This window comes from Mycolicibacterium tusciae, from assembly GCF_002086795.1.
Classification (GTDB): Bacteria; Actinomycetota; Actinomycetes; order Mycobacteriales; family Mycobacteriaceae; genus Mycobacterium; species Mycobacterium tusciae.
Map to the genome: position 1 here is coordinate 111,799 of NZ_MVIM01000013.1, position 54,381 is coordinate 166,179.

General features: G+C 67.0%; 51 protein-coding genes and 1 pseudogene (1 of these 52 only partly in view). 29 read left to right on the forward strand and 23 right to left on the reverse strand.

The genetic code is table 11. The features are described from left to right. The 5 genes from BST47_RS21815 to BST47_RS21835 all read right to left on the reverse strand — a co-directional run. Positions 1-411, reverse strand: the 5' portion of a protein-coding gene (locus BST47_RS21815; RefSeq protein WP_083127737.1) for a MerR family transcriptional regulator. It extends 345 nt beyond the left edge of the window; only the first 411 of its 756 coding nucleotides appear in the window; it begins with the start codon at positions 409-411; the stop codon falls past the left edge of the window. 48 nt (positions 412-459) lie between these two features. After that, positions 460-1,023: a hypothetical protein gene (locus BST47_RS21820; RefSeq protein ID WP_083127797.1), complete on the reverse strand. Its 564-nt coding sequence runs from the start codon at positions 1,021-1,023 to the stop codon at positions 460-462. A gap of 91 nt (positions 1,024-1,114) precedes the next feature. Continuing rightward, positions 1,115-2,059 (reverse strand): CopD family protein, encoded by a 945-nt coding sequence (locus BST47_RS21825; RefSeq protein WP_083127738.1) that lies wholly within the window; start codon positions 2,057-2,059, stop codon positions 1,115-1,117. Continuing rightward, positions 2,035-2,577 (reverse strand): copper resistance CopC family protein, encoded by a 543-nt coding sequence (locus tag BST47_RS21830; protein WP_083127739.1) that lies wholly within the window; start codon positions 2,575-2,577, stop codon positions 2,035-2,037. Before BST47_RS21830 ends, BST47_RS21825 begins: the two co-directional genes overlap by 25 nt. 15 nt (positions 2,578-2,592) lie before the next feature. Continuing rightward, the gene (locus BST47_RS21835) at positions 2,593-3,246 is read right to left on the reverse strand and encodes a DUF6474 family protein (RefSeq protein ID WP_083127740.1); all 654 of its coding nucleotides are present in this window, start codon (positions 3,244-3,246) and stop codon (positions 2,593-2,595) included. A gap of 180 nt (positions 3,247-3,426) precedes the next feature. Between BST47_RS21835 and BST47_RS21840 the strand changes: the two genes are divergently transcribed. From BST47_RS21840 to BST47_RS21850, 3 genes are all read left to right on the forward strand, one after another. Then, the gene (locus BST47_RS21840; RefSeq protein ID WP_165799834.1) at positions 3,427-4,377 is read left to right on the forward strand and encodes a hypothetical protein; all 951 of its coding nucleotides are present in this window, start codon (positions 3,427-3,429) and stop codon (positions 4,375-4,377) included. 67 nt (positions 4,378-4,444) lie between these two features. Further along, positions 4,445-4,936 carry an ImmA/IrrE family metallo-endopeptidase gene (locus BST47_RS21845; protein ID WP_083127742.1) on the forward strand — a complete coding sequence of 164 codons (492 nt, stop codon included), beginning with the start codon at positions 4,445-4,447 and terminating at the stop codon, positions 4,934-4,936. After that, positions 4,933-6,105: a hypothetical protein gene (locus BST47_RS21850; RefSeq protein WP_083127743.1), complete on the forward strand. Its 1,173-nt coding sequence runs from the start codon at positions 4,933-4,935 to the stop codon at positions 6,103-6,105. The genes BST47_RS21845 and BST47_RS21850 overlap by 4 nt, the downstream gene beginning before the upstream one ends. A 37-nt stretch (positions 6,106-6,142) precedes the next feature. On the opposite strand, the gene BST47_RS21855 is transcribed toward BST47_RS21850, so the two are convergent. The 4 genes from BST47_RS21855 to BST47_RS21870 form a co-directional block, all read right to left on the reverse strand. Then, on the reverse strand, positions 6,143-6,541 hold the full coding sequence (locus BST47_RS21855) for a transcriptional regulator (RefSeq protein ID WP_083127744.1): 399 nt from the start codon (positions 6,539-6,541) through the stop codon (positions 6,143-6,145). A 380-nt stretch (positions 6,542-6,921) separates the two neighbouring features. After that, entirely contained in the window at positions 6,922-7,629 is a 708-nt protein-coding gene (locus tag BST47_RS21860; RefSeq protein WP_083127745.1) for a TMEM165/GDT1 family protein, read from the reverse strand. 240 nt (positions 7,630-7,869) lie between these two features. Continuing rightward, a complete protein-coding gene (locus tag BST47_RS21865) occupies positions 7,870-8,403 on the reverse strand; it encodes a peptidase (RefSeq protein ID WP_083127798.1) in 534 nt (177 codons plus the stop codon). A 100-nt stretch (positions 8,404-8,503) separates the two neighbouring features. Further along, positions 8,504-8,788: a S26 family signal peptidase gene (locus tag BST47_RS21870; RefSeq protein WP_207568660.1), complete on the reverse strand. Its 285-nt coding sequence runs from the start codon at positions 8,786-8,788 to the stop codon at positions 8,504-8,506. Between the two features lie 85 nt (positions 8,789-8,873). Here BST47_RS21870 and sodN point away from each other — a divergent pair, with 85 nt between their 5' ends. Beyond that, positions 8,874-9,296, forward strand: a complete 423-nt coding sequence (gene sodN / locus BST47_RS21875) for a superoxide dismutase, Ni (protein ID WP_083127747.1) — start codon at positions 8,874-8,876, stop codon at positions 9,294-9,296. Between the two features lie 80 nt (positions 9,297-9,376). On the opposite strand, the gene BST47_RS21880 is transcribed toward sodN, so the two are convergent. Continuing rightward, a complete protein-coding gene (locus tag BST47_RS21880) occupies positions 9,377-9,589 on the reverse strand; it encodes a hypothetical protein (protein ID WP_083127748.1) in 213 nt (70 codons plus the stop codon). 341 nt (positions 9,590-9,930) lie between these two features. Between BST47_RS21880 and BST47_RS21885 the strand changes: the two genes are divergently transcribed. The 3 genes from BST47_RS21885 to BST47_RS21895 are packed head-to-tail and all read left to right on the forward strand — an operon-like array spanning position 9,931 to position 12,157. Further along, positions 9,931-10,272, forward strand: a complete 342-nt coding sequence (locus BST47_RS21885; RefSeq protein WP_083127749.1) for a rhodanese-like domain-containing protein — start codon at positions 9,931-9,933, stop codon at positions 10,270-10,272. Positions 10,273-10,306: 34 nt separating this feature from the next. Beyond that, complete coding sequence (locus BST47_RS21890; protein WP_083127750.1) at positions 10,307-11,326, forward strand: DUF4328 domain-containing protein; 1,020 nt, start codon at positions 10,307-10,309, stop codon at positions 11,324-11,326. 6 nt (positions 11,327-11,332) lie between these two features. Continuing rightward, entirely contained in the window at positions 11,333-12,157 is an 825-nt protein-coding gene (locus tag BST47_RS21895) for a glycerophosphodiester phosphodiesterase (protein ID WP_083127751.1), read from the forward strand. 35 nt (positions 12,158-12,192) lie between these two features. On the opposite strand, the gene BST47_RS21900 is transcribed toward BST47_RS21895, so the two are convergent. From BST47_RS21900 to BST47_RS21910, 3 genes are read right to left on the reverse strand one after another with little or no spacing between them, the layout of a single operon-like run. After that, positions 12,193-13,431 (reverse strand): LCP family protein, encoded by a 1,239-nt coding sequence (locus tag BST47_RS21900; RefSeq protein ID WP_420094054.1) that lies wholly within the window; start codon positions 13,429-13,431, stop codon positions 12,193-12,195. Positions 13,432-13,447: 16 nt separating this feature from the next. Continuing rightward, positions 13,448-14,215, reverse strand: a complete 768-nt coding sequence (locus tag BST47_RS21905; protein ID WP_083127753.1) for a CPBP family intramembrane glutamic endopeptidase — start codon at positions 14,213-14,215, stop codon at positions 13,448-13,450. 28 nt (positions 14,216-14,243) lie between these two features. Then, positions 14,244-15,044 carry a DUF2470 domain-containing protein gene (locus tag BST47_RS21910; RefSeq protein ID WP_083127754.1) on the reverse strand — a complete coding sequence of 267 codons (801 nt, stop codon included), beginning with the start codon at positions 15,042-15,044 and terminating at the stop codon, positions 14,244-14,246. A gap of 111 nt (positions 15,045-15,155) precedes the next feature. On the opposite strand from BST47_RS21910, the pseudogene pheA reads away from it, so the two are divergent. Then, a pseudogene (gene pheA / locus BST47_RS21915) lies at positions 15,156-15,992 on the forward strand (prephenate dehydratase); the annotation flags it as partial. A gap of 44 nt (positions 15,993-16,036) precedes the next feature. Continuing rightward, complete coding sequence (locus BST47_RS21920; protein ID WP_083127756.1) at positions 16,037-16,723, forward strand: histidine phosphatase family protein; 687 nt, start codon at positions 16,037-16,039, stop codon at positions 16,721-16,723. 5 nt (positions 16,724-16,728) lie between these two features. Here BST47_RS21920 and BST47_RS21925 read toward each other — a convergent pair whose 3' ends face one another. Genes BST47_RS21925 through BST47_RS21935 form a run of 3 tightly spaced genes read right to left on the reverse strand, consistent with a single transcriptional unit; the run spans position 16,729 to position 18,663 of the window. Continuing rightward, positions 16,729-16,923, reverse strand: a complete 195-nt coding sequence (locus BST47_RS21925) for a hypothetical protein (protein WP_083127757.1) — start codon at positions 16,921-16,923, stop codon at positions 16,729-16,731. Between the two features lie 59 nt (positions 16,924-16,982). Next, positions 16,983-17,324: a metallopeptidase family protein gene (locus BST47_RS21930; RefSeq protein ID WP_207568662.1), complete on the reverse strand. Its 342-nt coding sequence runs from the start codon at positions 17,322-17,324 to the stop codon at positions 16,983-16,985. A gap of 16 nt (positions 17,325-17,340) precedes the next feature. Further along, on the reverse strand, positions 17,341-18,663 hold the full coding sequence (locus tag BST47_RS21935) for a septum formation family protein (protein WP_083127759.1): 1,323 nt from the start codon (positions 18,661-18,663) through the stop codon (positions 17,341-17,343). A 115-nt stretch (positions 18,664-18,778) separates the two neighbouring features. Between BST47_RS21935 and serS the strand changes: the two genes are divergently transcribed. Further along, the gene (serS, locus tag BST47_RS21940) at positions 18,779-20,038 is read left to right on the forward strand and encodes a serine--tRNA ligase (protein ID WP_083127760.1); all 1,260 of its coding nucleotides are present in this window, start codon (positions 18,779-18,781) and stop codon (positions 20,036-20,038) included. 4 nt (positions 20,039-20,042) lie between these two features. On the opposite strand, the gene BST47_RS21945 is transcribed toward serS, so the two are convergent. Genes BST47_RS21945 through BST47_RS21955 form a run of 3 tightly spaced genes read right to left on the reverse strand, consistent with a single transcriptional unit; the run spans position 20,043 to position 22,641 of the window. After that, positions 20,043-20,675, reverse strand: coding sequence for a TetR/AcrR family transcriptional regulator (locus BST47_RS21945; RefSeq protein WP_083127761.1), 633 nt, complete (start codon positions 20,673-20,675; stop codon positions 20,043-20,045). A 9-nt stretch (positions 20,676-20,684) separates the two neighbouring features. Next, complete coding sequence (locus BST47_RS21950; protein WP_083127762.1) at positions 20,685-21,758, reverse strand: NAD(P)H-dependent amine dehydrogenase family protein; 1,074 nt, start codon at positions 21,756-21,758, stop codon at positions 20,685-20,687. A gap of 19 nt (positions 21,759-21,777) precedes the next feature. Next, positions 21,778-22,641: an SDR family NAD(P)-dependent oxidoreductase gene (locus BST47_RS21955; protein WP_207568657.1), complete on the reverse strand. Its 864-nt coding sequence runs from the start codon at positions 22,639-22,641 to the stop codon at positions 21,778-21,780. An 84-nt stretch (positions 22,642-22,725) separates the two neighbouring features. Between BST47_RS21955 and BST47_RS21960 the strand changes: the two genes are divergently transcribed. After that, positions 22,726-23,850, forward strand: coding sequence for an NAD(P)H-dependent amine dehydrogenase family protein (locus BST47_RS21960; RefSeq protein ID WP_083127764.1), 1,125 nt, complete (start codon positions 22,726-22,728; stop codon positions 23,848-23,850). Here BST47_RS21960 and BST47_RS21965 read toward each other — a convergent pair. Next, positions 23,847-24,182 carry a hypothetical protein gene (locus tag BST47_RS21965; RefSeq protein ID WP_083127765.1) on the reverse strand — a complete coding sequence of 112 codons (336 nt, stop codon included), beginning with the start codon at positions 24,180-24,182 and terminating at the stop codon, positions 23,847-23,849. The two genes, BST47_RS21960 and BST47_RS21965, sit on opposite strands and share 4 nt — an antisense overlap. Then, the gene (locus BST47_RS21970) at positions 24,179-25,753 is read right to left on the reverse strand and encodes an MBL fold metallo-hydrolase (RefSeq protein WP_083127766.1); all 1,575 of its coding nucleotides are present in this window, start codon (positions 25,751-25,753) and stop codon (positions 24,179-24,181) included. Before BST47_RS21970 ends, BST47_RS21965 begins: the two co-directional genes overlap by 4 nt. A 110-nt stretch (positions 25,754-25,863) precedes the next feature. Between BST47_RS21970 and BST47_RS21975 the strand changes: the two genes are divergently transcribed. From BST47_RS21975 to BST47_RS21985, 3 genes are read left to right on the forward strand one after another with little or no spacing between them, the layout of a single operon-like run. Continuing rightward, a complete protein-coding gene (locus tag BST47_RS21975) occupies positions 25,864-26,637 on the forward strand; it encodes a lysophospholipid acyltransferase family protein (RefSeq protein ID WP_083127767.1) in 774 nt (257 codons plus the stop codon). Positions 26,638-26,642: 5 nt separating this feature from the next. Beyond that, a complete protein-coding gene (locus BST47_RS21980; protein WP_083127768.1) occupies positions 26,643-27,404 on the forward strand; it encodes a lysophospholipid acyltransferase family protein in 762 nt (253 codons plus the stop codon). After that, a complete protein-coding gene (locus BST47_RS21985) occupies positions 27,401-28,222 on the forward strand; it encodes a Cof-type HAD-IIB family hydrolase (RefSeq protein ID WP_083127769.1) in 822 nt (273 codons plus the stop codon). Before BST47_RS21980 ends, BST47_RS21985 begins: the two co-directional genes overlap by 4 nt. 1 nt (position 28,223) lies before the next feature. Here the strand turns inward: BST47_RS21985 and BST47_RS21990 are convergent, their stop codons facing one another. Together BST47_RS21990 and BST47_RS21995 are read right to left on the reverse strand one after the other, a co-directional pair. Then, complete coding sequence (locus BST47_RS21990) at positions 28,224-29,825, reverse strand: N-acetylmuramoyl-L-alanine amidase (protein WP_083127799.1); 1,602 nt, start codon at positions 29,823-29,825, stop codon at positions 28,224-28,226. Positions 29,826-29,989: 164 nt separating this feature from the next. Next, on the reverse strand, positions 29,990-30,931 hold the full coding sequence (locus BST47_RS21995) for a hypothetical protein (RefSeq protein ID WP_083127770.1): 942 nt from the start codon (positions 30,929-30,931) through the stop codon (positions 29,990-29,992). A gap of 161 nt (positions 30,932-31,092) precedes the next feature. Between BST47_RS21995 and glf the strand changes: the two genes are divergently transcribed. The 15 genes from glf (at position 31,093) to BST47_RS22070 (ending at position 54,265) form a co-directional block, all read left to right on the forward strand. Further along, the gene (glf, locus tag BST47_RS22000) at positions 31,093-32,310 is read left to right on the forward strand and encodes a UDP-galactopyranose mutase (RefSeq protein ID WP_107529048.1); all 1,218 of its coding nucleotides are present in this window, start codon (positions 31,093-31,095) and stop codon (positions 32,308-32,310) included. After that, positions 32,307-34,241 (forward strand): glycosyltransferase, encoded by a 1,935-nt coding sequence (locus BST47_RS22005; protein ID WP_083127772.1) that lies wholly within the window; start codon positions 32,307-32,309, stop codon positions 34,239-34,241. Before glf ends, BST47_RS22005 begins: the two co-directional genes overlap by 4 nt. Then, on the forward strand, positions 34,234-34,755 hold the full coding sequence (locus BST47_RS22010) for a phosphatase PAP2 family protein (protein ID WP_083127773.1): 522 nt from the start codon (positions 34,234-34,236) through the stop codon (positions 34,753-34,755). Before BST47_RS22005 ends, BST47_RS22010 begins: the two co-directional genes overlap by 8 nt. Continuing rightward, positions 34,755-35,717 (forward strand): decaprenyl-phosphate phosphoribosyltransferase, encoded by a 963-nt coding sequence (locus tag BST47_RS22015; protein ID WP_234809812.1) that lies wholly within the window; start codon positions 34,755-34,757, stop codon positions 35,715-35,717. Before BST47_RS22010 ends, BST47_RS22015 begins: the two co-directional genes overlap by 1 nt. A gap of 37 nt (positions 35,718-35,754) precedes the next feature. Further along, the gene (aftB, locus tag BST47_RS22020) at positions 35,755-37,791 is read left to right on the forward strand and encodes a terminal beta-(1->2)-arabinofuranosyltransferase (protein ID WP_207568663.1); all 2,037 of its coding nucleotides are present in this window, start codon (positions 35,755-35,757) and stop codon (positions 37,789-37,791) included. A gap of 77 nt (positions 37,792-37,868) precedes the next feature. Beyond that, positions 37,869-38,864 carry an alpha/beta hydrolase gene (locus tag BST47_RS22025; RefSeq protein WP_083127774.1) on the forward strand — a complete coding sequence of 332 codons (996 nt, stop codon included), beginning with the start codon at positions 37,869-37,871 and terminating at the stop codon, positions 38,862-38,864. A 129-nt stretch (positions 38,865-38,993) separates the two neighbouring features. Then, complete coding sequence (locus BST47_RS22030; RefSeq protein WP_083127775.1) at positions 38,994-40,079, forward strand: esterase family protein; 1,086 nt, start codon at positions 38,994-38,996, stop codon at positions 40,077-40,079. Positions 40,080-40,224: 145 nt separating this feature from the next. Continuing rightward, complete coding sequence (locus tag BST47_RS22035) at positions 40,225-41,109, forward strand: alpha/beta hydrolase-fold protein (RefSeq protein WP_083127802.1); 885 nt, start codon at positions 40,225-40,227, stop codon at positions 41,107-41,109. Positions 41,110-41,191: 82 nt separating this feature from the next. Further along, positions 41,192-41,683, forward strand: coding sequence for a DUF732 domain-containing protein (locus BST47_RS22040; protein WP_107529049.1), 492 nt, complete (start codon positions 41,192-41,194; stop codon positions 41,681-41,683). A gap of 54 nt (positions 41,684-41,737) precedes the next feature. Further along, positions 41,738-42,748 carry a carboxylesterase Culp6 gene (culp6, locus tag BST47_RS22045; protein ID WP_083127776.1) on the forward strand — a complete coding sequence of 337 codons (1,011 nt, stop codon included), beginning with the start codon at positions 41,738-41,740 and terminating at the stop codon, positions 42,746-42,748. Between the two features lie 174 nt (positions 42,749-42,922). Then, positions 42,923-44,812, forward strand: a complete 1,890-nt coding sequence (gene fadD32, locus BST47_RS22050) for a long-chain-fatty-acid--AMP ligase FadD32 (RefSeq protein ID WP_083127777.1) — start codon at positions 42,923-42,925, stop codon at positions 44,810-44,812. A 17-nt stretch (positions 44,813-44,829) separates the two neighbouring features. Next, entirely contained in the window at positions 44,830-50,217 is a 5,388-nt protein-coding gene (gene pks13, locus BST47_RS22055; RefSeq protein WP_083127778.1) for a polyketide synthase Pks13, read from the forward strand. Positions 50,218-50,221: 4 nt separating this feature from the next. Beyond that, positions 50,222-51,772 carry an acyl-CoA carboxylase subunit beta gene (locus tag BST47_RS22060; RefSeq protein WP_083127779.1) on the forward strand — a complete coding sequence of 517 codons (1,551 nt, stop codon included), beginning with the start codon at positions 50,222-50,224 and terminating at the stop codon, positions 51,770-51,772. A 17-nt stretch (positions 51,773-51,789) separates the two neighbouring features. Then, complete coding sequence (locus BST47_RS22065; protein WP_083127780.1) at positions 51,790-52,800, forward strand: DUF4331 family protein; 1,011 nt, start codon at positions 51,790-51,792, stop codon at positions 52,798-52,800. Between the two features lie 28 nt (positions 52,801-52,828). Then, positions 52,829-54,265: a serine/threonine-protein kinase gene (locus BST47_RS22070; RefSeq protein ID WP_083127781.1), complete on the forward strand. Its 1,437-nt coding sequence runs from the start codon at positions 52,829-52,831 to the stop codon at positions 54,263-54,265. Positions 54,266-54,381 lie beyond the last annotated feature (116 nt).

Genomic DNA, 54,381 nt, shown 5'->3' on the forward strand with positions numbered 1-54,381 from the left:
AGCCTCGACGGCGTACTCCTCCCCGAACGCGGTAGTGCCGAATATCTCGATCTGTTCCTCCGCGGTCAGCTGAATACCGCTGCGGTGTGCGCTCATCAGTTCCTCCACTGCCTTGATCGTGTGTTGCAGCCGGTCGGCCTGGTCCAGCAGCAGCCGGTGCTGCCGCCGGAGGTGTTCGAGCACATCGGCATCGCCGTCGTCCAGCAGTGCTCGGATGTCCTCGAGTGGCAGCCCGACGGAGCGGTACACCAGCACCAAGTGCAGCCGTTCGATATCGGCGTCGGTGTAACCGCGGTACCCCGCCGGGGTGCGGACGCTCGGCACCACCAGACCGATGTGGTCGTAATGGTGCAGGGTGCGTACCGAGACGGCGGTGAGTGCGGCTACCGCTCCGACGGTCTTGGCGTTCATGACACCACTATCGACCCTGACGTCGCGTGAGGGTCAAGAGAATTCGGTTCAGCCCTCGTCAGAGCCGCGACGCATGATCAGCACTACGAGGATGGCCAGCACACCGGCGGCGATCGCCGCTGCGATCGGCAGCCGGGAAGGCTCGGGCCCGATGAACGGCACCGGCGCGGGCCCGGCGACCGGGTTGCTCGCGGTGGCGACGGTGGCCTTGGCCTTGGCCGCGGCTTCACGCGCGGCTGCGGTGAGATCGCCGTTGGTATCCGCGAGCTTCGGCGGTGCCGGCGTCTTGGCGGGAGCGTCCTTGGCCGGGGCCTTCTTCGCGGCTTTCTTGGCCGGGGTGGCCTTCTTCGCGGGGGCGGCTTTCTTCGCAGCCTTGGCCGGGGCCTTCTTGGCAGGAGTCTTCTTCGCGCCCTTGGCGGGGGCCTTGGCCGGCTGCGCTGACGGTGGCGGCGGTGCTGCGGGTGGCTGCGCTGCCGGTGGCGGTGCTGCGGGTGGCTGCCCGGCGGGGGCGGCCGGTGGCGTGGGCGCAGGCGGCGGCGTGGACCCAGGCGGCGTGGACCCAGGCGGCGTGGACTGGGCCCCTTCGTCTGGTCGGTCCTGCTGGTCTGCCATCGGCTGCTCCTTTGCAGTGTCGTGTCTGCGCGCGTCCGGCGTCAGCGCGGGTACCGGCATTGGCCCCCATCATGCCAGGTCGGCTATAGCGCTAACCGGTGGCGGCCAGACCGGCCGCCAGAGCGAGCGCCACGGCCATCACCGCCAATTCGACCAATGAGCGGGATCGCGACAGCACGGCGGTGCTTCGGTGCGTCCGTGCCGCGGGAACCCAGATCGTGCGGTTACGCCAGCCCATCACCATCAGCACCGCCGCCACCGCCACCTTGGCCGTCAGCAGCCGGCCGTAGCCGGTGGAGTACAACTCGGCGGGCGACCCGAGCCGGTCGACCGCCGCCACCGCGCCGCCGAGCAGCAGCGCCAGGACACACCACAGGGACAACTGGGAGAATCGCGGCAGCACGCGCGCCCACTGACCGCGATGGTCGACCGTCAGCACCAGGCCCGCCAGCGCACCGCACCACAGCGCGGCCGCCAGCGTGTGAACGGCCAGCGCCAGACCGCCGAGCGCGCTTTCGAAGAAGTGACCCGTGACCAGGCGGCTCGTCAGGCCGACCGCGGAAAGACCGACCACCACGACATTGACCGCCGCGGTACGCGGCGCCGCGACCGTTGCCACACATAGCGCTGCGGCGGCCGCAACAGCGAGGATCCCGGCGCGCCCCGCCGCGGTGTCCACCGCGAAATCGATGGTCGTCGATGCGCCCAGTCGCCAGACCGGGACCGCGCCGGCTTGGGCAGCCACGGCGATCAGTCGGCCGAGTTCGGCCACCAGCCAAACCGCGCCCGCGGCGGACAACGGCACGGTGGTGCGACCGACGAATTCGCGGCGGTGGCGCTCGTCATCGAGCATCGGCACGACCGCGAGCCCGAGACAGACGACCGCCGCGCAGTCGGCGACCGCACGTACGAGCGTCACCGGCAGTGAGTTCTGCGGGTACGCCAGCGCCCACGCCACCACCGACGCGGCGACCACCACCAGCGTCCCGCCGGCCAGCGCCGCGGAACGTCTCACGTCCGGCGCCGCGCCGCCCACAGAACACCGGCACCGACGATCAGTACGGCGCCGACGTAGAAGGGCCACACCGGAACTCCGCCGTCGTCCTCGGATGTACCGGACGAATCAGCGGCCGGTGGCGCGGCACCGGCAGGCGGTCCGGCGACACCGCTACCCGCCGCAGTCAGCTGAAACGACCACGAGCCCGAGACGACATGGCCATCGGCCGATGTGGCGCGATAGTTCACGGTGTATCTGCCCGAGGGGCCGAGCGGACGGACCCCGACGCTGATGACGGTGCCGTCGACCGCCGGCTCACCGGTGGACCACAGGTTGCCGTCGGGACCGACCACCGTCATCGCCGCGAACTGGGGTTGCATCTCTTCGTTGAACGTCGCGCTGACCCGGTCCGGTGCCTGCGGCAGTGAGGCATTCTCGCCGGGGTCGGACGCGATTAGGGCGGCGTGCGCGGCAGCGACACCGGCATTGCCCAGTGTTCCCACCGCCAGGCCGAATATCAGAACCGCGACGGCGGCAAGGTGCGTAGCAGCTCTCATTCGATTGTGCGCACGTCAGACCAGGCCGAGCCGGGCCATCAAGTCGGCGTCGATGCCGTCGAGTTGCTTGGCGATGGCGGCGTGGGCCGAACGGCGCTGCGCGAGTGGCATGTTCTCCGCCGCGGCGACGGCGGCCGACAGATCACCGAGGCGATCGGTGATTGCCGCGACGAACTGTTTCGTTTCGGCGTCCTTGGGCTTCTTCTCGGCGACCATCCGCAGCGACTGCTCGGCACCGGCGATCCGCGCCGAGAGTTCCCCGCCTTGGCCGGAGAACTGACCGAGCTGGCTCAGCGGAACACCCAGGCGGGCAGCGCGGCGCTCGTCGGCGTAACCACGCGCTGCGATAGAGGCCCGGTACACCAGCGGCACCGCCACCGGTGCGAGCAGCCGGGTGATCGTGAGGGCGCGGCGAATTCTGGTGGGCGAGAACAACTTACCTTCGCGCGCGGCCTTCAGCTGCAGGTCCGCGACCTTGAGCGCGGCCCGGTCGGTCTCGCGCTGGGCCCTGAGTTGAGCCTTCAGGGCGCGCGTTTCCGACCGGTGCTCGGCCTTGATGCGGCGAGCTTCGTTCTTGGCCGCCAGTCTGGCCTCGAGTTTCGCCTTCGCCTTGATGGCGCGGGCCTCGGCCTTTCGGGTGGCGCGGGTTTTGCGCTTGAACAGGCTCATCCCAGCAGTCTCCCGGTCGCGTTGTCGATGCCGCACAACACTATCTCCCGGTGCGTGTCACCCGTGGCCCTGGCCCGAGACGATGCCGATTTGGTCGTGGGCAAACCGGCCAACGCACCTGTGCGACAATCGCTTGACGGCAAATCCGCAGCGGCGATGCGTGTGATGGGTGGTGCAGAAGTGGGTTCGCGTGTGGGCATCGCCGCGGCCGGCTTCCTCGTCGCTTACGGGTTGTTGGTCGGCGGTGCCGGCAATATTCCTGCGAATGCGACCCCGGCGCCCGGCTCAGTCTCGGCCGACGACGGGGATGACGGCAGGACCGAATCCGGGCAAGACGGGGGAGCCCCGTCGGCGGCCCGGCCGGGCGGCCGTGGCCACGCGTCGCCGGGCGCCGGATCTCGAGGGGACGAGCCAGACGGTCGTAAGCCGCGTGAACGCAAATACGGAAGCGGACGCGTGCCCCATCAGAAGCCGCAGACCGAGGACGGCGGTGACGCCGAAACGCCGCCCAAAGAGCCACCACGGGAAGAACCGCCCGGCGAGGAAGATCCCGACGACTGCTGGCCATGGCCACCCGGACCGCGGCCCGACCCGTCGCCCCCCGGTAACGGTGGAGGTGCGGGCCCCCCTATCCGGCCGCCGGCGGGTCGGCCGCATGCGCCGCCGATGCAACTGCCGCCACATCTGCTGCCCGAGCACACGCCGTCGCAGCCGGGCGTGGTCGACGCCGAACCCGGCATCGGCATCGCCGCGCCGCAACTTCCGGTCGCGCCGATCGCCCTACCCATCGTCGTGGCGCCCCCGGTGGCACTCCCTGGTGGCGCAGCTCCGCGCGGGCTACCGACCGAGCCGGTCCCGGCGTCGCCGCGCGGACCCGCGACCGAACCGCCCGCCGGGCGGCAGGCGCCGCCTGCCGAGACGGCCAGCAACGTCGCGGCCCCACCCCCGTCATACCGCGCCGGGTACACCGAATACCTGCGCAACGCAGGGATTTCACAGGTTGCCCTCGTGGCGGCACCGGGGCTCGCAGGCATGGTGCTTCTCACCGGTGTCGGTGGCCTCGTCGGCTACCGACAGGCAAAGGCGGGGCACGCGGTACGCGCCGGAGGCGCCGCAAGATTTGTGGACTGAACTGTCGGGGAACCGCTGCTTCGGCGGCCCGAACAGCGCATAGTGGATTGGTCGAAAGGGGGAACGTATGCCCGCCAGCCGCAACGTCACCCGTGCCGTGAGTGCGGTCCTGGACCTCGCTCCGCGCCACGGGGAGGTGTCGCTCACCCGGCTAGTCGATGCGGTCGGTAAGGACAGGGGGCGTCCGATCGAGCTGAAGACAGCCGATTTGCCGCCCGGGGTGTGCGGGCAATGGCGTCAATACGCCGATCGCGACGTCTTTCTGATTCAGAAGGGCCTGCCGGCATGGGACCGCACCCTCGCACATGAGCTCGGCCACTTGGTCCTCGGGCACGAGGGCATGCCGGTTGTCGAGGCCGCCCTGGAGAACACCGAGATGGCCAGCTCCGAGTTGATCGGCTACATGCTGAACCAGCGCACCGGATGTATGGGACCCAATGGCGAAGACGCGGAGCAGGAAGCCGAGGACTTCGCGGCGCTGCTGCTGTATCGGTTGGGGCGGTTGCCCTCCGATCGCGCCTCCATCGTCCAGGTCCGGCTCGGAGAGGCGTTTGGTTGATCATCTGGGTGATCGCCGGTCTGCTCGGATTGGCCACCGGTTTACGTATCGGATGGGCGCTGGTCAACAAGCAATCACTGGTGAGCACCGCGATGATCCTCGCGCTGGGAAGCCTCGGGTTGGTCGCCGCACTGAACTGGCAGCCCCTGACGCTCCTCGTCGACACCGTCCTGCGGTGGCCGAACATCTCGATGGGCCTGTCGCAGGTGGCGCTCGTGATGTGCGCGGCGGGCAGCTGCGTGATGATCACCACCGTCGCGTCCGGGCGTAAGCCGGCCACCATCCGCAGGATCGCGCTCGCGCAGTACACCGTCGCGGTTGTCATCGCGGTGGTGAGCCTGGTGACGTTCTTCTCGGCGGAGCAGCAGCCGGAGATGGCGCCCGAGGAGTATCTGCAGCGGACCCTGGCCGCGGACGGCAACTCGCTGCCCTGGCTGTTGCCGCTGCTGTACGTACTGCTGGCGCTGACGCTGGTGTCGTGGGCCGGACTGCGGTACTCGAACCGCAGCCGTCGCGGCAGGGCGTTGTTCGTGTTCACGGTCGGCATCGTGCTGATCGTCTTCGCGTCGGGATTCTTTTTCTTCCGGGCCGTGGGCCGGACCGGACCCGTGGGGGTGGGCGCCGCGGCCACCCTGCTCGGATGCGCGATGCTGGTGGTCGCCGCGGGCTCGCTGCTGCCGAGCATCGAGGACTGGTTCGGTGCGCGCCGCGAGCTCAGGGTGATCCAGCCGCTGCTGGGCGAACTGGGGCGCCGGCATCCGGATGTCGGAATCGGCGTGCGTCCCCGCGGTCCGCTCGCGTTCCGGGTGGCCGAACGGATGTCGTTGATCTCGGATGCGTTGTTCCTGGAGGCGACGGCTGCCGATGTCACGCGAAAGCGGGTAGGCCCGACCGGTGCGCTCGCCGATCGTGACGCCGAGGAGGACGACGGCGACATCGACGGGGAGGACGCCGAGATGGAGCCGCCACCGGTGTCACCCGAGGAGCAGGCGCACGCCGTCGCGCTGTGGATCTACGCCGGCCGCGAGGGTGCACGGAAAAACGGGGACCCGAAGTTCCCCGGTTTGAGATGGTTGCGGCAGCCCAGCGTCTACTCGGACCGCGAATGGATCCTCGAGATTGCCACGCAGTACCGCACGCTCGTGAGGTCAGAGAAGTCTTCTACATAACGACTTCGCCGGCAACCGTAATGCCGGCCACGGCGGGCTAATCGTCCAGATGCTCCTGGCGACGCAGCTCATCGACCTTCTGGACGATGTCCTGCTGGGCCTCGACAGACAGGCCGACAGTGCGCGCCGCAATGCGACGGACGCCTTCGTCCCGCATGTTCGCGAGCCAGGTGAGCTCCTTGTCCAGCTTCTCGTAGTACTCGTCGTCGGTGAAGTACGCCGGCTTGATACGGAAGAAGTTGGCAAGGGCAGCCATGGTCGCTGCAGAGGGGTTGGTTCGGTTGCCAGAGCGCAGCTGCGACAGGTACGGAGCGGACATCGTCACGCCCTCGGACTTGAGTGCAGCGATCACCTCTGCGGAAGTGTGCGGACCGCGACCGGGCGGGTAGACCGTGTCGAAAAGTCTGTTTAGACGGGCGGCGAACGTCTTGCTCATCGGTATTGACCTCCACATGCGTAGACGAGCGGACTATTTGGCGGCGTATTTGCTGATCATCGTAGCGAGTGTTGTGCCCAAACCCAAGTGCAAACTAGGAAAGTTAACCCACCTTCCGCGATCTCAGGGCTCCCCCACCAGTGGCGACATCGTCAGAGTACGCAAGAACGGCGGTCGCATGGCGCGGTCGGGCAAATAAGTTCGACATCGTCAAAATTGCCGCACTCGGGGGTGTTGTCCCGATTGCCACAGTAATCCCGATTTTCACCACTGGCAACGTCCATAGTCAATGACAATGGCGGATCGAAGATTTGCTGTTTGTATGCAAATGGCGGGTTCGCATCCGCACGGGCAATAGTTGCGGGCGGCGCGGACCCGCGCTAGGGCGAATTGCACGAGGACGGCGCCGTCGATGCGGCGGCCGGCGCCGAATCTTGCCTCCGGGCGAAGCGAATCAGCGCCACGGTGCCGACGACGACGACCACCGACCCGGTGACCGCCAGCGCGACCCAGCGCAGCCCGAGCGCGCCGTCGAAGAGCAGCCAGAGGCCGAACACCAAGAACAGCATGCTGGCGAGCCTGTGCAGGAAGCCCTCGGGCAGTCGCTTGTGCAGCAGGACGCCCGCAGCGATCGCGACGCCGTCGGCGAGCACCATTCCGACGGTGGCCCCGATCCAGACGCCCAGCCAGTTGTGATCGCTGGCAAGGGTGACGGTGGCAAGCATCGTCTTGTCGCCGAGCTCGGCGAGGACGAAGGAGGAGACGATCGCGAAGATGACAAAACGTGGCTCGGCGACGCGGACCTCATCGGCGCCGTCATCGGCGCGGCCCTCACGCCACGTCCAGATCGCGAACAACAGGAAGGCGATGGCACCGGCAAAGGCGATCGGTCGGTCGGGAAGTGTCAAGCCGAGAAAATGGCCGATCGCCACCGACAGTCCGTGCACGAGCGTGGCGGCGATCGCGACGCCTGACAACACCACCCACCATCGATGGCGCAGTGCGTAGGTCATGGTGATTAGCTGCGACTTGTCGCCGAGTTCGGCCACGAATACGACCGCGAGACTGATGAGAATTGCGGTAACCATGGGTTGGGCACGACCTTTCGACCAAACAACGGTCGAAGGTCTCGCCCACCACCCCTCGTGCTGAGAAGCGGTTCGTCGGCCGGGCTTGCGCCAGTATGTCGACACGACGATTGGGGGCTACTCCCCTTCGCTGATAACTCGACTGTAGCGGCGGTGATGGCGACACGCCAGTCAGCACAACGATTTCGGGTAGCCGAATCGACCGTTCAGGTCTGCGGGTTCGGATGCCTTCGAAAACCCTTACGCGGCAAGGAGCATGGCAAGGATCGCGGTGTCGGGGTGGCTGATCGGGTCGACACCGACCCGGCTCACCATCGACGTGACGGTGCCGTCGGCCTCTGCCTCGACCCAGGCCGCGCGATGTTCGAGACCCAGGTGGGGGAGGCCGGGCAGCAGTACGCAGCCCGAGGCCGCACCCGAACACTCCGGCAGCGACGGCATGGTCTCGGACGGCGGATGCAGCATCAACAGGGCCGGTGGCTGATGCTCTGCGAAATACCCTGGCGGAACCGCCGATTCGCCGACGACCGTACCCTCGGCGACGACGAGGCCGACGGTGTTGGGCTCGGGTTCATCGGGTAGCTCTTCGCGCGCACCGAAAATCGTTGTGGTGGAAAGTAATCCAGGAAGCGATGCCACGCGGACGGCGACCATGAGTAGCTGTGCCCACTCTTTGGTGGAATCCGGCCAGCGGCCCGAGATCACGAAGCCCTTGAGTGATCCGCGCGAATGAAAGGGGGCGATCTCGATCGCCCGACCAGACTCCATTTCCATCTCGCCTCCGCACCATCGTTGTTCGGTGAAGCCCGACACGACTGTGGGTCGATCAGACCAGAATGCGCAGGTTCTCACCGGCGCGCAAGCGGACACGCAATCATTGGTCGCGGCTGCCTGGTGCCCGGACCGTGTAGACGACGCGATAGGTGCCTGCCGCGGACACCCATCCCAGTTCGTGGGAGTCGACGGCACCCGGCGCTGTGGGATTGTCCGACCGAGCTTCGAATATCGCTTTCGGGCCGGTGCCGTACACGTCGCCGACTCGTTTGACGAGCCAACGGGTGGACCGGCGAGGGTCGCGGAACAACCGCAACTGGCCGGTGCGGGGTACGCCGTCGCGCCATGCGACCAAGCCGTCGCCCGGTCGCAGCGCCGGGCGCATCGAGTCCTCGACAACCCTGAACAAACGCAATGGCCAACGGGGTGGAGGATGGTTTCGCGGCACCCTCGAAGGGTAGGTTAGGGCCATGCTGCATCGACTCATGAACAACGCCACCCCTGCCCACGCCCACTGCGACCTGTACTGCGGTGTTTACGATCCGGCCCAGGCCAAGATCGAGGCGCTCTCGTGTCTGAAGACGATCCAGAAGTACCACGACTCCGACGATGACCATTTCAAGGCCCGCGCGATCATCATCAAGGAGCGCCAGGCCGAAGAGGTCAAGCACCACCTGATGGTGTTGTGGGCCGACTTCTTCACCAAGGACCACTTCGAGCAGTTCCCCAACCTGCACCAGTTGTTCTGGGACGGCGTGCACGGCGCGGGTGACGTCAAGAAGTCTCTGGACGCCGCCGTCGCCGAGAAGCTGCTCAAGACGATCGACGAGATCGCCGACATCTTCTGGCAGACCGACAAGGGCAAGCAGATGGGCGTCTACCCGCCCGCTTAGCGACTGACATGGAGACGGGCCTGCTCACCGCGAGCAGGCCCGTTTTTCGTGCTAGTGAGGATTTCCCGGAGCGACGTCGATCAGTACAGGACGATCAGGGCGAGCACGCCCAACAAGACGAGCGCGATCACACCGGCCCGCATACAGGCCATCAACTGGCCGCGGGTGTAGGTGTTCGCGGAGGAATGCCACTCAGATGGCGGTACCGCGGACCCCGGCCCAATCGGATGCGACGACGTCATTAACAGCTCCTGACCTGCACGATCGATACCCTCCCCGGTGAGATCGGTCACAAAACCACGTAGTGACCGCGATCATAACCCCTGCGGTTCGTCGGAAGAAATCGGCGCGGAGAAGTGTTTAGAACTGCAGGTGGGGGGTACAAAACACTCGACAGCCGTCAAGAGGCGGATGGTTAGCCTGACGAGGTATTTCGCTCAGGCTCGCTCCGGCTGTTGATTGTCGGCTTGATCACATCCCAGTTTATCCACAGTGATCTTGAGCAACCACACAGATTCACCGGCTCAGGCTCCTTTTGTCCTGATCTTGGGCCTGTGGATGAACCTGTGGAAACTGTGGATAGCCGGGAATTGCTGGCCTGGGCGGACCCGCCGCCATATGCGAGCATTGGCGGATGGACTCCGACGCGGTCCCGCAGGCCGACATCGCCACCGTTCCGGCGAACTTCGACGAATCGGTGATCTTGCTCGACGTTCGCGAAGACGACGAGTGGCAGCGCGGCCACGCGCCAGGCGCCCGGCACATCCCGATGGGGCAGATTCCGGCCCGTATCGCCGAGATCGACACCTCAGCCACGTTGTACGTCGTGTGTGGGGTCGGGGGCCGCTCGCAGCGGGTCGCCGAATACCTGGCGCAGAACGGGTACGCGCCCATCAATGTCAGCGGTGGCATGCACGCGTGGGCGGACGCCGGACGACCGGTGGTCACCGACCACGGTGATGCGGGCGTCGTCTGAGCAGTCGCCGACAATCGCTGGCTAGGCTGGTCGGATGATCCAGGTCTGTTCCACGTGCGGAACGCGCTGGAACGTGCGCGACCGCCGAAGGGACTGGTGTCCGCGTTGCAACGGCGCGCTGCTCGCGCCGACGGGTCCAGACCCCGCTGGGCTGGGGACCCCACCGTCAAGGTCAAGTAGGAGACTGCCGCCGGGGTATCGATGGATCGCGGTGCGTCCGGGATCGGCGCCACCACCGCGCCCGACTCGTCGCCCCCTCGGTCCGACCCCGCGCTACGCGTTCATCCCGCGTTGGGGCCTCGTCGACCGTTTCGACTCGATCGATCAGCAGCAGCAGGCGCCGCAGCGCCCGGGCCCGTCCGCCGGGATCGTGCGAACCACCCTGGTCGCGACCATGGCCGTGCTCGGTGCGGCGGCGCTCGCGCATCTGGTGCGCTACGCACTGCTCATCGTCAATCGCAGCATGTTGCTGAACCCGTGGGTGGCGGGTGGGGTGACGTGGATCGGCGTCGTGCTCAGTGTCATCGCGATGTTCATGGTGGTCGCCAGCGCGGTTGTGCTGACGAATTGGCTGATCGGCCGCAGGGCCGCCGCCTACGCCTACCGGGGACAGCCGGACCCGCGGTCGCTGTGGTCGCTTCGAGCGGGTTGCCTTGTGCCCGTCGCCAACCTGGCCTGGGCGCCGGTGTTCGTCATCGAGCTGGCGGGCGTCGAGGAGCGGTTCACCTGGCTCCGCAGACCCATCGCGGTGTGGTGGCTGGTGTGGGTCGCCAGCACCACGGTGTCGGTCTTCTCCATTGCGACGAGCTTCGCCACCGAGGCCCAGGCCATCGCCGACAACACGGTGACGACCACCGTGGCGTATCTGCTGGCGCTGGCGGCCGTTTTGCTCGCCATGAAAGTGTTCGACGGGTTCGAGCGCCAACCCGTCGAGAAGCCGTCCAAGCGCTGGGTGATCGTGCCCGACGCCGCCGTGAACACCGAGAGGCGAAGCGACACCGAACCCGAGAATGCGGCTGCGGTTGAGTCCGAAGGCCAAAACCCGGCAGCATAGGTACCTATGAACTCGGGCGACGGCACGCTCGCCGGCCATCCGTTCGTCGTGGCGCACCGCGGTGCGTCCGGTGAGCGCCCCGAGCACACCCTGGCTGCCTACGAGTTGGCACTGAAGGAAGGTGCCGACGGCGTCGAATGCGATGTGCGGCTGACCCGCGACGGTCATCTGGTCTGCGTGCACGACCGCAGGGTGGACCGGACGTCCAACGGAAGCGGACTGGTCAGCGAGATGACGCTGGCTCAGCTGCGCGAATTGGATTACGGCGCTTGGCATCCCAGTCGGGAAGTCCACGGTGCGACCCCTGACACGGGACTGCTGACACTCGACGACCTCGTCAGGCTGGTGCTGGACTGGAACCGCCCGGTGAAACTCTTCATCGAGACCAAACATCCCGTCCGCTACGGCGCGCTGGTCGAAAGCAAGGTCCTCGCACTGCTGCATCGATACGGCGTCGCGACGCCGGCCTCGGCCGACCTGTCGCGCGCCGTGGTGATGTCGTTCTCGGCGGCAGCGGTGTGGCGCATCCGGCGCGCGGCGCCGATGCTGCCGACCGTGCTACTCGGCGAGACGTCGCGTTTCCTCGGCGGCAGCGCCGCGACGACCGTCGGCGCGACCGCGGTGGGCCCGTCGATATCGACGCTGCGCGAGCACCCCGAACTGGTGGACCGCGCCGCCGCCCAAGGCCGAGCGTTGTACTGCTGGACCGTCGACCACTACGAGGACGTGCGCTACTGCCGAGACGTCGGCGTCGCCTGGGTGGCGACGAACCACCCGGGCCGCACCAAGGACTGGCTGCAGAACGGACTGACCGGGGTGCAGAGCGACTAGAGCGCGCCACCCGCCGCCCTGGGCGTTGTCGCCTGTCAGGGCTGTGCGTCGATGACGTCTTGTGGTACCGGCGCGTCGGTTTTCAGCGCGGCGAACAATTGATCGGCGACCTCGCTGTTCCACACCACGATCGATCCCGAATCGCCCTCGGTGAACTCGCCGATCGGCACCGTCGTCGTCGTGACGTCCCCCCGCAGCGCCCAACCGAGCCGCGCCAGGTCCCAGACGTGGTCCTCCTGGCCGACGGTGACCGCCCCCGATGCCGCGTGCGCCATCGGATACCAGCGCAGCGGGTTCAGCCACACCGCGGGACTGGCGGCGCGGTGCAGCAGGGCGGACATGAACTCGCGCTGATTCACCATCCGGTCCAGATCTGCCCGGGGCGTGGCCCGGGTGCGGACATAGCCGAGCGCGGCGCGGCCGTCGAGCTTCTGACAGCCCGCGGGCAGGTTGATACCCGCCAGCGGGTCGTCGATCGGCTCGGCGGGGCACATGGTCACCCCGCCCACCGCGTCGACCATGACGGCGAACCCGTCGAAACCGATCTCGGCGTAGTGGTCCAAGCGAAGCCCGGTGGCCTGTTCTACGGTCTGCGCCAGCAGCGGCGCCCCGCCTTCCAGGAATGCCGCGTTGATCTTGTCGCTGCCGTAACCGGGGATGTCCACGTACGAGTCGCGCGGGATCGACACCATCGTCGTTGGCGTGCTCGATCCGAGACCGGGGATGTGGACCAGCAGAATTGTGTCGGTGCGGCCGCTACCGAGGTCGCCGCCGGTGGCCAACTCCGCCTGTTGTTCGGGTGTCAGCGCCTGTCGACTGTCCGACCCCACGAGTAGCCATGTCGTACCTGAGCCCGCAACGGGTCGGTCCGGGTAGTCGGCCAGTGCCGGTATGCGGTGCAAAGACGAGTCGATCCAGACTCCACCGCCCACAATGGCGACGACGAACAGGAGCAGCAGAACAACCAGCATGCGGCCCCAATGACGTTTGCGCCGAGGCTTTTTCGGCGCCGGCGGCGCTGGTGGACGGGCCTGCGGTGCCGGCGGCCGCGCCCGTGGCGGTGGCGGTGGCGGCCGGTGCGGCGGTGGCGGCCTCCGCTGCGGCGGTGGCGGCGGTGGCGGCGGGAGTCGATGCCGAGGATTCGGCGGGTTCGGCGGGTTCGGTAGCGCTGACGGCCGGTAGTTGGGATCGCGCCGGATCACCTGCGACGGCTCCCGGCGTCGATACGGGTCGAAACCCGGGGGCTGCTGCCGGTTGTCGTCCACAGCAAGAATGTACGTCGGCCGGACCCTACTGCAGCCAGTTCAGCTGGCCCGCCGCCAATGCGTACCCGACGAATGCGACCGCGTCGATCAGCGCGTGCGCGACGATCAGCGGCCACAACCGTCCGGTGCGCAGGTACACATAGCCGAACACCAGGCCCATCGCCACGTTGCCGAGCCCGGCGCCGAAACCCTGATACAGGTGGTACAGACCGCGCAACAGGCTGGTGATGATCACCGCGGCCAGCGGGCTGATCCGCAGCTGGCGCAGGCGGGTGAGCAGGAACCCGACGACGATCACTTCCTCGGCCCAGCCGTTCGCGAACGCGACGAGCAGCAGCACGGGGATGCGCCACCAGGTGTCGTACAGCTCCGCGGGTTCCACCGAGGCGTTCATGCCCAGCACTCGTGAGAGCAGATAGAACGCCAGGCCGGGCAGCCCGATCAGCAGTGCCAGGCCGACGCCGCCAAGGAGGTCGGGGCGCCACTGGATTCTGCCCAACCCGATTTGGGCGGGACCAAACCCGCTGCGCCACAACAGGTATAGACCGAGAGCACCCCACGCCAGTAGCTGGAATACCCACGAGAGGTTGAGCCCGAGGTCGATCAGGTCGAATGGTGACCGGCGCGGATTGAGCGCCACGACCTGTCCGGACAGCCCGAGCAGGACCGCCTCGATCAGGTTGAGCAGGGCGGTGTACGCCGACAGTCCGAAGGTGACCGCCAATACGACGACGATCTCGATGCGCAACCCACGGCGCTGCGGGTCTGTCAGGTCGTCGGGGAGGCCGGTCACCGGGCCAGGCTAGCGGCCCGGCCGCGGCTCAGAGCCGGCGCGCGCGCAAGCCGTTGAGGAACGGGCAACCCATCAGAACCCTGAGCGCCTGGGACAGACCGCTGACGTCGTCGACCGGCTTCGCGAAGGGCAGCCGAACGTCGTGGTCGCCGTCATCGCCCTCGATACGCAGCTGGACACCATAGCGATCCAGACCGAGGGGACGGACGCGTCCGCGGCGCAGCGAGCTGGGCAGTCGGCTGGCCAACCGGTCGACCACCTCGCGGTGCGCGGACTCCATGTGCTGCAGCCAGCACGACTCCATCGCGCAGAACGGGTCGGGACGTGCACCCAGCAGCGCGCTCAACCCGACGGATTCGGCCCCGGTGGAATCGGCGACGACAACGGAGTCGATCTCGAGCCTCATCAACGCGTAGCGGGTGTCCTTCTCGGAGTCGGTGGGTCCCGAGTTCACCTGGAGCAAGGCGGGATTCGGATCCTCTGCGGCGATGAGGTCGAGCAGCGCGGAGACCTCGCCGGAGGGGACGTCGTGCAGGCGGCCGCGGATCCACACCAGTGACCGCACCGGTTCGCGCAGCGGCAGCGGGGCGTAGTCGGTCATCTCCAGCACCGCCTGAACACCGGCCGCACCCGCCGAAACCGCCATGTGAGCGACGGCGCCGTCGATCGGAACGGTGATCGCGAACGAACCGTCGTCGAGCAGGTGGTGCACCGGAGATTCGGCGGGTTCCAGCCCTTCGACCGCCAGCATCGCCCCGCCGGCCCGTGCGAATGCGCTGCGGATGCGCTCGGCCGTCGTCGGTGTGGCTTTGGTCTCCAGCTCTGTCATGGCCAACCTCCCGTAGATAAGGTGAGCCTAACTTAACTACGGCGCCTGCGGACGCGCAAGGCTTACGCGCAGCGGAACGGGATTACCGAGGTGAACCGATAGGGTTGGATCGTGACCCGTATCGCATATCTCGGACCCGAAGGGACCTTCACCGAGGCGGCCTTGCGCGGCATGGTCGAGGCTCAACTCGTCCCCTTGACCGAGTTCGAATGGTTTCCGACGAGCAGCCCCGCTGCCGCGCTGGAAATGGTGCGATCCGCAGACGCCGCCTTCGCGTGCGTGCCGATCGAGAACTCGATCGACGGTTCCGTGCTCCCGACACTGGACAGTCTGGCGACCGGTTCGCCACTACAGATCTTCGCCGAATACACCCTCGACATCGCCTTCACGATCGCGGCGCGCAGCGGCGTGGCCGATCCCGCCACGATCGCTGCGTTTCCGGTGGCGCGCGCCCAGGTCGCGAAGTGGGTCGCGAAGAACTATCCCGACGCTGAATTCCAGGCTGCGAACTCCAACGCCGCGGCGGCCGTCGACGTCGCCGAAGGCCGCGCCGATGCCGCCGTCACCACCGCGCTCGCCGCGCAACGCCACGGTCTGGACGTGCTCGCCGCCGGTGTCGTCGACGAACCCAACGCACGCACCCGGTTCGTCCTCGCGGGACCGGTGGGCCCACCACCGCGGCGGACCAACGCCGACCGCACATCGGTGGTGCTGCGGCTCGCCAACGTTCCCGGGGCACTCGCGTCGGCGCTCGGGGAGTTCGCCGCCCGCGACATCGACCTGACCCGCATCGAATCGCGGCCAACCCGAACCGAACTGGGTACCTACATCTTCTTCCTCGACTGCGTCGGTCACGTCGACGATGCGCCGGTCGCCGAGGCACTCAAGGCTTTGGTCGAACGTTGTGTGGATGTGCGATATCTCGGTTCGTGGCCGATGGGCTCGGCCACACGGACGCAGGTGCGGGAGGACCAAGTGCGGGAGGAAGAAGGGTGAGTGGACGGCTGGTGCTGGTCCGGCACGGACAGTCACACGCCAACGTCGAGCGTCGGCTCGACACCAGGCCGCCGGGGGCGGAACTGACCGATCTCGGGCGCGACCAGGCCCGGACATTCGCGCGCGGACTCACCGACAAACCCGGCCTCATCGCGCATTCGATCGCGGTGCGGGCCTCGCAGACCGCACGTGAGATCGCCGGCGAACTCGGCGTGGACACCCACGAGCTGGAGGGGATCCACGAGGTTCAAGTGGGCCACCTCGAAGATCGTCACGACGACGCGGCCATCGAGGAGTTCAACAGCATCTACCAGCGATGGCACGAGGGCCATGTCGACCTGTCGCTGCCCGCCGGGGAGACGGCCAGCCAGGTGCTTGAGCGCTACCTGCCGGTCGTCACCCAGTTGCGCATCCGCTACCTCGACGACGATTCGTTCTCCGGCGACATCGTCGTGGTCAGTCACGGCGCCGCGATCCGGCTGGCCTCGGCCGTGCTGGCCGGCGTCCACAGCAGCTTCGCCCTCGACCACCACCTGGGCAATACGGAGGCGGTGGTGCTGGCGCCGATCACCGATGGACGATGGAGCTGTGTGCAGTGGGGAACGATACTGCCGCCGTTCTATCCCGAGTCCGACGTCGATCCCGTTCGGGACGCACTCGAGTCGGCCGACCCGATGGGCTGAGCGCCTCAGATCGCCTTCGTGATGGAGGCGTCGCGGGCGCACGGGCAGCCGACGGCCTCGCAGTCGATCGCGAAACCGTGCACCACTTCAGGAGTATGGCAGTCCGGCTCGGTGCATTCGGTACGGGCCAGTGCGTGGTGGATGACGGTGCCATGGCAGTGCTCGACCCCAGCCACACAGGCACGGCACCGGCTGCTCATGTGCCCAGTTTCTCGCGCGAGCGCACGCATATGCGCCAACAGCGCGGCGTGTCGGCGGGCTAACCCCAGCCGAGTTCGTGCAGACGATCGTCGTCGATGCCGAAGTGGTGGGCGATCTCGTGGATGACGGTGACGGCCACCTCGTCGACGACCTCCGCCTCGGTGTCGCAGAAGTCCAGCAGGGCACCGCGGTAGATCGTGATGGTGTCCGGTAGCGATCCCGCGGCATACCAGCTGTCCCGCTCGGTCAGCGCAACTCCCTCGTAGAGCCCCAACAGGTCGGGTTCGTCGGCGTTGCGGTCCTCGACGAGGACGACGACGTTGTCGATCGCCTTCGTCAGCTCTTGGGGGATCAGGTCGAGCGCGTCGGAAACCAGCTCGTCAAACCGTTGCGGGCTCATCCGCACGGTCACGCGGCTACGGCACCGGTGCAGGCGGCGGAGGAGGTACCACCGGCGGCGGTGGTGGCGCACCGGGCGGCGGGGGCGGCGCGTTGAGGAAGGTGTTGCCGGGCGCGGCGGGGTCCGTCGTCGGCGCAGGCGTTTCGGTGGCCTGCGCGGAGCCCGGCATGTGCTGGGTCTGGTCGCCGTAATCGGAGTCGTCCGTGGTCGACGACGACGAGGACGAGGAGGACGACGAAGACGAGGACGACTCTTCGGGCTCGTCGGGCATGGGGATCGGCGGGAAGTTCAGCCGCTCCTCAGGGATGTCCGGCGGCGGCACCGGCGGCTGACCGTTGATCATCAACGGCCCCTTGGCGCTGTTGAGAAGCGTTGACCAGCCGCCGTTTCCGAGGGTCGCCCCGATACTGCACGAGACCTGGCGGCTGCCCGCCGACCACGTCGGCAGCGAGATCGTGCTGTAGATGAGGGTCAGGGTGGTGCTGCGAAGTTGGATGGGCGCCAGGTAGGCGTCCGTCATCCGGGTGCACGCGTCCTTGATGAAGCTGTCCTGCTCGGACTCGGGGGGCAGGCCGGCCGGGAACTTCTCGGCCAGGTTCACCGCGCCGGTGACCTCCATCGCGTGCGGTGCTGCGCAGTCGATCGGAATGTCGGTGGGCTGATTGGTCGACGGGTCGATACCGAGGCACGTGCCAGCCGGCCACACCTTCGACTGGTCGATGTCGGCGACCTTGCCCTTGAACGCCAACTGCTGGTTGTTGGGGCCGGGCAGCTGCATCCCGCAGAGCATCCGCCGCTCGCCGGACTGCTTCCACGCCTTGTCGCCGGACCACAGCATGCTGATGGTGAAACGGCTGTTCGGGTCGAAGTCGGTGCCCAGGTAGTGCTTGACCGCGGCCGAGCACTGCTCCTGGCTGATCTGCTGGATCCGGGCGGTCGACGGCGGCGCCGCGTCGGGCCCGTACTCGCTGCCGGGGAACGTCCGCATGTCCACCGATTCGGCGACCTCGAAGCGGTGCTCGTCCTTGCAGTCGACGATCTCCGCGGCATCGGGCGTGCGGTCGGGCCAGTTGAGGCAGTCGCCGGCCTTCGCGTGCTTGAAGGTGTCGTTGCCGCGGGGCCCCAGTGAAATGGTGCTCGCCGTCAGGCCCGAGCTTTCGGTCTGTGGAATCGCGGTGATCAAACCGGCGATGAGCAGGCCGCCGAGCGCGGTCAGCAGCAGTGCGCGGCGGGTCGAGGCCGCCTGCAGGCTGCGCCACCAAGGCGCCCGCGACGACGGCCGGCCTGCCTCGTCATCGTGCGGGTATTCCAGGGTGGGTGCTTCAGACATCTGCTCCATTGTGACAGGCGTGTCGGGCCCTGTGACAAGTGATGCAGTTGTAACGTTACGAGGTTGTGGCTGGGGCACCGACCTCGGCTGTTCCCCACCGGCCGCCAAAAGTAGTGTTGCGCCCGTGATCGACCTCAAACTGCTGCGCGACAACCCCGACGTGGTGCGCGCATCGCAACGCGCCCGCGGAGAAGATCCTGGCCTCGTCGATGCCCTCCTCGACGCCGATGCCGCGCGGCGGTCCGCGGTGTCGTCCGGCGACAATCTGCGCGCCGAGCAGAAGACGGCCAGTAAGAAGGTCGGCAAGGCGTCGGCGGACGAGCGGCCCGCGCTGCTGGCGGCGGCCAAGGAGCTGGCCGACAAAGTCAAGGCCGCCGAAGCCGAGCAGAGCCAGGCCGAAGCGGCGTTCACCGCGGCGCACATGGCCATCGCGAACGTGATCATCGACGGTGTCCCCGCCGGCGGTGAGGACGACTTCGTGGTGCTGGAGACCGTCGGCGAACCCCGCACCATCGACAACCCGAAGGACCATGTCGAGCTCGGCGAGTCGCTGGGGCTCATCGACCTCGAGCGCGGGGCCAAGGTGTCCGGCGCGCGGTTCTACTTCTTGACCGGCGCGGGAGCACTGCTGCAGCTCGGTCTGCTGCAGCTGGCCGCGCGGCTGGCCCAGGACAACGGTTTCACGCTGATGGTGCCTCCGGTGCTGGTGCGCCCAGAGATCATGGCGGGCACCGGCTTTCTCGGTGCGCACGCCGAGGAGGTCTACCGCCTGGAGGCAGACGATCTGTACCTGGTCGGTACGTCGGAGGTGGCCCTGGCCGGTTATCACGCCGACGAGATTCTCGATCTGTCCGACGGCCCGCTGCGCTACGCGGGGTGGTCGACGTGCTTCCGACGCGAGGCGGGCAGCCACGGTAAGGACACCCGCGGCATCATCCGGGTGCACCAGTTCGACAAGGTCGAGGGCTTCATCTACTGCAAGCCGGACGAGGCCGAGGCCGAACACCAGCGGCTGCTCGGCTGGGAGCGCGAGATGCTGGCGAAGATCGATGTCCCATATCGCGTGATCGACATTGCTGCAGGGGATCTGGGCTCGTCGGCCGCGCGCAAGTTCGACTGCGAAGCGTGGGTCCCGACGCAGCAGACGTACCGGGAGCTGACCTCCACGTCGAACTGCACCACGTTTCAGGCGCGCCGTCTTTCGGTGCGCTACCGCGACGAGAACGGCAAGCCCCAGACCGCGGCCACCCTCAACGGCACGCTGGCCACGACGCGCTGGCTGGTGGCGATCCTGGAGAATCACCAGCAGCCCGACGGCAGCGTGCGGGTGCCAGAAGCCTTGGTGCCCTTTGTCGGAACCGAAGTGCTCGAGCCCAAATCGTAGGGTCTCAGCGCCGCTCGGCGCTGTGCGTCAGAACGTAGGCGGTCAGTACGTCGACCAGTGCGCGCCGGTCCCTGGACGTATCCAGCGGCTGTGACGAAATAATCTGTGCCACAACAATTCCCCGAAGACATGCCCAGATGTGGTTGCCGATCTCCTTGGCGTGCCTGGGGTCCAGGCCCGCGCCGAGGTGTCGGCCGAGTTCGGTGAGCTGACGCATGGTGTCCGCCAGCCGCTTGTTGACCGCATCGTCGCGGCCCGAACGTGTGGCGACCAGGATCTCGATGGCCGCCATCGACGTCGGGCTCGAGAACGCCGACCACGCCGCGTCGACGACCACCTGCGTGCGTTGTTCGATAGCAAGGTCGGCGGTGGTGTCGGGTACCGCGGCGAGAATCTCGGTGAGCTGGCGGAAACCTTCGTCGACGACCGCGATGAGGAGTCCGTTCAGATCGCCGAAGTGGTACTGCACCACTCCCCAGGTCACCCCGGCGCGCTCGGTGATGCGACGAACGCTGGGCGCGGCGAAGCCCTCGTCGAGGATGTAGCGGACGGTTTCGTCGATCACCATCTGCCGGGTCCGCTCGGCGCGCAGCTGGTTACCCCCTGGGGGACGCCGCGGTTGGACTGCACCTGCCATGGACAGACCTCACCACATGACACCGCGGATGTGATCCAGCGGCCGGAAGTCGTGAGCGGCGAGAATTCCGGCGGGTGCCCGGCACACCGCTTCGATGGCGTTGATCGGTCGCGCTGCGGTGGCGATCACGCCGCCCTGGTTGTGGTCCGTCCCGCCGAGGCCGACATGGGTGTTGATCTCGATACCGGGGTCGCCTTCCACGACAACGCGATGGACTCCCGGGCGACCGTCCGGCGGGACGGCCCAGTGCGGAGCGGCGACTTCGGTCAATCGGTTCACGTGTTCCATGGTGATGACGACTTCGCCGTTGCGGATGCCTTCGACACCGAAGCGCACGGCCGCGACCTTGCCCACCTCGACGTCCATCATCGTGCACGAGATCGGTTCGGGCGTACTCCATTTCTCGTGACGTTCGCGTACCTCGTCGAGTTCCACTCCGAGGTCCGCGGCGAGGCTGCGCACCTGGATTCCCCACATCGACTCCAGCACGCCCGGCATGAAGAGGATCGGTTGGTGCTCCGGTTGGGTGCCGAAACCGAAGGTGACGCCGGTGAATTCGGCGTCGTCGTAGGTGGCGTAGTCGCAGATCTCCTGAACGGTGATCGAGTCGGCGCGACCGGCCAGGCTCAGCGCCGTGTACACGAGCGTATCGCCGGAGTAACCGGGATCGATCCCGTTGATGTACAGCGTCGAATTGCCCTGCCGGCAAGCCTCTTCGAGAGGTTGCCGCAGCCATTCGTCGGTGAACTCCGGCGCGACCAGCCAGACGAAAGACGATCCGACGACGTTGGTTCCGGCGCGCAGGAAGCGCGCGATGTCTTCGGCCGCCTCTGCCGCACGGGTCTCGGCCTGCGAGGTGTAGACCACACAATCGGCGCCGAGCGCCAAGAGCGCGTCGATGTCGTCGGTGGCGATCACACCGGTCGACTCGACGCGCCCGCACAGCTCCGCTGCGTCCCGACCGATCTTGTCGGCGCTGGCCGCGTGCAGGCCCACCAACTCGAGATCCGGGCGTTCGATGATCGTGCGCAGTGCGTGTACGCCCACATTGCCGGTGGAGAACTGGATGATGCGCCGTGTCATTCTCGGTGTCCTCGCGTCCTTACAGCAGATCGGTGATGGTCTTGAGCCCTGCGTCGTACAGCACCCCGGGCAGCATCCCGCCGTCGATCTCGATCGTCGTTCCGTTGACGAAATCGGCTGTGCCGGAGGCGAGGAAGACGCAGGTGCGTCCGACTTCGGCCGGCTCGCCGCCACGGCGCATCGGGACGTTGACGAAATATTCGGCCCCGGTGGGATCGTCCTTGGGCAGGACGAACGACCGGAAGTTCTCGGTGATCGTCGGTCCGAGGGCGACGCAGTTGACCCGGACCGCGGGACCCCACTCCTGAGCTAGTGAGCGGGTCATCTGGTTCAGCCCCGCCTTCGCGGCCCCGTAGGACACCAGGGTCGGCGATCCCGCGGGATGGCCGGCTCCGCTGGACACGTTGATGATGCAACCGGTTCCGTCCTGGGTCTTCATCTGCCGGTACGCGCGAATCGCGAACCAAAGCGGGCTGATGAGATTCATCTGAACGGCGAATGCGTGAAAGAGAGCGCTGCGCTCGTAGTCGTCGTCGCTGGCCGGGGCGCCCTGGATACGCGACACCAACGCCGGAACCTCGTCGACCGACGGCGACGGTACGGTGCCACCCGCGTTGTTGACCAGGATGTCCAACCGGCCGAAGCGATCCACCACGCGCTGGACGAATGCGTCGATGGCCGTGTAATCGGCTTGGTCACAGACCATTTGGTCGGATCGCCGCGCCCAGTCGGGGTTCTCCTGCGTGCCCGGCATCGCGTCGAGCGCCGACCGCGAGCAGCCGATTACCGTGGCGCCGGCCCGCAGCAGCTCGTGCGCGATACCCACCCCGACGCCGCGGCTGGTCCCGGTGACAATGGCCACCTTGCCATCGAGTTCGCCCACCTTCGTCTCCATTCCCGACTTCGACCTCGAAAAGACATTACAGATGTAATGTTTTTGTGCAAGAGCGAGTCGAGGGAGAAGCCAATGGCGCAGCAGCAATCGGACAAGAGGTACCGCGTCGCGGTGTGGGCCACCGGCGGGGTGGGGCGCTACGCCATCCGGACGATCATGGACCGGCCCAACCTTGAACTCGCCGGGGCGTGGGTGCATTCGGAGGCCAAGGACGGCCAGGATGTCGGGGTGTTGGCAGGCCTCGATCCGGTCGGCGTCACGGCCACCCGCGACGTCGATGCGCTGCTGGCCTCGGGTGTGGATTGCGTGATGTACGCCGCGCCCGCCGGCCCCCGGCCGGCGGAGGCGCTCGCCGATTTCTGCCGCATCCTGTCGTCGGGTACCAACGTCGTCACCACATCGTTGCCCGGCCTCGTCTACGAAAAGGGCTCGCTCTCAAAGCGCTTCCTCGATCCGATCCGCGAAGCGACAGCCGCCGGCCGCAGCTCGATCTTCTCGTCGGGCATCGAACCGGGCTTCGGCTGCGACCTCTTCCCGATAGCGCTGATGACGATGTCGCACAAGGTGTATGCGGTACGCGGTATCGAGATCACGAACTACTCGGACTATCCCGTCGAGTGGGATGTCCGCGAGTTGTTCGGGTTCGGTCAGCCGCTCGACTATCAGGGCGGTTTGAAGCAGCCGGGGGTCCTGAGGTGGGGTTGGGGCGCGGCGATCACGATGGTCGCCGACGCACTCGGTGTCCAGTTCGACGAGATCCGTGAGACGTGTGAATTCCTTCCGACCCCGCGCGATCTGCACACCGCGTGCGGTCTCATCCCGGCAGGCACGGTCGGCGCCACGTACGCCAAGTGCATCGGGGTCGTCGATGGTGAGGAGGTGGTCAGCCTCGAGCATGTCGACCGGATGGCCGACGATCTGGCACCGGACTGGCCGACGGGTCGAACCGGAGCCACCGACGGTATCTGGCGGGTGCTCATCGACGGTGAGCCGTCGTTCGACGGTGAGTTCGAAGTGGGTCACCGCGACGGCGAAAGCGCAAGCGACCATGGACTACTCGCCACCGGCATGCGCGCGGTCAACGCGATTCCCTGGGTGTGCGAGGCCGCGCCGGGCATTGTCGACGCGTTGCATTTGCCCCTCACCTCGGCGATCGGCGCATTGCATCCGCACCGCGACGGCGTGCCTGCGTTCTAGCGTTCCAGCAGTTCGTCGAGCTTGGCCAGGAACTCCGTCGGCCGCTGCGGTGTGAACGCCGGGTTGGTGCGCGCGCCGGCGACATCGAGGGTGACTAGCGTGGATTTGATCGGTCGCCAGACGTCCAGCGGCAGCCACCGACTGAGGCTCGAACTGCCCCACAGCCGGAACCGCTCGTTGAGGAAGCTCAGCGATTCGGCCTTGTAGCCGCGGACATCGCGCAGCAGGATGATCTTCGAGGTGCCCGACGGGAAGTGGTAGCGGCGCAGGGTGATCGCCTCGCGGTCTAGCTGGATGAGGCCGTCGTCGTAGTACTGGTGCGGCCCTGTCACGACTGCGTCCCCTCGCGGGCCGAGCGCAGTTCGTGTCCCTTGGTCGTCAGGCATCGGCCGTTCTCGAGGTTCCACTGCCAACCGTGCAGGTTGCACGTCAATGTGGAGCCCTCGACCACGCCGAACTTCGACAGGTCGGCCTTCAGGTGTGGACAACGTCGTTGAATCTCCCATCCGTCCAACGTGATCGACGCGGTGTCGTCGTGCGCCTCGGCGAACCAGCCGTCGGCATAGGCGATGCGTTCGTCGGTCAGGCACTTGAAGAACGTGTAGAGGTACTCGTTGTAGCCACCCACACGCCACGCCGTGAACCTGGTGGACAGGAAGATGGTGTTGACCCAGTCGGGCTCGTTGTCCCGCAGCACCGTGCGTACGAGTTCCGGCGCGATAGCGAAGCCGTACCGGAACTTCTCGTCCGGAATCGGTTCGCGGACCGCTCGTTTCGGGAAGTCCAGCACGACGCATTCATCGTGGCCGCCACCGCGAAGGCGCAGTTCCACCGGATAGCCGATGCCGTCGCAGATCTGGTCGCTCTGCAGCATGATCGGCTCGAAGAGCGCGCGCAGCGGCTCGAGCAACGGTTCGCCGGCAGCGGGCGCCCAGGTGGCCTTCTCCGCGGCCAGCACCGGTGCCATCCGTTCGGCGAAGTCGGCGATGTAGGCGGCCTTACCGGTGGTGAAGATGGCCTGCACCTCGTCGTCGGGTAGCGGGTGGACGAGCGAATTCATCTGTGCGCCAGCGAAATCTGCTGTCGTCCCGGGCATCATCAGCAGGCCGCCATGGTGGCCGTTGGCTTGCATCTGGTCCAGGAACACCACCTGGTCGGGAAAGATGTTGGCGGGGTCCCCATGGTCGTCGTTGAGGTCGCGCAGCGCGGGGTCGAGGAAGCACGGCGGACCTGCAGACGGGATCACCCACGTCGCCCCGACCTGCGCGATGTATTGGCGGCACCGGTCCATCTGCCGCTGCCGCTTCTGGGTGCCGAACGCCTCCTTGGCGCGGGCGGGCATGTCGTAGACCATCGGGTACCAGATGGCCCCCGAGTACTGCAGCATGTGGACGTCGACGGCGCCGAAGTCGGCGTGCACCACGTCGAGGTCCACCGGTCGGGCGTCGTTCATGTTGAAGCAGACCGTCTCGCCGTCGTCGAGCACCAGGCCGGAGTCTCCGATGGGACCGTCCGCGGGCGCGCGCAGCGAGATGATCATCACATCGAGGTCGCCCTTGGGGCCGCTGACCCGGTGCTTGACAGAATCCGTCGTTTCGAAGAACCGGTGAAATCCGAGCTTTTCCAGTTCGCGGCGCAAATCCGGTACCGGGAAGTCGGGCAGCAGCACCACAGCGTCCTTGTTGACGTGGGCGCTCAGGTTCTTCGCGTCGAAGTGGTCGGCGTGCAGATGCGACACGTACAGGTAGTCGCAGTCACCGAGGGCACGCCAGTCCAGCTGGCTGTTGTCGGGGAACGGGAACCACGACGCGAAGTACGCCGGGTTGACCCACGGATCACACAAGACGCTTCCGGCGTTCGTATCTATCCGGAAGCCTGCATGTCCGACGCTGGTGACCTGCACTGATGCCCTTTCCCGCTACCGCATGTGCGGCATCAAGACTAGCCGGACGCAAACGGGTGCCGCAGATACACGGGTTCGGTGAGACGCGTCACGCGACTAGGCTGCCGTATGTGGAGCCGGTTTACGGAACAGTCATCCAACTCGCCAGGCTGCTCTGGCGCTTTCAGGGTCTGACGTTCACCGTCACCGGTGTCGAGCACCTGCCCGCCGAAGGCGGCGCGGTCATCGCCATCAACCACACCGGCTACCTGGACTTCACGTTCGCCGGCTTGCCCGCCTACCGGCAGAAGCGCGGCCGCAAGGTGCGGTTCATGGCGAAGAAGGAAGTCTTCGACAACAAGATCACGGGCCCGATCATGCGCAGCCTGCGCCACATCGAGGTGGACCGTGACAGCGGTGCCGCGTCCTTCGACGAGGCCTGCCGCAAGCTCAAGGAAGGCGAGCTGGTGGGCGTCTACCCCGAGGCCACAATCAGCCGCAGCTTCGAGATCAAGGACTTCAAGTCCGGTGCGGCGCGCATGGCGATCGCCGCCGACGTGCCGATCATCCCGCACATCGTGTGGGGCGCGCAGCGCGTCTGGACCAAGGGGCACCCCAAGAACATGCGGCGGCCCAAGGTGCCCATCGCCGTGGCGGTGGGGGAGCCGATCTATCCGACGCTGCCGCCTGCCGAACTGACCGCGCTGCTGCATTCGCGGATGCAACATCTGCTCGAACGGGTCCAGGACGACTACGGGCCGTACCCACCGGGTGAGTTCTGGGTTCCGCACCGCCTTGGTGGCGGAGCGCCGACGCTGGCCGAGGCGAACCGGATGGACGCCGAGGAGGCTGTCCAGAAAGCGGCCCGCCGTGAACAGCGGGGTCCCGCGGGAGCGCCGGGGTAGCGCGCATGGAGCCGGTTTTCCGCGCATTGGAGATTGCCGTCAGCATGGCGAACAGGGCGATCGGGACACGGATCACCTATCTCGGGCTGGAGAACATTCCGGCCCACGGCGGCGCGGTCGTCGCGATCAACCACACCAGCTATATCGATTGGTATCCATCTGCGCTCGCGGCCTACCAGGTTCGCCGGCGGCTGCGATTCATGATCAAATCCGAAATGCAACAGGTCAAGGTCGTCAACTTCCTGATCAAGCACTCCAAGACGATCCCGGTGGACCGCGGCGCCGGGGGCGAGGCCTACGCCGTGGCCGTCGAACGACTACGGGCCGGTGAGCTCGTCGCCGTCTACCCGGAGGCCACCATCAGCCGCAGTTTCGAGCTCAAGGAGTTCAAGTCCGGGGCCGCGCGGATGGCGCGTGACGCGCAGGTGCCGATCATCCCGATGATCGTGTGGGGTGCGCAGCGTATGTGGACCAAGGACCACCCGCGGAACATGGGCCGCAAGAAGATTCCGATCACGGTGGCAATCGGCCCGCATGTCCAGGCCGCGGCGACGGTCGATGAAACCAGCTCCGCGATGCGGGAGGCGATGAACACGCTGCTGCACACTGTGCAGGAGAACTACCCGCGGCCACCGGGTGCCTACTGGGTGCCGCACCGCCTCGGTGGTTCGGCGCCGACGATGGACGAAGCCAAGGCGCTCGAGGAAGCGGAGCTCGTTGAACGGGCGCGCAAACGGGCAGAGCGAGAGACGAAAAGCCGCCGGTGACCCTGCCCCGCCTGGTTGCCTCCGACGTGGACGGCACGCTGCTCACCGATGACGACGTCGACGCCATCTCCGACCGCACTCGCGCCGCGGTTCTGGCGGCCGTGGACTCCGGAACCCAGTTCGTGCTGGCGACGGGACGTCCGCCGCGCTGGATCTCACCGGTCGTCGATGCCCTGGGTTTTGCGCCGATGGCGGTGTGCGCCAACGGCGCTGTGATCTACGACCCGGCAACGGATCGCATCGTGTCGGCGCGCACGCTGTCCGCTGACCTGCTCGGCGAGCTCGCCGAGATCGCGACCCGAGTCATTCCCGGCGCCGGCCTGGCCGTTGAGCGGGTGGGCCGCAGTGCACACGACGCCGCCACCCCGCAGTTCGTCAGCTCACCGGGTTACGAGCACGCGTGGCTGAACCCCGACAACACCGAGGTGTCGATCGACGACCTGCTGAGTGCGCCCGCGATCAAGCTGCTCATCCGCAAGGTGGGGGCACGCAGTGCGGACATGGCTGAGGTGTTGTCGAAACATGTTGGGCTGCAAGGCGATATCACCTATTCGACCAACAACGGGCTGATCGAGATCATGCCGCTGGGTATCAGCAAGGCGACCGGAATCGCCGAGGTGGCAGAACCATTGGGTATCACAGCCGAAGAGGTGGTCACCTTCGGCGATATGCCCAACGATGTGCCGATGCTGGCATGGGCCGGGCTCGGGGTCGCGATGGGCAACGCGCATCCGGAGGCGCTCGCCGCGGCCGACGAGGTCACCGCGACGAACGCCGACGACGGGGTGGCGCGGGTGCTCGAGCGCTGGTGGTGGTGACTCAGGCGGGGCTGATGGGCGGCGTGAACCGCTCCAGCTGAATCGGAGTCTTGGCGGTATCGGCCTTGGGCAGTTCGGTGGGAACGCCGTCGATGACGCGGGTGACGGTGCCGTTCTGGCGGTCGAAGTTCAGCGTGCCGTGCTGAAAGTTCTGCACGATCCACTGCGGCTCGTGGATTTCGCCGCTCGTCGGCAGGCCCAGTGCGCCGCGCTCGAAGCCGAGTGCGCCCCACGCCTTGTAGATCTCGCCGGTGACCGGTTCGGCCCCGCTGGTCGGCGACCAGTAGATCGCGCCGCGCTCGAAGTTCGCGTACCGAGTCGGGCCCTCCCCCGACGCCTCCGGCGACCGCGGTGCGCCGAGAGCACCGTTGGGGCCGCCCATCGACTCCCAGCGCATGAAGATCGCACCGCCGCGCAGCGTGTCCGCGAGATCGGCCGGACCCGGGGGCCTGTTGAAGCGTGCCGCGATGTCCCGGATCTGGCCCATCGCGGCATACGCAGCATTGCCCGGGCATTCGGTGATGCCGACGTCGCGATGGGTGAAGATGGTCGGCAGTGTCGGGGTGGCGCCGAACGGGAACTTGGCGAACGAGCCGCCGGCAGAGGCGAGTATCACCGTGCCCTTGGGGTTGATGCGATCGAGGCCGAGGCGCCATCCGAGCAGTCGGCCCGTGTTCTCCAACTGGATCTGTGTCGGCGCCGCCTGGTCGAAGTTGCCCAGCATCGCCACACCCCAGGTGTCGCGGTTGAAACCACCGGTGTGGGCGCCCTCGACGGGCTTGTCGACGCCGCCCGCGCGCCCTTCGAAGACCTGGCCGTACTTGTCGACCATCGCGTTGTAGGCAATGTCGCACCAGCCCAACGTGCGGGTGTGGTACTCGTAGATCGACCGGATGATGCCGGCCGAATCCGTTGGCGCGTAGTCGTTACTGCCTGCGGTGTGGTGGACGATTCCGGCTCGGATCCCCTTGTCGTACACAGGGTTTCCGCATCGCATCCCCTCGTCGGCGCCCCACCCCGCGCGGTTGATGATCTGTGGCGGCGATCCCGGCGCTGTGACCGCCGAAGGCCGTGGCAACGTATCCACCGGCGCCTCCGGCGGGCTGATCAGCACGGCGTTGATGTTCTGGGGCAACGGCTGCTCGACGTTGGCAGGCACGTAGCCCAGCTGGGGCCGATTGTCGGCGGGCCTGGGCGGCTTCGGCGATTGCGCCGACCGGGTGACCGCGATCTGCACGGTCGTCGTGCGGCCGACGAAGACCGGTTCCGTGCCGTCGGGGGCGCCCGGCGTCGGGTTGTCTGGTCCGAGGCCCTCCATGGCTTCCGCCTCGTACCAGGGGCCCCAGCTGCCGTCGGGTTTCTTGGCGCGGATCCGGGCCGACGTGCCGGCGAGGTCGCCTCCCTTTTCCGAGGTCAGCGCGACCAGCGAGAAGGGGGTGGCCTGGTGGATCTCGCGAATGGTCTCCCCGCCGCCGAGACCGGTCAGCGGCTGCTGGGCGAGCTGTGGAGCACGGGCTTGCGGGTCGTCATCGCCGACACCGGGGATTCCGTAGATCGCCATCGGGAGAACGACTGCCGTCGCCGCAACGGCGGTGAACAGCATCGACGGCAGCGGGCGGCGATACAGCACGGACTGATGTTACGTATGTGTCAGTTGTTACCAATGATGCGACACGCGCCAACGCGTACCAATTGGCGCCGAATCCACACGCAACGGCACCGCAGAGCCCGGGGGAAGGCTTCTGCGGTGCCGTTCGGTGACAGGTCTTAAGCGCCGGCGCCCGTCGAGGCTCCCGCCGCTGCGGCCGGGGCCGCCGGAGCCGCGGCTGCGGGGGCCGCACCTGCGACTGCCGGGGCACCCGCAGGCTTGGCCGCCGACATGATCGCGGGCATCACCATGCCCTTGAGTAGGTCGATCGCCTGACCGGCGCCGAGCTGGTTGGCCATGCTCGACAGGTCGCCGATGATGCCGCTGCTGCCGCCGCCGGTGCTCGCCGGCATGGTCGCCAGCGAGGGGTCACCCAGGATCGGGTACATGCCCGCGCCGGGATCCAGCCCGATCGGCGCCGAGATCGGCACCTCGCCGGGGGCGGGCAGGGCGCTGGTGGCGAGCGGTGCCAGCGCCGGATCGGTGAGCGACGCGGCCGGCGTGGTCAGGCCGCCGGCGTCAGCCGTCGGGCTGGTCAGACCCGGGCTGGACAGCGACGGACTCGTCAGTGAAGGGTTGGCCAACGCCGGATCGGTCAACGACGGACCGGTCGCGGTGAGACCGGGGACGGTCGCGCTCGGGACGTCAAGACCGGGTGTGGTCAGCCCCGGTGTGGTCAACCCCGGCGTGGTCAGACCCGGCGTGGTCAGGCCCGGTGTGGTCAGCCCCGGCGTGGTGAGACCGGGGGTGGTGAGGGCAGGCGAGGTCAAGCCCGGTGAGGTCAGCGTCGTCGGCGCGCTCGCGCCGGTACCCGTCAGCACACCCGTGGGCATGGGCGGCAGGTTGATGCCGAACTGCGAGAGACCCTGTGACAGCGCTGACATCAGTTCGTTGGGCAGGTCGGTGATCGTCGCGGCCTGGACGAACTCGCGCTTCTGGGGCTGCGGATCGATGCTCGCGGACAATTCGGATACGGCGACTACAGCGGCTGGACTCGCGACTGCCAGGGCGGCGACTGCGCTCATGGCTGTCGAGAGCCTGCGTCGACGTCGGTTCGGCACGGAAGTCTCCTCAATATATGGACTACGTCTGGCTAGGTATTCGTACGCGTTCGACGGTACTGGTGTGACTGGTGAGACTGAAGTGACGATACGGAATTGTGAGCCAATCTTGACCTGAGCACTCGGTCGCAATTCGGGCGCACGGCGGGCGTCGGATACCCTTGCTGCCGATGACAGCTCGTTTCGATCTCCTTGTCGTCGGTTCCGGATTCTTCGGCCTGACGGTCGCCGAGCGCGTGGCATCGCAGCTGAACAAGCGTGTTCTGGTGCTCGACCGCCGCCCGCACATCGGCGGCAACGCCTACTCTGAAGCCGAACCGCAGACCGGCATCGAGATCCACAAGTACGGCGCGCACCTCTTCCACACCTCCAACAAGCGGGTGTGGGACTACGTGCGCCAGTTCACCGACTTCACCGGCTACCAGCACCGCGTCTACGCCATGCACAACGGGCAGGCCTACCAGTTCCCCATGGGGTTGGGCCTGGTGTCGCAGTTCTTCGGCAAGTACTTCACGCCGGATCAGGCCCGCCGCCTGATCTCCGAGCAGGCCGCCGAGATCGAGACCGACGACGCGCAGAACCTCGAGGAGAAGGCCATCTCGCTGATCGGCCGCCCACTCTATGAGGCGTTCGTCAAGGGCTACACCGCCAAGCAGTGGCAGACCGACCCCAGGGAACTGCCCGCGGCGAACATCACCCGGCTGCCCGTGCGCTACACGTTCGACAACCGCTACTTCAACGACACCTACGAGGGCCTTCCCGTCGAGGGCTACACCGCGTGGCTGGAGAACATGGCCGCCGACGACCGCATCGAGGTGCGGCTGAACACCGACTGGTTCGACGTGCGCGACCAGCTTCGTCAAGAGTCCCCGTCGGCTCCGGTTGTCTATACCGGCCCGCTGGACCGGTACTTCGACTATGTAGAAGGCCGGCTGGGTTGGCGCACACTCGATTTCGAACTCGAGGTACTGAGCGACTGCGGGGATTACCAAGGCACCCCGGTCATGAACTACAACGACCTCGACGTGCCCTACACCCGGATCCACGAGTTCCGGCACTTCCATCCCGAGCGGAAGTATCCGGACGACAAGACCGTGATCATGCGGGAGTTCTCGCGCTTCGCCGATGACGACGACGAGCCGTACTACCCGATCAACACCGAGACCGATCGCTCGCTGCTCGCGGCCTACCGGGCGCGGGCCAAGGCCGAGACGGCCTCGACGAAGGTGCTGTTCGGCGGACGCCTGGGCACCTATCAGTACCTCGACATGCACATGGCGATCGCCAGCGCATTGAATATGTATGACAACACGCTCGCGCCGCACCTGCGTGACGGCGCGCCCCTTGCCGAACCTGGCACAGAAAGCAGTAGCGCATGAGTGACATCCCGTCCGGCGCGCTCGACGCCGGCGACACCAAGGCGGTCAGCCTGTTGGCGCGCGTCATCCTGCCGCGCCCCGGCGAACCGCTCGACGTCCGCAAGCTCTACCTCGACGAGTCGGACACCAACGCCCGTCGCGCCCATGCGCAGACGCGCACCACGCTGGAGATCGGCGCGGAATCCGAGGTGTCCTTCGCGACGTACTTCAACGCCTTCCCGGCCAGCTATTGGCGGCGCTGGTCGACGCTGGAGTCGGTGGTGTTGCGCGTCGAGCTCACCGGCAGCGCCCGCGTCGACGTCTACCGTTCCAAGGCGACCGGCGCCAGGATCACGGTCGGCGGTGAACCGATCACCAGCGGTGACTCCGGGGCTCCCGCCTCCGTCGAGTTCGAGATCGACCTGTCGCCGTTCGAAGACGGCGGGTGGATCTGGTTCGACATCACCACCAACACCAACTCCACGCTGCACGGTGCGGGCTGGTACGCACCGGACGTCGCGCCGGGACGCGCCAACGTCGCCGTCGGAATCCCGACCTTCAACCGCCCGTCGGATTGCGTCAACGCACTGACCGCGCTGACGTCGGATCCGTTGGTGGACAAGGTGATCAGCGCGGTGATCGTGTCCGACCAGGGCACCAGCAAGGTCAAGGACCATCCGGGCTTCGAGGCGGCCGCCGCCGCGCTGGGCAACCGGCTCTCGGTGCACAACCAGCCCAACCTCGGCGGCTCCGGCGGATACAGCCGGGTGATGTACGAGGCGCTGAAGAACACCGACTGCGAACAGATCCTGTTCATGGACGACGACATCCGCGTCGAGCCCGACTCGATCCTGCGGGCGCTCGCGCTGAACCGGTTCGCGAAGGTCCCGACACTGGTCGGCGGCCAGATGCTCAACCTGCAGGAGCCCAGTCACCTGCATGTGATGGGCGAGATGGTCGACGCCGAGAACTTCATGTGGACCAACGCGGTCAACACCGAGTACGACCACAACTTCGCGAAGTACTCCCTCAGCGACGAAGACGAACCCCGCAGCCGACTGCTGCACCGCCGCATCGACGTCGACTACAACGGCTGGTGGATGTGCATGATCCCGCGCCAGGTCGCCGAGGAACTCGGCCAGCCGTTGCCGTTGTTCATCAAGTGGGACGACGCCGACTACGGCTTGCGGGCCGGCGAGCACGGCTATCCGACCGTCACGCTGCCCGGCGCCGCCATCTGGCACATGGCGTGGAGCGACAAGGACGACGCCATCGACTGGCAGGCGTACTTCCATCTGCGCAACCGGCTGGTGGTCGCGGCCATGCACTGGGACGGCAATGTCAGCGGACTGATCGCCAGCCACTTCAAGGCGACCATCAAACATTTGATGTGCCTTGAGTATTCGACGGTCGCCATTCAGAACAAGGCGATGGACGACTTCCTGGCCGGGCCCGAGCACATCTTCTCGATCCTCGAGTCCGCGCTGCCCGAGGTGCGCGCGATGCGCCAGGAGTACCCGGACGCCGTGGTGTTGCCGAGCGCCACGTCCCTGCCGACGCCGTCGGACAAGAAGTGGCGAAAGAAGGTGGCGATCCCCACCAACCCGCTGTCGATCTCGTGGCGGCTGACCCGCGGGGTGCTGCACCAGCTCAAGGCGCACGACCCCGAGCACCATCGTCGTCCCCAGGTCAACGTCGCCACCCAGGACGCCCGGTGGTTCTCGCTGTGCAAGGTCGACGGCGTCACCGTCACCACCGCCGACGGCCGCGGTGTCGTGTTCCGGCAACGCGATCGCGCGAAGGCCGCTGAGCTGCTTCGCGAATCGCTCAAACGGCAGGCGGAACTCGCCCGCAAGTTCAATCGCATGCGCAGGGTGTACCGCGACGCGCTGCCCGTGCTCACGAGTAAGCAGAAGTGGGAGACCGTCCTGCTCCCGTCGGCCGATGGCTGAAGGCCCGCACGGCGAGGACGCCGTGCTGGTGGCCGTCCAGTCTGCGCTCGCCGATCGTCCCGGCGTGCTGCCGGGCGCGCGTGCCCTGTCGCACTTCGGCGAGCACAGCATCGGGTGGCTCGCGGTCGCGGCGCTCGGCGCGCTGCTGCGGCCCGCACGGCGAAAAGCATTCCTGACCGCTGGGGTGGGCGCGTTCGGAGCCCACGCGGCCGCCGTGGTGATCAAGCGCGTCGTGCGGCGCGAACGGCCCGACCACCCGGCGATCTCCGTCAACGTGGGCACCCCGAGCCGGCTGAGTTTCCCTTCGGCGCACGCGACGTCGACCACCGCGGCGTCGATCCTGTTGGGTCGAGCCACCGGCCTGCCGTTGCCTGCGATCCTGGTGCCACCAATGGCGTTGTCGCGGTTGGTGCTCGGTGTGCACTACCCGAGTGACGTGCTGACCGGCGTGGCGGTCGGGGCGGCCGTCGCGAAGGCGGTCACCATGGTCACAGAGCGGGCCGAAGGAGTCTGATGAGCATCTCGAGCGAGAGCAGTGCAGAGAGCACCCCGCAGGTGAATCACGAGCCGGCGCCCGAGAAGGGCCCACCGCGCAACCTCGTCACCGGGATCATCAAGGCACTGCGGCCGCGGCAGTGGGTCAAGAACGTCCTGGTGTTCGCCGCACCGGTGGCCGCGCTCGGCGACGCGCGATACGCCTACGACTACCGCGAAGTCCTGGTTCAGGTGCTGTTGGCGTTCGTGGTCTTCAGCCTCGCCGCGTCGTGCGTGTACCTCGTGAACGACGCGAGGGACGTCGAGGCCGACCGGGCGCACCCGACCAAGCGGTTCCGCCCCATCGCCGCAGGCGTCGTTCCGGAGTGGTTGGCCTACACCCTGGCGGTAGCGCTCGGTGTCGCGTCGCTGGCGATCTCCTGGTTGGTGACGCCGAACCTGGCGCTGGTGATCGCGATCTACATCGTGATCCAGCTCGCGTACTGCTTCGGCCTCAAGCACCAGCCCGTCATCGACATCTGCATCGTTTCGTCGGGCTTTTTGATCCGTGCCATCGCCGGTGGTGTCGCCGCGGATGTGCCGCTGTCGCAATGGTTCCTGCTGATGATGGCCTTCGGTTCGCTGTTCATGGCGGCGGGTAAGCGTTACGCCGAACTCCAACTCGCCGAACGTACCGGGGCCAAGATCCGCAAGTCGCTGGAGAGCTACACCAGTTCATACCTGCGCTTCGTGTGGACGTTGTCGGCGACGGCGCTGGTGCTGTGTTACGGCCTGTGGGCGTTCGAGCGCGACGACACCGGCGGCACGTCCTGGTTCGTGGTGTCGATGATCCCGTTCGTCATCGCGATCCTGCGGTACGCGGTCGACGTCGACGGGGGCATGGCCGGTGAGCCCGAGGAAATCGCGTTGAAGGACCGGGTTCTGCAGCTGCTGGCCCTGGCGTGGATCGGAACCATCGGTGCCGCCATCTTCCTCAGTTGACAAGTTGAGTCTCTCGGTCGCCGGCCCGAGCCGCGTCATGGACGGCGTCGGCGACCGCTTGTCGCGCGCGCCCGCCTTTCCCTACGACATCACAGTGCGAATCAGCCTGTGGGTGAGTGTGATCGTCGTCGCGGGTCTGTTCGGCTGGGGTGCGTGGCAGCGGCGCTGGATCGCCGACGACGGCCTCATCGTCCTGCGGACCGTGCGAAACCTCTTGGCGGGCAACGGTCCGGTGTTCAACGCCGGCGAGCGTGTCGAGGCGAACACGTCGACCGTATGGACCTATCTGATCTATGTCGGCGCATGGGTCGGCGGACCTGTCCAGCTGGAGTACGTGGCGCTGTACCTGGCGCTGACGCTCAGCGTGTTGGGTGTCGTGTTCACCATGCTGGGCACCGCCCGGCTGTACGCGCCGAGCCTGCGAGGTCGACGCGCGTTGATGCTTCCCGCGGGTGCGCTGGTATATATCGCGGTTCCGCCGGCCCGTGACTTCGCCACCTCGGGGCTGGAAAACGGTCTGGTGCTGGCATATCTCGGCCTGCTGTGGTGGATGATGGTGTGCTGGTCGCAGGCGCTGCGCGCACCCGGTCCTGCGAACGCGGCGCCGGTGTTCCGCGGCGGTCCACCGACCATTCGCAGGCAGCCGGTCGGACCGGCGTCGAACGCACGCTCGGTCAGCGGGTTCTTCGACGGCGCACTCGCTTTCGTCGCAGGCATGAGTGTGCTGATTCGGCCCGAGTTGGCGTTGATCGGCGGGCTGGCTCTGGTGATGATGCTGATCGCCGCGCGCGATTGGCGACGCCGCGGGCTCATCGTGCTCGCTGGCGGTCTGGTACCCGTCGCCTACGAGATCTTCCGAATGGGCTACTACGGCTTGATTTTTCCCGGCACCGCACTGGCCAAGGACGCCTCCGGTTCCAAGTGGTCTCAGGGCTTCGTGTACCTGTCCAACTTCAACAATCCCTACCTGCTGTGGGCGCCCGCCATCTTGCTGATCGGCTTGGCGGCCGTGGTGATGGTGACGCGCGGCCGCCCGTGGGGTATTCGCCATACGACGGCGCCCGGCCAGGGATGGCTGGCGCGGACGGTGCAGAGCCCGCAGGCCGTGGTGGCCTTCATGCTCGTCAGCGGATTGTTGCAGGCGCTCTACTGGATCCGCCAGGGCGGCGACTTCATGCACGGCCGAGTTCTGTTGACCCCGTTGTTCTGTCTGCTCGCACCGATCGCGGTGATTCCGTTGGTGCTGCCCGATGGGCGCCGAATGGCCCGTGGCGCAGGCTATTTGTTCGTCGGGGCCACGAGCCTGCTGTGGGTGTCGATCGTCGGCTGGTCGCTGTGGGTGGCCAATTCGAGCGGCATGGGACCTGACGCGACCCGGGTGACCTACAGCGGCATCGTCGACGAACGTCGGTTCTATGCCCAGGCCACGGGCAACGCGCATCCGCTGACCGCCGCGGACTACCTGGATTACCCTCGCATGCGTGCGGTGATGACCGCGATCGAGAACACGCCCGACGGCGCCCTACTGCTGCCGGCCGGAAACTACGACCAGTGGGACGTCGTGCCCGCCATCCCGCCACCTCCGGACGCACCACCGGACGTCAAGGGTCGAACCGGCCCGCACACAGTGTTTTTCACCAATCTCGGCATGCTCGGGATGAACGTCGGACTGGATGTCCGGGTGATCGACCAGATCGGATTGGCCAACCCGCTTGCCGCGCACACCGCGCGTCTGGAGGACGGCCGCATCGGTCACGACAAGAACCTGTTCCCGGACTGGGCGGTGGCCGAGGGTCCGTTCCTCAAGACCCGGCCCTTCATTCCGGCCTACCTCGACGAGGACTGGATCGCGCAGGCCGAGGCCGCGCTCGAGTGCCCGGCGACCGACGCGATGCTCAACGCCATCAGGGGCGAGATGGGGCCGCGCCGGTTCCTGTCGAATCTGATGCATGCGTATTCGTTGACGCAGTATCGGATTGATCGGGTGCCGCTCTACGAGTTGGAGCGCTGCGGGCTCGAGGTGCCGGAGCCGATGCGTGAGCCGTACACCGGGATGCCCGCGACCGGGCCCTAGCCACGGGCCGGCGGTAACGCGACCAGCGACTCCGGCGATACACAAGCGCATTGGAACTGGCGCTTGATTCACGAAGGATGGTACGACCTGTGCGAACCTGGCTTCGCCGTGCGATCGCGGTGGGCGCCGCGGTCCTGACGATGCCGATGGCCGCCGTTGTGTCCAATGTCACACCGCCCGCGGGCGCGTTCTCTCGCGAGGGGCTGCCCGTCGAGTACCTCGACGTGTACTCGACGGCGATGGGCCGCAACATCCGCGTGCAGTTTCAGCCCGCGACAGGCGCGCCGACGACCGGTCCCTCGAAGGCCGTCTATCTGCTCGACGGCATGCGTGCGCGCGACGACTACAACGGCTGGGACATCGAAACCCCGGCTTTTGAATGGTTTTTGGACTCCGGTGTCGCGACCGTGATGCCGGTCGGCGGGCAGTCCAGCTTCTACACCGACTGGTATTCGCCGTCGAGCTTCAACAATCAGGCCTTCACCTATAAATGGGAGACCTTTCTCACCAGTGAGCTCCCGTCGTGGCTGGCGGCCAACAAGCAGATCTCCCCGACCGGCAACGGCGTCGTCGGGCTGTCGATGTCGGGTGGGCCCGCCCTGATTCTGTCCGCGTATCACCCGGCGCAATTCCGTTATGCCGCATCACTTTCTGGCTTTCTGAACCCGTCGGCCCTGTTCATGCAGCAGGCGATCCGTGTCGCGATGCTCGACGCGGGCGGCTACAACGTCGACAACATGTGGGGCGCGCCGTGGGACAGCGCTTGGAAGCGCAACGACCCGATCAGACAGGTTTCTCGCATCGTCGCCAGTGGCACGCGGCTGTGGGTTTACTGTGCACCCGGCGGCACGACCCCGCTCGACGTGAACGCGGATCCGAATCAGTCGTTCAACGCGAATAGCCTTGAAACAATGGCTCTCAAGAGCAATTTGGACTTCCAAAAGGCCTACGTAGCGGCCGGGGGCGCCAACGCCACTTTCCAGTTCCCGCCGGCGGGAAATCACGCGTGGCCGTACTGGGGAGCGCAGCTGCAAGCCCTGAAACCAGACCTGATCGCAACCCTCAAAGGCTGAGGAGCGACCAGGGACGATACACGCCGAATAGAGGTACCACAGCAAGTTGTGGTTGACTGCACGAGCAACGCGGCGGGGTCCGTCGGACAAGTTCCGCGTGCGGCATACGACAGATGGGATAGATGAAGCATGAAGTTCGTTGGCAAAATCCGTGGCGCGTGGGTGCGCCGGCTCGCGGCTGTGGCGATGGCCGCAGCAGTGTTGCCCGCCCTCGTCAGCGCCGTCGGAGGCTCGGCGACTGCGGGCGCTTTCTCTCGTCCGGGTCTGCCGGTCGAGTACCTCATGGTTCCGTCCGCAGGGATGGGCCGTGACATCAAAGTTCAGTTCCAAAACGGTGGGCCGAACGCGCCTGGCGTCTACTTGCTAGACGGCCTTCGCGCCCGCGACGACTTCAACGGCTGGGACATCGAGACTGCCGCCTTCGAGTGGTACGTCGATTCCGGCCTCGCGGTGATCATGCCGGTCGGCGGACAGTCCAGCTTCTACAGCGACTGGTACAGCCCGGCCTGCGGTAAGGCGGGCTGCTCCACCTACAAGTGGGAGACGTTCCTCACGCAGGAGCTGCCTTCCTACCTGGCCGCGAACAAGGGTGTGAACCCGAACCGCAATGCGGCAGTCGGTCTGTCGATGGCCGGTTCGGCCGCGATGACGCTGGCGATCTACTACCCGCAGCAGTTCCAGTACGCGGCTTCGCTTTCTGGCTTCCTGAACCTTTCCGAAGGTTGGTGGCCGATGCTGGTCAACATGTCGATGGGCGACGCGGGCGGTTACGACGCCGACGACATGTGGGGCAAGACCGAAGATCCGGGCAATGCCTGGGAGCGCAACGACCCGATGGTCAACATCGGTCAGCTGGTCGCCAACGGCACCCGCATCTGGGTGTTCTGCGGTAACGGCAAGCCCGCCGATATCAATGGCACCGGCATGCCGGCCGGCGACAACTTCAACGCGGAGTTCCTCGAGAAGTTCACCCTGCGGACGAACAAGACGTTCCAGGAGAACTACATCGCCGCGGGCGGTAAGAACGGCGTGTTCAACTTCCCGGAGTCCGGTACTCACAGCTGGGAGTACTGGGGTCAGCAGCTCAACCAGATGAAGCCGGACATCCAGCGCGTGCTGGGCGCCGTGCCGCAGCCGAGCACTCCCGTCGGTGGCGCTGCCCCGGCCGAGGGCGCGACTGAGGCTCAGCCGGCGTCGGCTGTATCCGGCGGTTAATTGACCGCTTCGTCGGAAACGACATGACTGGCGGCGGCGATCCTTCGGGGTCGCCGCCGTCGGCCATTTCCGGGGCGCCTCGTCGTGCAGGTGTGATTGACTGCTCGCGCGGGGACTGCGAGACGAACGTGGAATGGGGCTGTTGATGCATGTCGTGATCCGGACGTTGTTGACCGTGGTGCTGGCTGCCGGCCTCTGGGGTGCCGGCACGACAATGGCACCGTCTGCCAAGGCCGACGTCGAAATGCTGATGGTCCCGTCGGCGGCAATGGGCCGCGACATCCCCGTCGCATTCTCCGGCGGCGGGCCGCACGCCGTCGTCCTGCTCGACGCCTTCAACGCGGCCCCCGACGTCAGCAACTGGGTGACGGCGGGTAATGCGATGGCCACCCTCGGCGGGCAGGGCATCTCGGTCGCCGCACCCGCCAGCGGCGCCTGGAGCATGTACACCAACTGGGAGCAGGACGGCAGCAAGCAGTGGGAGACGTTCCTGGCGACCGAGCTGCCGAACTGGCTGGCCGCCAACAAGGGCCTCGCGCCCGGCGGGCACGGAATCGTCGGGGCGTCCCAGGGTGGCTACGGGGCGATGGCGATGGCGACCTTCCACCCGGACCGGTACCGCTTCGCGGGATCGCTGTCCGGTTTCCTGGCTCCTGAGCGCACCGGCGTCGACGGCGCCATCACCGCCGGCCTGCAGCAGTTCGGCGGTGTCGACATCCGCAATATGTGGGGCTTGCCACAGCTGGGCCGGTGGAAATGGCATTCACCGAACGTCCACGTGCAGCTGCTTTCGGACAACAACACCCGGCTGTGGGTGTACAGCCCCACGACCGGTGGCTGCGATGTGCCTGCGATGATCGGCTACTGCGACATCGCCGCGGGCACGAACAAGGAGTTCTACCAGCACTATCGCTCGGTCGGCGGTAAGAACGGCCACTTCGACTTCCCGGCCAGCGGCGGCAATGACTGGGGTGCCTGGAGCGGTCAGCTCGCCGCGATGTCCGGCGACCTGGTGGCCACCATCAGGTAGCGCGTATCCGGTAGGCAGCAACCGAGCGCGGCACGCCCTGCGCTCTCAGTTTCTTCTGTGTTTCAGCCGGTACCTTGGAAACGTGCAGCTTTCGGTACGGCGACGGGTCGCTTCGACCGGATGGTTGGCAACTTCAGCAACAACACTGCTGGTGGCGTCGGTCCCCGCGTTGATGACCGGGTGTTCGGGCAACGACGTGATGGCCACCATCGGAATGCCGACCTCCGAAACGGAAACCGCGCACGGTGACGCCGGCGCGGCGCCTCCGGGACCGCTGCAGGCGGGCGGTCAGTCCAACGCTGTGGTCGTGACGGCGAAGCAACGCGAGTATCTCGATGCGCTCAACGACGCCGGCGTGAAGCCGTCGAGCAATCTGGCCGCCCTGTCGATCGGGTCCTATGTCTGTCAGGCCAGGGCCGCAAAACAGAACGACCACGCGGTGTGGGACTTCGTGCGGCCGGTGGTGCGCGGCGACGTCGACGGCGACGGACTATCGTCGGCTGCGCCGTCGGCGGCCGACATCGACACCGCGACCGCCGAGTACATTCGCATCGCGACCGAGCGACTCTGCTAGTAGTCGCCTACGGCGCGCACCAATCCATAGCACGCGAGGAGTGACAGGGAACCCATGTCCAAGACCACTCGGCGGAAACGTCACCGCATTCTGGGGCTCGTCGCGGCGGTGGCGGTCTCGCTCGTGGTGGTACTGGTCGTGGTGCTGGTGTGGGTGTGGCAGCGATCGCCGGAGTCCACGGTCCCCGGCGCACAGCCGCCCACATCGGTTCCCGGTGGCATTCCGCCGACGGGCAGGAAGCCGCGGCCCGAATTCCAGGACGCCAGCTGCCCCGACGTGCAGATGATCTCGGTGCCCGGTACCTGGGAGTCGTCGCCTCAGCTCGACCCGTTCAACCCGACGCAGTTCCCCATCGCGCTGCTCCTCAACGTCACCAACCCGCTGCGTCAGCAGTTCGACGCGGGCCGGCTGGAGATCTACACGGTTCCCTACACCGCGCAGTTCCACAATCCCTTCGCCGCGGACAACCAGATGTCCTACGACCAGAGCCGCGCCGAGGGCTTCGACGCCGCGGTGCGGGCCATGACGGATATGAACAACCGCTGCCCGTTGACCAGTTACGTGCTGGTCGGCTTTTCGCAGGGTGCGGTGATCGCCGGTGACATCGCCAGCGATGTCGGCAACGGCCGCGGCCCGGTCGACGAGGATCTGGTGCTCGGGGTGGCGCTGATCGCCGACGGTCGTCGTCAGCCCGGCGTCGGTCAGGACGTCGGCCCCAACGCGCCGGGCCAGGGTGCGGAGATCACCCTGGACGAGGTCCCGATGCTGGGTGGGCTGGGTCTGGACATGACCGGTCCCCGTTCCGGTGGTTTCGGGATGCTCAACAACCGCGTCTATGAGATATGTGCCGCGGGCGACCTGATCTGTTCGGCGCCGGAGTCGGCCTTCAACATCACCCAGTTGCCGCGGACGCTCGAGGTGCTCAGCGGCGGCGCCGGCCAGCCGATCCACGCGATGTACAACACGCCGCAATTCTGGAATCTCGATGGTGCCTCTGCCCCGCAGTGGACACTGGGTTGGGCACAGAGTGTGATCGATAACGCCCCGCGCCCGAAACATGGCTGACCTGTAACCGCGGAGATTTGGACTGCGTCCACCGGTCGCCTAACATTAAGAGAAAACTAAGAGCGGTGAGGGACGCGAAGCCGAAACGCGCAGGGTAGGGACCCACGCGGCGGCGCGCCCGTCCATATTGAGTGCTAGCGGCTTCAAAAACGAGGCTTCGACAGGAGAGTGAGAATGGGGTTCCACAACCCGTTCCTGAAAGACGGACTGATCAAGTTCCCCGACAACGGCAGCGTGGTCAAGCACGTCGAAAAGTGGGCCAAGGTCCGTGGCGACAAGGTCGCCTACCGGTTCCTCGACTTCTCCGTCGAACGCGACGGTGTTGCGCGCGAGCTGAACTGGGCGGATTTCGGCGCGCGTAACCGCGCGATCGCCGCCCGTTTGCAGCAGGTCACCCAGCCGGGCGACCGCGTGGCGATCCTGTGCCCGCAGAACCTCGAGTACGTCGTCGCGATGTACGGCACGCTGTACTCGGGCCGCATCGCGGTGCCGCTGTTCGACCCCAACGAGCCCGGTCACGTCGGGCGACTGCACGCCGTCCTGGACGACTGCCACCCGTCGGCCATCCTCACCACCACCGAGGCCGCGGAGGGTGTGCGCAAGTTCTTCCGCACCAGGCCCGCCAAGGATCGCCCGCGCGTCATCGCCGTCGACGCAGTGCCGGACGAGGTCGGCGGCACCTGGGAGCAGGTGCCCGTCACCGCCGACACGATCGCCTACCTGCAGTACACGTCCGGGTCGACCCGCATTCCGACCGGCGTGCAGATCACCCATCTCAACCTGGCCACCAACATCGTCCAAATCATCGAGGCACTCGACGGCGAGGAAGGTGACCGTGGCCTGTCGTGGCTGCCGTTCTTCCACGACATGGGGCTGATCACCGCCATGCTGGCGCCGATGCTCGGGCACTACATCACGTTCATGACCCCCGCGGCGTTCGTCCGCAGGCCCGGCCGTTGGATCCGGGAAATGTCGCGCAAGCCCGAGGACACCGGTGGGGTGATCTCGGTGGCTCCGAACTTCGCGTTCGATCACGCCGCCGCGCGCGGGGTGCCCAAGGACGATGAGCCACCGCTGGACCTTTCGGTCGTAAAATGCATCCTCAACGGCAGCGAGCCGATCTCGGCCGCGACCGTGCAGAGGTTCAACGACGCGTTCGCGCCATACGGATTCAAGCCGCAGGCCATCAAGCCGTCGTACGGACTGGCCGAAGCGACGTTGTTCGTCTCGACCACGCCGCTGGGCGACCATCCCCGGATCGTCTCCGTCGACCGCGCCGCGCTGAACACCGGCACCTTCATCGAGGTCGATCCCGATTCGCCGAGCGCCGTGGCGCAGGCGGGTGCGGGCAAGGTGGGCATCGCGGAGTGGGCCGTGATCGTCGACGCCGAATCCGCCACCGAACTCCCCGACGGACAGATCGGTGAGGTCTGGATCAGCGGGCAGAACATGGGCACCGGCTACTGGGGCAAGGAAGAAGAGACCCGCCAGACCTTTCAGAACATCCTCAAGTCGCGGACCAGCCCGTCGCACGCCGAGGGCGCGACAGACGACGCGACGTGGGTGCGCACGGGTGATCTCGGCGCGTTCCATGACGGCGAGCTGTTCATCACCGGCCGGGTGAAGGATCTGGTGATCATCGACGGCCGCAACCACTATCCGCAGGACCTCGAGTACTCCGCGCAGGAGGCGACCAAGGCGCTGCGGGTCGGGTACGTGGCGGCGTTCTCGGTGCCGGCCAACCAGCTGCCCGATGAGGTGTTCGAGAACGCCCATGCCGGCCTCAAGCGCAATCCCGACGATTCGTCAGAGCAGTTGGTGATCGTCGGCGAGCGCGCGCCCGGCGCGCACAAGCTCGACATGGGGCCGATCGCCGACGACATCCGTACCGCCATCGCGATGCGACACGGTGTCACCGTGCGTGATGTGCTGCTCACCGCGGCAGGCGCGATTCCGCGAACCTCCAGCGGCAAGATCGGCCGACGGGCCTGCCGCGCCGCGTATCTGGGCGGAAGTCTGCGCGCGGGCAAGATCGCCAACGATTTCCCCGACGAAAAAGACTGAAGACTGATCTCCTGAACATGGCTGAGACACAAGACGATTCGCAGCAACCCGAGACCCCGGCCGAGGCACCGGTCAAGCGTACCGATGTCTCGGTGCCCGAATTGCGCGAGTGGATGCGCAACTGGGTCGCCAACGCGACGAACACGTCGCCGGACTCCGTCAACGAGTCGGCACCGCTGATCGAACTGGGCATGGCATCCCGTGACGCGGTCGCCATGGCCAGCGACATCGAGGACTACACCGGCGTTGTCGTCACGGCGACCATGGCGTTCCGGCACCCGACCATCGAGTCGCTCGCGACCGTCATCGTCGAGGGCGAGCCCGAGCCGGAGTTCACCGGCGACGAGGACTGGTCACGCACCGTCGACGAGGGCCGCACCAACATCGCGATCATCGGCATCGGCACGCGCTTCCCCGGTGACCTCAATACTCCCGACGAGATGTGGCAGGCGCTGCTCGAGGGCCGCGACGCGATCAGCGATCTGCCCGAGGGCCGGTGGTCGGAATTCACCAGCGAGCCCCGCATCGCTGAGCGGGTGAAGAAGGCACGTACCCGCGGCGGCTATATCTCGGACATCAAGGGCTTCGACGCCGAGTTCTTCGCGTTGTCGAAGATGGAGGCCGACAACGTCGATCCGCAGCAGCGGATGGCCCTCGAATTGACGTGGGAGGCGCTGGAGCACGCCAGGATTCCCGCGTCCAGTCTGCGCGGTGAGAATGTCGGCGTCTTCATCGGCAGCTCGGTCAACGACTACATGTTCATGTCCGTGGCCGACCCGTCGGTGGCGCACCCGTACGCCATCACCGGTAACTCGAGCGCGGTCATCGCGAACCGGGTGTCCTACTTCTACGATTTCCGCGGGCCGTCGATGGCCATCGACACCGCGTGCTCGTCGTCGCTCGTCGCCGTGAACGAGGGCATCAAGGCCCTGCGCGCCGGGGACGCCGACGTCGTGGTGGCCGGCGGTGTCAACGCACTGATCACCCCTTTGGTGACGCTGGGCTTCGACGAGGTCGGTGGCGTGCTGGCGCCGGACGGCCGGATCAAGTCGTTCTCGCAGGACGCCGACGGCTACGCCCGCTCCGAGGGCGGCGGCATGGTCGTGCTCAAGCGTCTCGAGGACGCCCGCCGCGACGGTGACGACATCCTCGCGGTCATCGCCGGTGGCGCCGTCAACCACGACGGCCGTTCGAACGGCATGCTCGCACCGAATCCCGATGCGCAGGAAGCGGTTCTGCGCAAGGCCTACAAGGACGCCGGTATCGATCCGAGGACCGTCGACTACGTCGAGGCCCACGGCACCGGCACCATCCTCGGCGACCCGATCGAGGCCGACGCGCTGGGCCGCGTCATCGGCCGCGGCAGGCCGGTGGACAAGCCCGCGCTGCTCGGTGCGGTGAAATCGAATGTGGGCCATCTGGAATCGGCCGCGGGTGCGGCGAGCCTGGCCAAGATGGCGCTGGCGCTGAAGTACGACAAACTGCCGCCGTCGATCAACTACACCGGGCCCAACCCCTACATCGACTTCGAGCGCGAACGTCTCAAGGTCAACGACGTCGTTTCCGACTGGCCGCGCTACAGCGGCATCGCCATCGCCGGTGTCTCCGGCTTCGGCTTCGGCGGAGCCAACGCCCACCTTGTGCTGCGCCAGGTGTTGCCGACCGATCTCCTCGAGCCCGAGCCCGAAAAGGCGCCGGTCGTCGACACCGCGGCGCCGGAGAAGCCCGCGGTGTACGTCGGCGGGGTGCTGGTCGAGGACGACGACGAGGATGACGACTACGGCGTTGCCGAGCGCGATCCCGAATTCTACGGTGCGACAACCGAAGCCGAGCACGAGCTGCCCGGCCTGACCGACGAGGCGCAGCGCCTGTTGGCGATCGCCCGCGAGGAACTCCAAGCCGAGCAGGCCGAGAACCCCGTCAAACCAATCGTGCCACTCGCGGTTTCGGGGTTCCTGACGTCGCGTAAGAAGGCGACGGCCGCCGAGCTCGCAGACTGGATCGAGAGCCCCGCCGGTCGGGGCACGTCGCTGGAGGCCATTGGTCGTTCGCTGTCGCGGCGCAACCACGGTCGTTCGCGCGCAGTGATTCTCGCGCACGACCACGACGAGGCGGTCAAGGGTCTGCGCGCCATCGCCGACGGCAAGCCGAACCCGCTGGTGGTCAGCTCCGACGGTCCCGTGACCAACGGCCCGGTGTGGGTGCTCGCCGGTTTCGGCGCCCAGCACCGCAAGATGGGCAAGAGCCTGTACCTGCGTAACGAGACGTTCGCCGAGTGGATCAACAAGGTCGACGCCCATGTGCAGGACGAGCGCGGTTACTCGGTGGTCGAGCTGATCCTCGACGACTCGAAGGACTACGGCATCGAGACCACCCAGACCGTGATCTTCGCGATCCAGGTGGCGCTCGGTGAGCTGCTGAAGGCGCACGGTGCGAAACCCGGTGCGGTGGTGGGCCAGTCGCTCGGCGAGGCCGCCGCGGCGTACTTCTCCGGCGGGCTCTCGCTGGAAGACGCGACGCGCACCATCTGCTCGCGCGCTCATTTGATGGGCGAGGGCGAGGCCATGCTGTTCGGCGAGTACATCCGCCTGATGGCGCTCGTCGAGTACTCGACCGACGAGATCAAGACCGTCTTCTCCGACTTCCCCGATCTCGAAGTCTGCGTGTACGCCGCGCCGACCCAGACCGTCATCGGCGGTCCGCCGGAGCAGGTCGACGCGATCATCGCGCGGGCCGAATCCGAGGGCCGGTTCGCGCGCAAGTTCCAGACCAAGGGCGCCAGCCACACCCAGCAGATGGATCCGCTGCTCGGAGAACTCGCCGCCGAGATTCAGGGCATCGAGGCGCACCCGCTGCAGACCGCCTACTTCTCGACTGTGCACGAGGGCCAGCTGATCCGCGCCGGTGCCGACCCGATCCACGACGTGGATTACTGGAAGAAGGGCCTGCGGCACAGCGTGTACTTCACGCATGGCATCCGCAACGCCGTCGACAACGGGCACACCACGTTCCTGGAGCTGGCCCCGAACCCGGTGGCGCTCATGCAGGTTGGGCTGACGACGGCGAGTGCCGGTCTGCACGACGCTCAACTGATCGCGACCCTGGCTCGCAAGCAGGACGAGGTCGACTCGATGACCACGGCCATGGCGCACCTGTTCGTGTACGGCCACGATCTGGACTTCCGCACGCTCTTCAAACGCGGTGACTACGCCGCGATCCCGCCGACCCGCTTCAAGCGGAAGCCGCACTGGCTCGACGTGCACTTCGCCGGTGACAGCGCCGCCGTGATACCCGGCGGCCACGTCGCCACACCGGACGGCAGGCACGTCTGGGAGTACGCGCCGCGCGGTGCCACCGACCTGGCGGCTCTGGTGAAAACCGCTGCCGCACAGGTGCTTCCGGATGCCAAGATAACGGCGTTCGAGCAGCGCGCGGTCCCCGCCGACGATGCGCGGCTGGTCACCACGCTGACCCGCCACCCCGGTGGCGCGACGGTGCAGGTGCATGCGCGCTCCGATAACGGGGCTGAGTCTTCCTTTTCCCTCGTGTACGACGCGGTCGTCACCCGTGGGGGAGCGGCGAGCCCCTTGCCCGCGACGTCGTCAGCGGCCATCACCGTGCCCGGCCAGGACCCGGCGCCGCAGACCCCGGTCGAAGCGCCTGTCGAAGACGACGCCGCCATTTTGCAGGACAACCTCACCGCCGGTGCCGGCCTGGCAGCGAGCTTCGCGAAGTGGTCACCGGACACCGGTGAGACCATCGGTCAGCGGCTCGGCGCGATCGTCGGCGGCGCAATGGGTTACGAGCCTGAGGACCTCCCGTGGGAGGTGCCGCTGATCGAGCTCGGCCTGGACTCGTTGATGGCCGTGCGGATCAAGAACCGCGTCGAGTACGACTTCGATTTGCCGCCGATCCAGTTGACCGCGGTGCGCGACGCCAACCTGTACGCGGTGGAGAAGCTGATCCAGTACGCGATCGAGCACCGCGACGAGGTCGACCAGATCGCCGAGTCGCAGAAGGGGCAGACCGCCGAGGAGATCGCCGCCGCGCAAGCGGAGTTGATGGGCGGCGCCACGACGGTCGCCGAACTGGAGGCCAAGCTGGCCGAGGCCGGGCATCCCATCGCCGCCGAAGCCGCCGACGCCGAAGCCACGGACGTCACGGTCGCGGAGGCCATCGCCACGGATGCCGTGGAATCCCAGGTGGCACCGACCATCCCGCCGCCGCCGACCGACCCTCGCGGCCCGTCGGCGTCCGGACCATCGCAGTCGACGGTGGCCGCCGCGTCCAAAGTGCTGACCCAGGAGGCGGTGACCGAGGCGCTCGGCTCGGACGTGCCGCCGCGCGACGCCGCCGAGCGAGTGACATTCGCGACGTGGGCGATCGTGACCGGTAAGTCCCCGGGCGGCATTTTCAACGAGCTGCCGACCGTCGACGACGACACCGCGGCCAAGATCGCCGAACGCCTCACCGAGCGCGTCGACGAGGGCACCGTCACCGCCGACGACGTGCGTGGCGCCACGACCATCGAAGCGCTGTCCACCACCGTCCGGGATTACCTGGAGGGTGGCAAGGTCGACGGCTTCGTGCGGACCCTGCGGGCCCCGCAGGAGGGGTCCGACGACATCCCGGTGTTCGTGTTCCACGCCGCCGGGGGATCGACCGTGGTGTACGAGCCGCTGCTGAAGCGGCTGCCCGCGACCACTCCGATGTACGGCATCGAGCGTGTGGAGGGCTCGATCGAGGAGCGCGCCAGCGAGTATGTGCCCAAGCTGATGGAGATCAACGGCGACCGGCCGTTCGTCCTGGCGGGCTGGTCATTGGGTGGTGTGCTGGCCTACGCGTGCGCGATCGGGCTGAAGAAGGCGGGCGCCGACGTTCGCTTCGTCGGCCTCATCGACGCGGTGCGGCCCGGGGAACCGATCCTGCAGACCAAGGAGGAGACCCGCAAGCGCTGGGACCGCTACGCACGGTTCGCCGAGCGCACCTTCAACGTCGAGGTGCCCGAGATCCCGTACGAGGAACTCGAGGCGCTCGACGACGAGGGTCAGGTGAGGTTCGTGCTGGACGTCGTGAGCCAGAGCGGGGTGCAGATCCCCGGCGGCATCATCGAGCACCAGCGCACGTCGTACCTGGATCAGCGGGCCATCGACCTCGCCGAGATCCAGCCCTACGACGGCCACGTGACGCTGTACATGGCCGACCGCTACCACGACGACGCGATCTACTTCGAGCCCGCGTACGCCACCCGCAAACCGGACGGCGGCTGGGGCGAGTTCGTGTCGGAGCTGGAGGTGGTGCCCATCGGGGGTGAGCACATCCAGGCCATCGACGAGCCGTACATTGCCAAGGTCGGCGCCCACATGAGCGAGGCGCTGAACCGAATCGAGTCTCAGGAGAAGTAGGCGAGTGACCACCAAAACCACTGCGGAGCTGCTGGCCGATCTTCACGAGAAGCTGGAGTTGGCGAAGGAACCCGGTGGAGAGAAGGCCATCGCCAAGCGTGAGCGCAAGGGCATCCCGAGCGCCCGCGCCCGCATCCACTCGCTGGTGGATCCGGGCAGCTTCCTCGAGATCGGCGCACTGTGCAAGACGCCAGGGGACCCCGACGCGCTGTACGGCGACGGCGTCGTCACCGGCCACGCCACCATCAACGGCAGGCCGGTCGGTGTGTTCAGCCACGACCAGACGGTGTTCCAGGGTTCGGTCGGCGAGATGTTCGGCCGCAAAGTCGCCAAGCTCATGGAGTGGGTGGCGATGGTCGGATGCCCGATCATCGGCATCAACGACTCCGCGGGCGCGCGGATCCAGGACGCGGTGACGTCGCTGGCGTGGTACGCCGAGCTCGGCCGCAGGCACGAGATGCTGCGCGGCCTGGTACCCGAGATCTCGCTGATCTTCGGCGCGTGCGCGGGCGGCGCGGTGTACTCGCCGATCCAAACCGACCTCGTGGTGGCGGTGCGCGATCAGGGCTACATGTTCATCACCGGTCCCGACGTGATCAAGGACGTCACCGGTGAGGACGTCACGCTCGACGAACTCGGCGGCGCCGACAACCAGGCGCGCTACGGCAACATCCACCAGGTGGTGGAGTCGGAGGAGGCGGCGTTCCAGTACGTCCGCGACTATCTGAGCTTCTTGCCCTCCAACACTTTTGACGATCCGCCGATCGTCAACCCGGGTATGGAACCCGACCTCACCCCGCACGACTACGAGCTCGATGCGATCGTGCCGGACGCGGACAACCAGGCCTACGACATGATGGAGATCCTGCTGCGGATCTTCGACGACGGCGATGTCTTCGAGGTCGGCGCGCAACGCGGACAGGCGATGATCACGGCCTTTGCGCGCGTCGACGGCCGTCCCGTCGGCGTCATCGCCAACCAGCCCATGTACCTTTCGGGCGCGATCGACACCGAAGCCTCGGACAAGGCGACGGCGTTCATCCGGTTCTGCGACTCGTACAACACGCCTTTGGTTTTCGTGGTCGACACCCCCGGTGCGCTTCCCGGCGTGGAGCAGGAGAAGGGCGGCATCATCAAGCGCGGCGGCCGGTTCTTCAACGCGCTGGTGGAGGCCGACGTGCCGAAGGTAACGGTCGTCGTCCGCAAGGCCTACGGCGGCGGGTACGCGGTGATGGGATCCAAGCAGCTCGCCGCGGACCTCAACTTCGCGTGGCCGACCGCGCGCATCGCGGTGATCGGCGCCGAGGGCGCGGCACAGCTGTTGGTCAAGCGCTTCCCGGATCCCACTGCGCCCGAGGTGCGCAAGATCCGCGCCGACTTCATCGAGGGCTACAACCTCAACTTGGCCACCCCGTGGATCGCTGCCGAACGCGGGTACATCGACGCCGTCATCCAGCCGCACGAAACCCGGCTGCTGCTGCGTAAGTCGCTGCGCCTGCTGCGGCAGAAGCAGATCACGCGGGTGCAGCGAAAGCACGGCCTGACGCCGATCTAGCCGCGATAATCTCCCGTGTGTCCAACCACTTCACGGGGCTGAGCCTCGGCCCGCCCCTCGGTGATCAGCGCCTGGATCTGTGCGATCTGTACGCGTTCCAGTCGCCTGCCGACCCGGCGCGCACCGTGCTGATCCTGAACGCGAATCCGAACGCCGACGCACTGCATCCCGAGGCCATCTACCGGCTCGCCGTCGACAACGACGGCGACCTGCAGAACGACATCGCCTTCAGCTATGTCTTCTCCGAACCGCGGGATGGACGGCAGACCGTCGACGTCTACCTTGCCCACGGCGACGACGCGAAAGAGCCAGAAGCCGTCGGCGAGAAGCTCTTCGACGCGGTAGAGGTGTCGTTCGGCAAGACCCCCGACGTACACCAGTCGGGCGGATTCACGTTCTTCGCGGGTGCGCGCAGCGATGCGTTCTTCTTCGACTTCGACGGTATCAAGAACCTGTTCGACATTTCCGGAACGCGCAACTTCACGTCACCCCACCTCGCGGAACTCGGCGGGAAATCGCCGTGGACCGGCCAGGATTCCAACACAGAAGCCAACGTGTTCTCCACCGTGCTCGAACTGCCAACCGAATACCTCGGGGCCGATCCCGACATCCGTATCTGGGGCCGCTGCAGCCTCCGGGAGAACGGAACGCTCAACCACGTCGACCGGGCCGGCCACCCTTCGGTCAGCAGCTTCTTCAACACCGACGACACCAAGCTGGAGTACAACGCCAGCGAACCGGTCCGCGACCGCGAACGCTGGATCGAGCAGTTCATCCACCTGATGGGCCATACCGGCGGCTACTCGCGCGAGCAGGCCATCGCGGCGATCGACCGGGAGGGCACGCTGCCCGACATGTTGACGTTCAACCCGGCCAAACCCGCAAAGTACCCGAACGGCCGCACATTCACCGACGACGTCATCGACTATCGCCTGGCCTTCCTTACCAAGGGTGAGTGCCCGCCCAGCGGGTTGAGCCCGCATACGGACACCCTGTCGGAGTTTCCTTACCTCGGCACACCTCACTGACGGTTCCGCCGGGAACTACTATTCGGCCATGCCGCTCGCGGAGGGACAGGAGCTCGCCGGGTACACCATCGTGCGCTCACTCGGCGCCGGTGGTATGGGCGAGGTCTATCTGGCCCAGCATCCCCGGCTGCCGCGCTATGACGCACTGAAGGTGCTCTCGGCAACCGTCTGCGCCGACAGTGAGTACCGGAAGCGGTTCAACCGGGAGGCCGACATCGCGGCCACGCTGTGGCACCAGCACATCGTGGAGGTGCATGACCGCGGTGATGTCGACGGCCAGTTGTGGATCTCGATGGACTACGTCGAGGGCACCGACGCGCACCGACTGCTGTCGGAGAGCTACCCGGACGGTATGCCTCCCGACGACGTCGTGCGCATCATCACCGCCGTCGCGGACGCCCTCGACTACGCCCACGACCGCGGGCTGCTGCACCGCGACGTCAAGCCCGCCAACATCCTGCTGGCCAACTACGGGACCACCAACGAGCGGATCATGCTGGCCGATTTCGGGATCGCCAGACGGATCGGGGACGGGGCGACCACGAATCTGACGGCCACCAACATGACCGTCGGCACCGTCGCGTACGCCGCTCCCGAGCAGCTCATGGGCGACGGCATCGACGGCCGGGCCGACCAATATGCGCTGGCGGCAACCGCCTTTCAGCTGTTGACCGGGACGCCACCGTTTCAGCATGAGAACCCCGCGGTCGTCATCAGCCAGCACCTGACCGGCGACATACCCGCGATCGGTGCCCGCAGGCCCGAATTGTCCAATCTCGGAACGGCTTTCGAGAAGGCGCTGGCGAAGTCGCCGAAGGACCGGTTCGCCAAGTGTGTCGATTTTGCCCGTGCGCTCGCTCATCGGACGGACGCCACCATCTCCGGTTCCGGCCCGGTGTGGCACTCCGGTCCGGCAGCCATGGCCGCCCACTCGGAGCCGACGATGTCCGCGCATTCCGCTGCGGGGGCATCCAAACCCAGACATGCCATGGCCGAAACCCAGTCTGGCCGCCGATGGGTGCTGCCCGCGGCCGTCGCGGTGCTCGTGATCGCCGTCGCTGCAGGCGCTTTCGTGCTGTTCGATCGTGGCCGAGATCGCCCGGCGGAGGCCAAGGCGCCACCGACGACCGCGTCGGCACCGGCGCCCGCACCGCCGGGGGGCGTGGCCCTGCCGGTGGTGGTCGTGGGGGCGGAGTGCGGCACGCTCGGTGAGGCCGGGCTCACCGAGACCGGCGCCCCGGCGTACTGTGCGCACCTGCCGACCACCGGCGCGTCGATCTGGTCGATGTATCCCGGTCAGATCTCCAGTCCCACAGTCACTCCCGGGCCCGACGCTGTTGCACTTCCCTCGGAGAGCCAGCAGCCGGTACTGGTGTGCATGGAGCAGACCGGACAATCACACGTCGACTGCCACAGCGACATTCTCGAGGTCGACGACTCCGAGACGCCGACCGCCTCGCCGTAGCGCCGACTAATTGTCGGTTGGTGGTGGTGGTTCGTAGGGGTCGTACCACCACCATTGGGCCCGTTCGCCGAGGGGTCCGCGGTAGGCAGGTACGTCGGGTGGGGGTGTGTTGGGTG

Excerpts from the sequence above, each read along its gene's own strand:
- BST47_RS21820 (WP_083127797.1), bottom strand. The coding sequence starts at position 1,023 with ATGGCAGACCAGCAGGACCGACCAGACGAAGGGGCCCAGTCCACGCCG.
- BST47_RS21830 (WP_083127739.1), bottom strand. The coding sequence starts at position 2,577 with ATGAGAGCTGCTACGCACCTTGCCGCCGTCGCGGTTCTGATATTCGGC.
- BST47_RS21835 (WP_083127740.1), bottom strand. The coding sequence starts at position 3,246 with ATGAGCCTGTTCAAGCGCAAAACCCGCGCCACCCGAAAGGCCGAGGCC.
- BST47_RS21845 (WP_083127742.1), top strand. The coding sequence starts at position 4,445 with ATGCCCGCCAGCCGCAACGTCACCCGTGCCGTGAGTGCGGTCCTGGAC.
- BST47_RS21855 (WP_083127744.1), bottom strand. The coding sequence starts at position 6,541 with ATGAGCAAGACGTTCGCCGCCCGTCTAAACAGACTTTTCGACACGGTC.
- BST47_RS21860 (WP_083127745.1), bottom strand. The coding sequence starts at position 7,629 with ATGGTTACCGCAATTCTCATCAGTCTCGCGGTCGTATTCGTGGCCGAA.
- BST47_RS21865 (WP_083127798.1), bottom strand. The coding sequence starts at position 8,403 with ATGGAAATGGAGTCTGGTCGGGCGATCGAGATCGCCCCCTTTCATTCG.
- BST47_RS21870 (WP_207568660.1), bottom strand. The coding sequence starts at position 8,788 with ATGCGCCCGGCGCTGCGACCGGGCGACGGCTTGGTCGCATGGCGCGAC.
- sodN (WP_083127747.1), top strand. The coding sequence starts at position 8,874 with ATGCTGCATCGACTCATGAACAACGCCACCCCTGCCCACGCCCACTGC.
- BST47_RS21885 (WP_083127749.1), top strand. The coding sequence starts at position 9,931 with ATGGACTCCGACGCGGTCCCGCAGGCCGACATCGCCACCGTTCCGGCG.
- BST47_RS21890 (WP_083127750.1), top strand. The coding sequence starts at position 10,307 with ATGATCCAGGTCTGTTCCACGTGCGGAACGCGCTGGAACGTGCGCGAC.
- BST47_RS21895 (WP_083127751.1), top strand. The coding sequence starts at position 11,333 with ATGAACTCGGGCGACGGCACGCTCGCCGGCCATCCGTTCGTCGTGGCG.
- BST47_RS21910 (WP_083127754.1), bottom strand. The coding sequence starts at position 15,044 with ATGACAGAGCTGGAGACCAAAGCCACACCGACGACGGCCGAGCGCATC.
- BST47_RS21925 (WP_083127757.1), bottom strand. The coding sequence starts at position 16,923 with ATGAGCAGCCGGTGCCGTGCCTGTGTGGCTGGGGTCGAGCACTGCCAT.
- BST47_RS21930 (WP_207568662.1), bottom strand. The coding sequence starts at position 17,324 with ATGAGCCCGCAACGGTTTGACGAGCTGGTTTCCGACGCGCTCGACCTG.
- BST47_RS21935 (WP_083127759.1), bottom strand. The coding sequence starts at position 18,663 with ATGGAGCAGATGTCTGAAGCACCCACCCTGGAATACCCGCACGATGAC.
- BST47_RS21945 (WP_083127761.1), bottom strand. The coding sequence starts at position 20,675 with ATGGCAGGTGCAGTCCAACCGCGGCGTCCCCCAGGGGGTAACCAGCTG.
- BST47_RS21950 (WP_083127762.1), bottom strand. The coding sequence starts at position 21,758 with ATGACACGGCGCATCATCCAGTTCTCCACCGGCAATGTGGGCGTACAC.
- BST47_RS21960 (WP_083127764.1), top strand. The coding sequence starts at position 22,726 with ATGGCGCAGCAGCAATCGGACAAGAGGTACCGCGTCGCGGTGTGGGCC.
- BST47_RS21980 (WP_083127768.1), top strand. The coding sequence starts at position 26,643 with ATGGAGCCGGTTTTCCGCGCATTGGAGATTGCCGTCAGCATGGCGAAC.
- BST47_RS21990 (WP_083127799.1), bottom strand. The coding sequence starts at position 29,825 with ATGCTGTTCACCGCCGTTGCGGCGACGGCAGTCGTTCTCCCGATGGCG.
- BST47_RS22005 (WP_083127772.1), top strand. The coding sequence starts at position 32,307 with ATGAGTGACATCCCGTCCGGCGCGCTCGACGCCGGCGACACCAAGGCG.
- BST47_RS22010 (WP_083127773.1), top strand. The coding sequence starts at position 34,234 with ATGGCTGAAGGCCCGCACGGCGAGGACGCCGTGCTGGTGGCCGTCCAG.
- BST47_RS22015 (WP_234809812.1), top strand. The coding sequence starts at position 34,755 with ATGAGCATCTCGAGCGAGAGCAGTGCAGAGAGCACCCCGCAGGTGAAT.
- aftB (WP_207568663.1), top strand. The coding sequence starts at position 35,755 with ATGGACGGCGTCGGCGACCGCTTGTCGCGCGCGCCCGCCTTTCCCTAC.
- BST47_RS22025 (WP_083127774.1), top strand. The coding sequence starts at position 37,869 with ATGGTACGACCTGTGCGAACCTGGCTTCGCCGTGCGATCGCGGTGGGC.
- BST47_RS22030 (WP_083127775.1), top strand. The coding sequence starts at position 38,994 with ATGAAGTTCGTTGGCAAAATCCGTGGCGCGTGGGTGCGCCGGCTCGCG.
- BST47_RS22035 (WP_083127802.1), top strand. The coding sequence starts at position 40,225 with ATGCATGTCGTGATCCGGACGTTGTTGACCGTGGTGCTGGCTGCCGGC.
- culp6 (WP_083127776.1), top strand. The coding sequence starts at position 41,738 with ATGTCCAAGACCACTCGGCGGAAACGTCACCGCATTCTGGGGCTCGTC.
- fadD32 (WP_083127777.1), top strand. The coding sequence starts at position 42,923 with ATGGGGTTCCACAACCCGTTCCTGAAAGACGGACTGATCAAGTTCCCC.
- pks13 (WP_083127778.1), top strand. The coding sequence starts at position 44,830 with ATGGCTGAGACACAAGACGATTCGCAGCAACCCGAGACCCCGGCCGAG.
- BST47_RS22070 (WP_083127781.1), top strand. The coding sequence starts at position 52,829 with ATGCCGCTCGCGGAGGGACAGGAGCTCGCCGGGTACACCATCGTGCGC.